This is a genomic window from Micromonospora sp. WMMD714, assembly GCF_029581315.1.
In the GTDB taxonomy this organism is placed as follows: domain Bacteria; phylum Actinomycetota; class Actinomycetes; order Mycobacteriales; family Micromonosporaceae; genus Micromonospora; species Micromonospora rifamycinica.
In genome coordinates this window covers 4424266-4481936 of the sequence record NZ_CP120744.1, presented here as the reverse complement: position 1 = coordinate 4481936, position 57671 = coordinate 4424266, and the positions used below count along the sequence as shown (strand labels likewise).

Sequence of the window (57671 nt, the reverse complement as noted above, 5' to 3'; positions counted from 1 at the left end):
AGCACGGGACCGAGGTCGGTCACCGTGCGGGCGGTGCCGGCCGCCGGCCGGGGACACCACCGGCGGAACGTGCCCGTGGTGGTCAGCAGCCCCGTCGCGGTGACCTCGACCCGGGCGTCACCGGCGACGACCGGCACGCCGAGGGCGTCGGCGAGAGTCCCGAACAGCATCCCGGCCGTGGCGGGGTACGGTGCGTCCCCGCAGAGCACCACGGGTCGTCCGGCGCGCGGCAGGGCCGCCAGGTGACCGGCGAGCACCCCGGGCGGCACCGGCCGGCCGTCCACCTGGAAGCCGCCCGCGCCGAGCGCCACCTCGACCAGGAAGACGTCCAGCGGCACCGGAGCCCGCCGTCCCGGCAGGTCGTCCCCGGGCAGGAACGACCAGCCACCGGGGACGGGTCGACCCGGTGGGCGACCCCGGTCGCCGGGCGGCGGCCCGCCGGGATCAGCCGGACCGTCACCACCCACCCGTTCCGCCCGTACCGCGTCCCCGGCGGGCGGCGGTGGCCAGGCGGCGGGCAGCCACGTGTAGCCGTCCCCGACCGGGGCGACCAGCCAGCCCTCGGGGCCGTCGACCGGCCGGGACGGTCCGGCAGGCGGCGGGCACCAGGCGGCGGCCGGCTGCTCCGGTCGGGCCGGCCCGCCGTCGGCGACGATCCACCGGCGGGCCGCCGGTACCGCCCGGGTGGACACGGCCGGGGCGTCCAACGGCACCGCCCCGTCGATCCCGAGATCCGAGGCCAGCCCGGCCGCCGCGTCCGGCACCGCCACCGGGTCGGCGTAGCCGCCGAGCGGGACCAGCCGGAACCCGGCGGCCGACCCGCCGAGCTGGCGGGGCAGCAGGTCGGCCAGGAGAGCGAACAGGTCCGGTCGGGCCGACACGGCCGCCGAGCAGAGCACCACGGTACGGTCCGGGTCGGCCGGCAGCCGGGCGGCCACCCCGGCCAGGGCGGCGTACGGCTCCGTGGCGGCGTGCACGAGGAGCACGGCACCGACGACGGCGGCGTGTACGGGGTCGGGCGGGTCGGTCATCGTCGGTCAGCCCGCCGTCCGTCGGACCGCGCCGGTGGCCTCGACCAGCGTCGCCCGGGACCGGTGCACCGCCACCGCGTCCACGTCGGGGGGCGCGTAGCCGGCCGCCCGGATCGCCGCCAGCAGACCCTCGTCCGGGGCGATCCGGTACCGGGTGAGGTAGTGCGCGGTGGCGGCGGACCAGATCCACCGGCCGTCGCCGAGCAGGTCCACCGGCACCGTACGGCCCGGGGTGACCACGTCGGGCACCTGGGCCGGGCCGGTGAGCAGGGGGAACCCGGCGGCGAGGTAGCCGGCGACCCGGTTCGCCTCCGTGGTCGACAGTCGGGGCCGGTCGGGGCCGAAGGTCGGGTTTCCGGTCGCGTCGAGGGTGTCGAAGGTCGCCGCGACGCGTACCCGCTCGGCCGGCCGGGCGGCCCAGAGCAGGACGGCCCCCGCGAGCGCCCGCCGGTGGTACGCCGGCAGCCCGGCGAGGTGCCCGAACACCTCGACCAGCGGGGCTGTCTCGCCCACCGCCACCAGGGCGGCCTGGAGCCGCGCGGTGAGCGCGACCGCCCCGGCGCGGGCCTGGACCAGGTAGACCCGGGCAGCCGGCGGGTACGGTGTGGCCGGGGCCGGACGTCGCCAGGCCCGCCACAGTCCGGCAGGCTGTTCCTCCCCGCCGCCGAGGGCGTCGACGACGGCCCGGTCGACCTCGTCCACGCCACCGGACGCGACGTCCCCGACCGGCGGGTGCACACCCGAGAGGGCCGACCCGGGTGGGCCGGGGTCGGCGGGTGGGTCCGGCGTCCAGAGGTAGGGCGGGGTGCGGTCGTCCCCGGCGCGGGGCAGGTCGGCGAGCAGGTCGGCGGCCGCGCCGGCGGCGACGAGCACCCGGCTGAGCAGCAGCACGTCGGGGTCGGTCAGCCGGATCTGCCGGGCGACGGCGGCGAAGGCCACCATCCGGGCCACCTCGGTCACCGCACCGTCGGCCAGCCGGGCGCGGGCGGTGCCGAGCAGCGTGGCGGGGGCCTGCCCGGCGATCCGCAGCAGGAGCCGGTGCATCGCCGACGGCACGCTCATGCCTCCACAACGGGGGATCCGCCGGGGTGGTTCACCCCGATCCGGGCGGGGTCGCACAACGCCGCGAAGAGGTACGACAGTGAACGGTGCACCGCCACCGCGTCCAGGGTCGGGGCGGTGTAGTCGGCGGCCCGGATCGCCGCGAGCAGGTCCGGTTCGGGGGCGAAACCGTACTGGTCGGCGTAGTAGGTGACCGCCTCCGGCCACAGCCACCGCCCGTCGCCCCGGACACCCGTGGGCACCGGGTCGACGGCCGACGCCGGATCGAAGCCGTCGGCCGACCGCTGCGGACTGGTCAGCAGCGGCACCCCCGCGCCGAGGTAGGCGACGACCCGTTCCGCCTCGTCGTCGTCGAGGGTGCCGGGCGGGGCGGCGGGGTCCGGTGGGGCGGCCGTCCGCAGCGGCCCGGCGGGGCGGTCCGCCCAGAGCAGCGCCGAGTACGCCAGCGCCCGCCGCTGGTACTCCGGCAGCTCCACCGGCTCACCGAACGCCTCCACCAGCGGATGCCGTTCCCCGGCCGCATCGAGGGTGGACCCGATCCGGGCGGCGAGGGCGACCGGTTCCGCGCCCTGCACGAGGTAGAGCCGCTTCGGCGCCGGATACGGCGTGTCCACGGCCGGGTACCGCCAGGTCCGCCAGAGCCCCACCGGCCCGGGTGCGGCAGCCACCGCGGCGACGGCGGCCCGGTCGAGGTCGTCGGGCCCGCCCGGGCCGTCCCCACCCACGGTCAGGTCCATGCTGTACGGCATCCGCCCGCCGGCTGCGGCCAGCACCTGCGGTCCCACCGGAGCCATCCCGTACGCCACCGGCGGGGCTTCGCCGGTGGACAGCCCGGCGAGCACGTCGCCGTCCGCACCGGCGTCGGCCAGGACCCCGGCGAGCAGCGCGTGCTCGGGCGCGGTGAGCCCGACGCCCCCGGTCAGGCAGGTGAACGCCACCGCCTGGGCCACCTCGGCCAGCTGATCCGCCGCGAGCCACTGCCGGGCCGCGCTGACCACCTCGTCCGGGACCTGCCCGGCCAGGCGCAGCAACAGCCGGTGCACGGCGGTACGCCGATCGGTGGTCGGCCCGGTCGTCGTGGTCATGCCCCCACAACGGTCCCCGGGGCGTGCCGGTTCACCCCCGATCGGTGACCGGTCGCGGGGTGCGCTGTCGACGGCGTGGCGGGCTGCCGGGGCGGTCCGCTACCGGGGCGGGTGTGGTGGACCGCGCGCCGGGCGGGTAGACCGGCAGTCCGGGGAGTCCGGTGACCAGGATGTCACCGAGTCCCGGCACGACGACGGTGTCCGGCAGGACCACCCCCGCCAGGACCATCCCCGCCAGAACCGCGCCCTGGGACACGGTGCCCGACAGGACCTGACCGGGCGGCACCGTGCCCGGCGAGACCGGACCGGCCGACGCCGTACCCGGCGGGACGGCGGCAGCCGGAGCGGCGTCCCGACGGACGACCGGGGGGACGGCGGTGCCGGCAGGTAGGTCGCCGGTGGCGACCGGGGCCGGCTCCGGGCGCGGTCGGTGTCGGGCGTTCGGCTCCCGCGTCGGCAGCATCCGGCTGGCCCCGTCGACGGTGACGACCGGGGTGTCGGCGGGGGCGAGCGCGTCCAGGGCACGGGTGGTGTCGTCGACCGTCTCCGGGTCGGTCGCGTAGCTGTCCAGCGAGCCGGGTTCGGCCCGGTCGACCAGCGCCGCGAAGTCACGGGCCGGGAAGACGTACACCGGCGCGTCGTCCGGGGCGGTGAACGCGTCGGCGTCGACCACGAACCGGCGTACCACCGGACCGTCGCCGGAGGACAGACCCACCTGCGCGAGGTGGTCGGCCATCCCCCGGGCCACCCCGTACGCGGTCTCCGGCCGGGTGAACACGGCGACGGGGGCGTACGGGTCACCTGTCGTGACCTGTACCCGTCCGGTGGCCGGGTCCTGGTACAGGTCGGTCGACACCGCTTCCGCAGACCCGCTCTGCTGCCCCCGGGGCACCTCGACGACCAGGTGCAGCAGGACCTGACCGGGTCCGGGCCGCACCGTCCCGGGTCCGGTCACGCCCGCGGCGGACCGGGCCGGGGTGGCCGGCCGGCGGGCCCCCGCAGCCGGCGCGTCGAGGACCCGGTTCGACACCGCACGCGGGTCGCCACCGGGAGACTCCCGGTTGGCCAGCCGGACGAAGTCGTCCCGACCGGCCGCGATGCCGGCGCGGACCTGTCCGGCGAGGCCGTGCATGGCCCGCAGCCGGGGCAGGTCCGGTTCCCCGCCGTTCCAGAGGGCGCTCATCTGCTGCAGGGTGCGCAGCAGCGTCATCCAGTCGGCGAGCGGACCCGGCGCGCCGGGGATCCCGGCGAGGGCGCGGCGGCCGGGGTCGCGGCTGATCCGGAACGTGTCCAGGGCGGCGGTCGCCGCGTCGAGGAGCCCGTCGAGCATCGCCTCCCGGGCGTCCAGGGCAAGCCGGTCGAGCTGCACGTCGGTGCGCAGACCCACCACCGCCAGCGCGTCGTCGAGCCGGGCCAGCTCCCGGTCTGTCGCCGCCAGGTCGGGGCGGGGACGCAGCCAGCCGGCCAGCGCCCCGACAGCCCCGGCCGCCCGGTCGAAGGCCTCGAGATCAGCGGTGCCGGCACCGAGCCCGCCGACCACCTCGTGGTACGCGTCGAGCGCCGCAGCGGCGGCCCCGAGGGCGCGTGAGTCCGCAACCGGTTCGGGGCCCCCGGTCACGCCGAACCACAGCGCCCCGAGTGCCTGGGTCAGCAGCTGCCAGCCGTAGACCTGCATGATCGGCCCGTCCAGCGCGATCCCGGTGGCGGCGCGCAGCCGGGTCAGCTCGGCACGGAACCGGGCCAGCGCCGCGACGTGGTCCGTGTCGTCCAACTGGTGGCCGTCGACCAGCGGTGTCAGGTCGAGGTCGCGATGGGCCGCCGGGGCCAGCTCGATCAGCGGTGTCAGGTCGACGATCGCGTCGAGCGTCCCGGTCGCGCGGGTGACCAGCCCGGCGACCTCGACGTCGCCGGTCCGCCACTGCTGCGCCCACCGGCCCACCAGCCAGCGGAAGTCGTCCAGCACGCCACGCACCTGGGCGGCGTGAGCCGCGAACGGGGCGGCCAGGGCCGGCGTGACGAGCACCGGCAGCAGCCGGACCAGGACGCCGCCGAGCTGGTGGACCACGACCGCCGCCGCGGTCTCCGGTTCCCCGGCGGGCAGCCCTTCGAGGGCCTGCCGCGCCTCGGTGACGCGCAGCAGCACGTCGTTGCGGAGGTCCCGACCGTCGTGGACGCCGCCGACCGCGCTGCCGGACGTCGGGGTGTCGGCGTACACCGGGCCGGGGAGCACCCGGCGCAGCGACAGCTCGACCTGCATCCGGACCTGCTCGCGGACCCCGTCGACGACCCCGTCGAAGGCGGTGACCTCGACCAGGACCCGGACCGGGAGCATCCCGGCGGGGAGCCGGGCGTCGAGCTGGCCCCGGAGGAAGTCGGCAGCGGCGTCGGCGAGGACGCCGGCCACGGCATTGTCCCGGGAGTCGGCCAGCAGCTCCGGGGGCACGCCCAGCACCAGACCGAACTCCACCGCCGTGCCGGCTGTCGCCGGCTGCGGCAGGCCGGCCAACCAGGAGGTGACCAGCGCGGCCCGCCGGGCGATCGCGTCACGGGTCGGTCCGGTCAACACCGCCCAGTCAGCTACCGGTTCGGCCGGCGCGAGCCGCTGGTGGTCCCCGACGGCCGCCGACGACGGGGTGTCGCCGAGCAGTTCCAGGTCCCACGGCCGGCGGAGCAGCTCCACCCGGTCGAGAACCGCCCGGACGGCGTGCTCCGCGGCGATCCGGACCGGGGCCTCGACGTCGAGGCGCTCGGGCCGGGTGCGCCAGCTGCGTTCCAGCTGGGCCGCCCTGACCGGCGGCACCGTCGGATCGGCTGCCGGAGGCTGCTGTCCCGGCTGGTCCGTCGTGGTCTGCGGGGCGAAGGGCGCGACACCGATCGGTCGGAACTCCGCGTCCACCGCACGGTACTCCCCGTCGGCGTCCGGTTCGCCGACCAGCACCGCCAGCAGGTGGAGGTGCCGCGATCGCAGCCCGGCCCACCGCATGCCGCGCAGCTGGTCCTTCTCCTCCTCGGACAGCGCCGCCCGTTCCTCGTCGGACAGGGCGTCGGCGGGACGACCCCCGAGGTCGCCGAGCAGGCTGCCCGGCACGTGCGGGCGGTGCGGTGCGGTGTCGTCGCGGTACTCCTCGCGCAGGCCGAGCTGGTGGGCGAACTCGTGTACCAGGTCCTCCTCCGAGGCGTCGCGACGCCAGTGGAACTGGTCGGTCGGCCCCTCGTCGATCACCTGCACCCGCAGGTGGGCGTCGTGCGGGGCGGCGGCCCGCTCCACGGTCACGTGCAGCAGGTCGCCGGCCCGGTTGGGCAGCCGGTACGCCGTCGTGTCGGCGCTGCTGTTGAACACCCGGTTCACCCCGCGTTCGAGGGCGGCGAACATCGCCCGACCGGTGTCCCCGTCGAGCCACACCCGTACGGTCAGGTCGGTCACCGGCTGGCCGCCGTAGTGGAACCGGCGGGCCGCGAACCACGACACGACCTCGTAGCGGTCGTCCCGGGCGGGTCCGGGCCGGCTGACCGGGTCGACCCAGTGGTGCTCGCGGACCGCGACCTGTGCCATCGCGCGCCGGATCGTCCACTCCAACGGCTCGTACTCCCCGCGCGGCACCGTGCCGGGTTCGGGGCGGGGCGGGGCCTCCTCCACCTCGTCGGGCTCCGGCAGCAGCGGGTCCGTGGTGCCCTGCGGCTGTTCCGGTACCGGGGGCGGGGCGGTGACCACCGCGCGCAGGTCGGCGGGGACGGCACTCGTGCGGCCCTTCTGGTCCGGCCGGAACACCCGCCATCCGCCGAGGCCGTCGGCGGTGGAGACCATCCGGGCCGCACCGGCGCGCGTCGTGATGTCGATGTCCGCCCCGTGGGTCAGGACCACCGGTGTGACGAGCAGTCCCGGCTGCTCGGCCACCGCCTGTCCGAGCACGTCGACCAAAGTCTGCGCCGCCGCGTGCGGCAGCGGGTGCCCGACGAGGACGAGACCCTCGACCGGTGTCGACTGGGCGATGACGGTCTCGACGACGGTCGTCGCCCAGCCGGGCAGGTACGTCGGCGCGTCGGGACCGGCGAAGACCAGCTGGCGGCTGTCGGCCGCCCGGATCAGTGGCACCAGGTCGAGCACGTCGAGGTCCTCGGTGCCGTAGAGAGGGGGCAGGACATGCGCCACGCCGGGCGGATACAGGTTCAGGTGGACCGTCATCGGTTCCAGCAGGTCGACCCGGTCGTCCAGCGGGACGAGCACCCCGTCGGGGTCGACACCCCGCCGGATTCCCCGGTCGCTGTCGGCGTCGTACACCGCCGGCAGGAACTCCAGCCAGGGCCGCGTGCCGTCGGGCCAGTCGACCCGCAGCTCCCCCGCATCCGGATCCCACCTCGGCGTCGCCTCCTCGGCCAACGCGTACACGGGACGGCCGGTGAGGTCCGCGAGGCGTTGCAGGAAGACGTAGTGCTCGGAAAGGCCCACGTGCTGGACGACCCGGATCGCCGTCACCTCGTCGGAGACCGGCAACAGGGGGCGCAGCGACCAGTCCGTCGCGTACAACGGCAACTCGACGGTGAGCAGGCCGGGCGGGCCGGCGTGCCGCCACATCGGCCAGAGGTCCCGGTCGGGCAGGGCCAGCTGGACGCCCGCTGGCCGCTCCACCGCCGTGCCGGTGACCAGCAGCGCCTCGTCGAAGGCCGCCCCCGCCTCCCGGCGCAGGACGGCTGCCTCCACCTGGGCGGTGGCACCGTCGACGTGCTGCGCGCCGAAGTACCGGACCTCCAGCACCATCAGCGGCAGCGCGCCGTTGGACGTGTCGAAACCGTCGATCACGGTCATCCCGCCGTACCCGAGACGCTGCCGCACGTCTCCGCGGAGGTAGTCGATGATCGACTGCTGCTTGTTCCCGTTCCTCTTGTCGATGAAGGAGACGTTCTGGAAGAAGTCACCGACCAGCTTGACCCCGGTCCTCAGCTCGAAGCGCTCTTCGAGATCCGGGAACCGGTCCATGAACGTGCCGCGGAACAACTCCGCGATCTCCGTGAAGTTGTCCTGGAAATAGGCCCGTGCCGCCGGGGACAACGCGTCGAGCAGCACCCGCATGTCCTGCCGGGACAACGCCGCGACGTTCTCCTTGACCAGACCCCTGTGGAGCCAGGCTCCGGCGACGCCTGCGGTGTTGGAGTACAGCACGGTGGCGAAGCCGCGTAGCTCCGCGACGTCCCGAGGACTGCCGCCCCCGTCGGCGAAGTGGTCGGCCACGGTGTCGGCGAAGGACAACGCGTCCTCCAGGTGGGGGCGGGCGTAGGAGGGAGACACGCTCGTCGGGCTGCGCCAGGTGTGCCGGGCGACGTAGGTCAGGAACGAGTGGGCGCCGGCGAGCGGAACCCCGATGCTGTGGTGCACCCGGGCACCGGGCTCGCTGTCCGACGGGCGCGGGCCGACGGTCGCCTTGCGCCCGAGCGGTGTCAGCACCACCTGGGTTAGGTGGCCGGCGGCCTGCACCGTGCCCAGGAGCTGGGCGAACGGGACGGGCCCGGTGAGCGCCGACAGGGCCTGGCCCAGCGCGGTCATCGCCGGGTACAACGACTCGCCGCCGTGGTGGGCGTCCACCTCGGCGTCGGTGTCGGGTACGACGCCGACGATGACCTCCAGGATGGCCACGACCTCCTTGGTCCGCTGCGGAGCCGGTCGCCGGTAGAGCTGGCCGTCGCCGCTGTCGCGGAAGTAGGTCTTGGTCTCCACCTCGATGGCTACCGTGCCCGCGGGATCCTCGGCGAGCGCGCTCGTCCGGGCCTGATGGGGCAGCGTCTCGGCGGTGGCTCCCGTGAACATGTCGGCGGCCGCGCTGAGGTCGAGCATCTCGAAGAACTCGAACTCCGTGCCATGGCCCAGGAAGGTCCGGTTCACCGGCGCGTCCACGATCGCCCGCGCCACCGAGGTCGAGGCGACGGGCGCGGGCGTCCCGGCGTCGACCAGCGCCGCCGGATCGACAGTGCCGTCGGGATCCACCAGGACCGCACGGGCGGCGACCTCCGGGCCGAGGGCGTTGAGCCGGGGCAGCCGGTTGTCCGCCGCGGCCCGGGGCAGCAGCACCGCGCCCCGGTCACCGCCGAACTGCACCCACCACACCGGATCGGTCTCCCGGTCCAACCGGTACCCCGCGAAGGCGTGCCCGGGGGCGCTGCCCGCACGTTCCAGCAGGACGAAGACGGCGGTGCCGGGCACGGCGGCGACGAGCGCCCGCTCGACCTGCGCCCAGGAATCCACCACCGCCCAGTCGGACCGGTCACCGGCGAAGTCGCCGGCCCACCGGGTGCCGATCGTGGCGTCGTCCCGGGTCCGACCGACCCGCAGGCCCGGCCGGACGAACCCGTCGATGCCCGGATGCAGGACGGCCGCGAACCGACGGGCCAGAGCCAGGCACGACAACGGATCCTCGGGCGGGCGCCAATCCGTCACCGAGCCGGTCGGACGGACGGCAGCCTGCACGTCCTGGGTCTCCTGCACGGCCGTCTCCAACCCCGCCAGCGTCAACGGATGCCGTCCCCGACCGGTCGGCCGGGGCACGCCGGCATGACCGCCCGGATGGCCGAGGACGGCACCGTCGGACCCGGCGTCACTCTCGGCGTCGCTGAGCAGGGAGTCACTGCCCGCGTCGCTCGGCACAGCGTCGCTGAGCACAGCATCGTTCAGCACGGCGTCGCTGAGCACGGCGTCGTACCCGGGGTCGCTCCCGGTCGTCGTGGGTCGGCGGGTCGCCGAATCGGTGCTCTCGCGCCAGTGGCCGGCCGTCGGGCGGGGCAGGTCGAGCGCCTCCTCCCGGGTCCGGGCCAGATCGAGCACGTCCGGTTCCGGGAGCCACGCCCGGTAGTGGCCGTTCGCCAGGTAGAGCAGCACCGGTCCCTCGCTGATCCGGGCCTCGGCACCGTCGAAGCGCGGGTTGTAGACCGTCCGGATCGACCAGCTGCCGACGTTCGCCTGCGCGTCGTCGGCGGCCTGATCACGGTCCGCCGCCTGCGCGTCGTCGGCGGACCGGGAGCCGTCGGTCGGGTCGCCGGCCGGACGCGCCGACGGGACGGGGGTGGCCAGCACCACCGGTCGGCGCAGCGCCGCTCCGACCAACAGGACGAGGTAGTCGCCGGTGTCGGCCACCCAGTCCGCCTGCCACCTGTTGACGGTCCGCGCGAGTTGGACGCGTACCCGCCGCTGTCCCCTGACACCCCGGCCCAGCAGTCCGCCGTCGGCGATCACCTGTTCCACCTCGGCGAGCCGGCCGTCGACGAGCAGGGTATGGATCTGGGCGCGCAGGCCGTCGGCGACCCGCAGGACCAAGGGGCGCAACCGGGAGGGCAGGGTCACGTCGAGGTGCCCTCGGGCGTCCCGCCAGGCCTGGATCTCGTCGAGCTGCCCGTGGTACCCGTCGGGGAGCAGGCCGCGCACCTCGGGCAACGCGCTGACGACCACGGATTCGAGCAGGCAGAGGCCGTTGCGGTTGACGTCGACCACCTCCCCGGCGGCGGGGGGAGGAAGGGCGGTGAACTGGTTGTCGGTGACCTCACGGCCCAGCGCCGGTGGCGGAGTAGGCCCGGCCAGGGCTGCCGCTGCCACCGACCGGCCCGGCGCACGGTCGTCGACGACCGGCACGACCGGCACGACCGAGTCAACCCGGTCAATCGGCTCGACCGGATCAATCGGCTCGACCGGGTCACGCCGCTCGGCCGCCGGCGGGGCGGGTCGTCCACCGGGCGGCGTCGGATCGGTGCCGTCGGTCGGGGGAAGCAGGACCGGGTCGGCTACGGAACCCCGGCCGAGGTGGCCGGCGGCCAGCGCCACCAGTCGTTCGACCTCGGCTCGGGCCTCCCACCAGCGGCGACGGGCCGACGCCTCCGCCTCGGCCCGTTCCGCCGCGTTCGCGGCGGCCGCCCTGGCGACCGCGTCGGCGGTGCTGCCGGCGTCCCCGGGGAACTCGGCGACCAGGGCGATCCGTTCCAGCTCCCGCCAGGACTTCAGCGCCTTCTGCGCCTGCTTCGCGGCGTGGACCGCCTGCTCCAGGAGCCCGGCCACGACCACCCGGTCGACGGGCGCGCTCCCGGGCGCGTCACCGGCCAGCAGGTGGTCCAGGGCTTCGGCCTGGTCGACCAGCACCGGTTGCGAGTCGGGCATGGTCACCTGCAGGGCGGTACGGCGGGTGCCGGTGAGGTCGGTGTGCTCGGCGACGACGATCGTCTCGGTGGTCCACCACACCTTGGCCCGCGCGCCCTCGTCGTCCAGCCCCAGCCGCAGCACGTCGGTCCGGTGCCCGGCGGCCTCCTGTTGGCTGGCGTTGCCCGGCACGGAGACCCCGAGCGCCGGCACGACCCCGACCGAGGTGCCGAGGGTGTCCGGCAGGGCGGCGTCGGCGCGGGCCACCAGGCGGGCGTCACCGTGCCGGCCGGCCCCACCGACACCGGAGCTTTCCTCGGCGGGCACGAGCACGGTGTCCAGCCGTACCGCGGTGACCCGGGTGTGCAGGACGAGCCGGTACCCGTCGGCGAGGGTGATCTCGTAGGGGCCGGCCATCCGGTGTGGGGTGGCGGCCCACAGGTGGGTCCGTCCCAGCAGGGTCATCAGCTGGTAGTTGAGGGTCGTTCCGGGCATCCCGATCGTCGCTGCGGTGCCGACGATCCGCAGCGCCCGCAGCGCGGTGGCCTGGAGGGCGGCGGCTCCGTTGAAGCCGAGCACCGCATACCCGTCGGGCACCGGCACGGCGCCGTCCCGCCAGGCCAGCCAGTTGTCGGCCGGGATCGGCACCAGCCGCAGCGGCCCGTCCGTTCCCCCCAGGGTCAACGGGGCGGCGGTGACCGCGGCCGGGTCGGGCAGCACGGTGGCCAGGCCGGCCGGCCGGTAGGTGAGGTTGAGGTGTTCGGCGGCGGTCTCGGTGCGCAGCGGCACGGTGATCTCGTGCCGGCCGATCTCCTGGCGGCGACGGTGGGCGGTGAAGACCAGCCGTTGTGGCCCGTAGTCGACAGGCAGCCAGGGGCCGGGGGTCTCGACGGCGGTGACCGCCCGGCCGAGGGTGACGTCGCTGGAGCGGCCGGCGGCGGTACGCCCCAGCGCCCCGAGCGCGTTGAGCGCCGCCCGTTCGCCGACGTGCGCCACCGGGACCACCTCGTCGGTGACGGCCTCGCCGGACTGGCGTCCGCCGCCGACCTCGCTGACGGTGCTCAACTCCAGGTTGCTGGCGCCAGCCCGCAGCTCACCCACCTGTGGCGGGTCGGTGGCCGGTACCGCCCGGACGATGATCTGCACCGCCGGACGGCTGAGCAGTCCCGGGTAGCGCAGCACGAAGCTCAGGCCACCGTCGAAGAGGTCGCCCAGGTGCGCGGCCATGGTGACCGGGTCGGTGTGGTGCAGGACGGTGCTGATGTTCATGCCGGTGTTCCGGTCGTGGCCGACCAGTTCCATTCCCTCGTCGCCGCCGAGGCGCAGCGAACGCAGCCAGCCCAGCATGGCCTGACCGAGGGCCGGGACGTCCACCAGCCGGCTGGTCTGGTGCATCACCTGCGCCGCCGGCGGGGTGACCTCGCGCGGCAGCCGCCAGCCACCGGGGGTCGGGCCGAGGGCCTGCCGGTACTCCTCGGCCGAAATCTCACCCAGCAGCGACACGTCGCCCACCTGCCGGTAGCGGGTGAAGGACCGGTCGGGCAGCACCCACTTCGGTTCGGTGAGCACCACGGCGAGGTGGACCCGCAGTCGACCGTGCACACCCAGCAGGACGGTCCGGGACTCGGAGTGCTTGATGGTCCGTTCGACCTCGGCGACGGCGACGACCGTCTCGCCGTTGGTCCACTCGATCTGCCGCCGGCCGAACAGCCGCAGCGCCAGGGTCGCGGGGGGCTGGGTGGGGGTGCGGGCGGCCGGCTGGGTGGGGTTCGGGGCGGGTGCCTGGCCGCCCGGCGTTCCCGCACCCGCGTCACCGGGCTGGGCGGGGCCGCTGGGCTCGGCCGCCCGCCACGCCGCGCCGCCTCCGCCGACATCCAGCCGGAACTGTCCACCCCGGTCCGTGGCCGAGCGGCGGACCGCGTACCCGGCGACCGCGCTCTCGTACCCGTCGCCGGTGGCCGCACCGGACGGCGTCTGGTCGTGCCCGGTCACCTCGGCGAAGACGAAGACCGTGACGGGCACGTCGTCGCCGACGACCACGCTGGGGGCGTGCACCGGCTGGGGTTGCTGGGTGGCCGGGGCCAGCAACGCCGCCAGGTGGCCCTGGTCGACGAAGGCGTTGAGCCACTGGTGCAGGGGGGTGCCGGGGATGTCACCGCTGAACGCCGTGCCCCGCCGACGACCGCCGGTGCCGGACGGCAGGTGCCCGGCGTCCATGTAGTCCGCGGTGGCGCCCCGCAACGCGTCCAGCAGCTGCTCGCGCAGCGCGGGCAGGCCGTGGACGTGGTGGATGACGGTGTGCTGGGCCAGTGCCGCGCCGAGGTTGCGCAGCTGCTGCCGCTGCCGGGTCACGGCCGCGGGCAGCAGTTCACCGAGCGCCTCGCGCAGCACGATGCCCGCACCCGGCGCGCCGACCGGTGTGGGCAGCACGACCGGCTGCGGCTGCCCGACCGCGATGGTCTGGGTGAACGGCACCGAGAAGCCGAGTTCGAGGTCGATGGTGGCGTCGCCGGCGAAGCGCAGCGGCTGCGCCTGCACGGGGTGGTCGGCCAGCCACCGCCAGGCGTCGACGAGGAACCCCCGGTACTCGACGATGACCGACGCCGACAGCTCCAACCGGACGTCGTCGGCGAACACGGCGACCGCGCCACCGCCGATGCCGACGACGCCGGCCTGGCTGCCCTGGGTCACCTCGATGACGTCCCGCCAGACGCCCTGCAGCCGCAGCCCGATCCCGGCGGCGCCACCGAGCGCGTCGCTGCCCACCGACGCGCCCGCCTGCACGCCCGACGCGATGCTGCGGACGGCCCGGTTCGTCGCCGCCTGTGCCCGGCCCTGGCTGGTGCGCAGCTTCACCGTCGGCTCGTCGTCCTCCGACTCGCTCGACCCGCTGTCGCTGGGCTCGGGGAGGTCGGCGGTGACCGGGTCCGGGTGGGTGCCCCGCCGGCCGAGGTACCGGGGTGCGGTGTCCGGGTGGCGACGCCGGACCCCGATCCGCACCTCCAGCGTGCGGCCGGAGAAGATGTCCCGTACCCGCAGTTCGATCAGCAGGTCCCCGTCGGCGGTGGCCAACAGGCGTGCCGAGTAGCGGCTCGGGCTGTTCTGCGCCGCGAGGCGTTCCTCGTTGCCGAGCCGGTCCAGGGCCCGCCGGATCCGGTCGGTCTGCACCCGCGGGTTGTCCCAGTCGGGCAGGTACTGCCGGTACACCGCGTTGCGGTCGTCGTCGAGCAGCCGCCGCAGCCGGTCGGCGACCAGGCCGGCGACCAGGTCCCCGCCGTGCAGGAAACCGCGTCCGATCCGCAGCCGGTCGCCCTGCCACAGGTAGTCGGGCAGGGTACGCGGGTCGTCCGGGTCGTCCTCGACGGTGCCGGCGAGCAGGGCGACCAGGTCGCGGTCGGGCCGCGCCGACGGGGTGACCCCGGCGAGCGCCGCCGCGTGCTGCTGCGGCACGACCAGCAGCGTCCGCACCGACACCGGCTGCGACCCGCGCCGCAGCCCCCGGTACGCCAGTGACCGGATGACCGACCGGTGCATGCTCCACTGCACCGTGCCGGTGTACTCGGCCAGGTAGAGCCCCAGGGTGTGGTCGCCGGTCTCCTGCCCGGCGGTGGTCTCGACCTGTGGTGCGAGGGCCTGCGCCCGGCGGTCGACGACCGAGACAGCCGGTCCGGCGGAGAGCCGGAGCAGGCCGAACGCCCGACCGATCAGCACCGCGAGGAAGCCGCCCCGGTCCGAGGCGGACTGCACCGACTGGCCGGTGGTGACCGCGGCCGCCGCGCGCAGCAGTGCCGACTCGGGCAGCTCACCGATCGGGGTCAGCCGGGTGAGCCGCAGGGCGGGCCGGACCCCCTGGGCGTAGGCGGGCCGGCGCAGCCACGACGAGCTGGTCGCGGTCAGGGCGGTCGCGCCGGGTTGCACCGCGTCGAGTGCCCGCTGGCCGCCCCAGAGCCGCCAGACCCTGAGGTTGCTCCCCCGGCGGACCACGTCGGGGATGCCGGACTGCACGGTGGTCGGCAGGGCGCCGTCGTCGACGACCTCCACCGGGTAGCTCGCGTCCCGCAGGAACGCCGCCCCGGCGCGAGTCACCGTCAGCGCGGTGCCGTCGCTGATCGGCCGCATCGTGGCCAGCACCTCGGGGGTACGGAACCAGAGGCGGTCACCGTCGCCGGGCACCCAGGTGGCCGGTACGGCGGCCCAGGCCGGCGGGGCGGGCCGCTCGGTGATCTCGACCTGGACGAACACCGCGCTGCGGGTGAGGAACGAGTCGGGCACCCCGATCACCATGCCGTTGTCACCGGTGGTGAGGGACTGCCCGATCGTGCGGACCGCCCGGCTGCTCAGCACGCCACCCAGGACGGTCACCCCGACTCCCCCGGCGGGGACCGGCACCACGACCCGGGCGGTGGTGGCCTGGGGCTGCGCCCATGTCGACGCCGACACACCTGCGGTCCGCCGGTCCTGGACGCCACCCAGGCCGGGGGCGAGCCGTACCTCGTCGGTGTCGCTCGGCCGTGGCAGCAGGCGTACCCAGGCGAACCGCTTTTCCCGGCCGACCCGGACCGGGTGACCGGAGCCGTGGTGCAGGAACCCGGTGGGGTCGGTGGCCAGCGCGTGCAGCAGGGGCCGGGCGCTGGCCATGGTCACGCCCAGTGTGCCCAGTCGCCGGGTCACCTGGGTGGTGAGCCTGTCGCTCCACGCCGGGTGGCCGGTGTGCGGCACCCCGATCAGCAGCGGCTGCGCGGTGATCGCGGTCCGTACCGCGGTGACCTGTTCCGCCGTGGGTTCCCGACCGGGCACCTGGCGGGCCTCGCCGGTCGCGTCGAGCAGCAGCACCTGTGCCCGGCCGGTGGACAGCGCCTCGGTGAGGTCGGCGTCGCTGATCCCGGCGGCGTCGACCCCGACGACCATGAGCTGGGCCGGCACCGTCGCCAACCCGGGCTCGACGACGAACATGAGCAGATGTCCCGGCTCCTGCGCCCGGGGCAGGTACGCCAGCGCCAACGAGCCCGGGGCGGCGCGCAGCGCGGTGACGGTGGCCTCGACGTCGTGCAGCGGTTCGAACTGCCCGCCCAGCGCGGCGGCCAGGGTGCCGGGGATGGTCTCCGGGGTCACCGTGAGTTGCCCGCCGAGGGTGCGGGGTGTCCGCCCGAAGTAGCCGTCGACCAGCCGCACCATGGCCTGGACCAGGTCGGTGGCGTCGGCCACGACCAGCGCCGGGTCGCCGGTGGCCCGGGTGAGGCCGGCCGGCGACGGGGTGAGGAAGTCGGCCAGGTCCATCGCGTCGCCGTTGGCGTCCACGGTCAGCACGGTGGTGCCGGCGCGGGTCAGCGCCGCGGCGGTGACCGGGGCGTCGGTGGCGGACCGGGCGAAGACCCCCGGCCGGGCGGGGTCGACCACCCGGGGCACCACGGCACCGTCCCGGTCGTCGGCGACCAGCCAGAACACCCGGGCAGGCGCGTCCGGCGGCTGCTCGTGGACCAGGATCATCGCCCCCGGCCGGCGGGTCAACGCCTGGACGAGCGAACCGGGACGGCCGACGTCGGGTGCCACCGGCCGCCCGCCCAGTGCCCGGTGGAACCCGGCCAGGCTGAGCGTGGTGACCGCCGCTTCGGTCACCGGGAGATCGCCGATCCGCCCGTGCAGGACGAGGTGGGCGCTGGCCGCCCGGACCCGGGAGCTGTCCTCGGTGGCACCAGCCTCGTCGGTCTGCACCGCGTCGACCCACCCGGCGAGCCGGGCCAGGGACGGCCTGCCCCGGCGGACCTGCCGACCGGCCGCGAGGCGGGCCGCCGGCAGCCGGCGCAGCGCCTCCCCCACGGCGTGCAGCGCCGCCGGGGACGGGCCGGCCGCGGCGGCTGTGGCCCCTTCCGTCGGGCCGGTCGACACCGACGCGGTGTCGCCCGGGCCGGGTTCCGTCCCCGCCGCGCCGGTCGACGTGGAATCCGAGTCCCGGTCCGACGAGGCGTCCTGATCCGGCTCCCGGTCCGACGACGGGTCCTGGTCGGAGTCCGACGACGGGTCCTGGTCGGAGTCCGACGACGGGTCCTGGTCGGAGTCCGAGGGCAGGTCCGGGTCGGAGTCCGCCGGCCGCTCCCGGGCGGGGTACGGGGGCGGGTCGGATACGACCTGGCCGCCGAGCACCCGATGGCCGCTCGCGACGCGCACCGCTACCAGCCGTCCCCGCGCCAGCAGCATCCACGGCGGTTCGGTCAGCCCGTCGGGGTCGAGCGCGGTCAGCCGGTCGGCCGACTCGGCCTGCGGCCGCACGAGCGTCAGCGTGCCGTCGGGGGCACGGTGGACGAGGACCACGGCGTCGCCCAGCCAGACCAGGGCGACCGCGTTGTCCGGCAGCAGCCCCAGGGCCGTGACCGGCACCGGGGCGAATTGCAGCGCGTGCAGCCGTCGGGCCAGCAACGCCGGGTGCTGCCCCGCCGCTCCGGGCAGACCGAGGTGGGTGAGCACGCGGCCCACCGACCGTTCGCCGGAGGGACCGTCGACAGCGGCCCGCAGCCGGTCCATCCCGAACAGGGCCGAGGCGAGCCGGGCGGCCCGGTCCGCCAGGGTGCCGGCGGGCAGCCCGGACAGCCGGCCCCACAGGGTGACGCCGTCGGGCGGGATGGTCCCACCCCACTCCTGGCCCAGGTCGTTGACCGCACCCGCCAGCTCGGCCAGGTCGGCGGTGACCGCCGCGACGGCCTGGTGGAACAACGGGTACGCCTGAGGTCCCGTCATGACATCGGGAACGCCGGTGCCCGGCCGGGGACGGTGGGCCTGCCACTGCCCGTCCCCGGTGCGGACCAGCACCACGGCCGACCGCGCGGCGAGCGCCCCGGCGAACTCCTCCGCCGCCGTACCGGTGTCGAGCAGCACGACGACGGGGAGGCCGGCGGCGGTGTCCGGCAGAATCGCCCGGTAGACGTCGGCGGGCAGCGCGCCGCGCCCGTCGGGACGCCCGGTGGTCACCCCGTCGCCGCTCACCACGCCGGGTTCGACGAGGACGCCCCGTTCGCCCAGCAGCGGGCCCAGCCCCCACGCCCAGACCTGGTCGGGCATGACTCCCAGCAGCGGTCCGTCCCGGTAGGGGACCGCCACCAGCTGCGGCGGTGGCACGTCGTCGGACGGTTGCCCGGTGTCGGTGGCGGGGGGTGTCACCTCCCACGCCAGCACCCGCCGGGCGGGGAGCCGGCCGGCGGGGGTCGACGTGATCTCGATGGCCGACACGTCCGCGCCGACCCACCAGGCCGGTCCGACCGGTGGGCCGACCGGCACCGTCCAGTCGGGCACGAAGGTCCGGTCGGCCGGGCGGATCCCGTGCTGGCGCAGCGGATTGTCGGTGACGGGCTGTCCGACTCCGACGAGACGGGCCAGTTCGAGCATCGCGAGCCGCCGGTCGTAGGACAGGTCCTCGGCGAGTTGGGTCGGCAGGGCCGTCGCCAGCGTTCCGTCCTCGTCGCCCAGGATGTCGTGCCCGGCCTCGGCTAGGCTGTCCCCGTCGATGAACCAGCCGTGCAGGACCTGCTCCCCGTCCGGACCGGGTGCCGTCACGCGCATCACCGAGCCCTCCGGCAGGGTGTACACGTGGTCGTCGGCGCTGATCTCCTCGACGGCGACGAAGGCGACGTCGGTGACGGCGGGGCCGTCGGGCTGCTCGACGGCCCGGGCGGCCACCGTGTCGGCCAGGAACCGCACGGCGGCCCGGGGCAGCGCCAGCATCGTCGGGGCCGGCACGATCTGTTCACCGAGGGTCGGGTCCGTGGCGGCCAACCCGGCGATGACGTACGCCAGGTCTGCGCCGGTCAGCACACCGATCCGTCGTTCCTCGTCGGACCACGCGTAGGCCGTCCACGTTCCGGGGTCGCCGATCGTGGAGCGGGTCACCACCGCGAACACCGCCTCGAAGATCCCGGGGATCTCCGCGATCGACTCGACCTCGCCGGGCACCACGATGATCCGGGTTCCCTCGGGCAGCCGCTCCTTCAGGACCGCGACCGCTTCGGCCACGGGGAAACCCGCCCGGACGCCGTCGACGACGTCGTCCATCTCGGACGGTGGCACCACGGCCACCCGGGCCGCGGCACGCAGGGAGGCCGGCAGGCCGGAGCGACCGGGCGACCAGAGCACCACGCCGTCGCCGTACCGGTCGGCGGCGGGCACGGCAGACACCGGCATGCCCACGGCGAGCAGGGATTCATCCTCGTCGACCGGGAACTCCACGGCGGCCATCTCGGCGCCCAGCCACACCAGGGCCTGGGCGTCGTCGACCGCATCCGGGTCCACCGCCCAGCCCAGGCCGCGCCACGACGGGTTGTCGCGGACCGTCCGGATCAGGTCGTCGACGTGGGCGGCCGGGATCGGCAACCCACCCAGCGTCACGTGGTCCGCATAGGGCCGGCCCACGTCCGCCGCCCGCGCCGCCCGACCCAGGTCGGGTGTCCAGCGGACGACGGGGCCGGTGGCGATCCGGTCGCGGAGGAAGTCGCTGACCGGGGCGATCGTGGCCGGGTCCACCATGACCAGGTGAAGCTCCTCGCCGGACCAGCGCTGGAACCCCCGGACCTGGTCGACGGGAACCCGCAGGGTCAGGTCGTGCCGGTGCTGGTCGGAGCCGCCGACGAGGACCAGCCCGTCGTGGCCGGCCTCGGCCGCGAACGCCTCGGCTGAGGCCCACCGGTCCAGGTGGAGGTGGAGCTGACCGTCGACGACCACCTGCCCGTACGGTCGACCGAGCAGGTCGAAGACCGCGCGCACCAGCGCGGTCTGTGTCGGGGTCCGGCGGCGGGCCTCGGCCGCGCTGAGCACCACGGCGTCGAACTCGTGCCGGAGCTCGCGCAGCAGGTCCGCGCTGTCCGGGCCGGTCAGCTCCAGCTGCCAGCCGGGAAGCTGGTAGACGGCGGTCCAGCCGGCCAGGTCGGCGTCGGGCGCGAGCACGCCGACGCCCCGCTCCAGCAGCCGCTCGACGAACGGGCTCCCCTCCGGCGGCGACCGGTCGAGCAGGACGACCCGGGGATGCGCCCGTAACGCCTCGCTCGCGATCACCTCGTCGGCGGTCACCTCCCAGCCGTCCCCGGTCAGCCGGTCGCCGTCGAGCTGCCCGGCGGCGACGACCAACCCCCGGCCGCGCAGGTCCTCGCTCTGCGGGATGGTGACCGTCGCCCGAACCTCGGGCGGCTGGGGGACGAAGTAGACCATCGGATAATCGACGATTCTCCGGGCGGCCGCGTCGACCAGCAACAACGTCTGGCTCGGCGACTCGGCGGACTCGGTCCAGATCACCCCCTCCCGGGTGGACCGGCCGGCGAACAGTTCCTGCACCTGCGCCAGCGCGGCGGGCGACACCGGGGCGAGGCGGTGACCGGCTCCCGGCCAGGCACCCGGGGTCTCACCGATGCGCCGCGCAACCTTGTCCCGATGTGCCATCGCCAGCAGGAACTGGTCCCAGGGATAGGTCCGGCCCGGGTCGATCACGGCCAGCCAGGAGTGGATGCTCACCCAGGGCTCGGTCATCACCCGCCAGGTGTCGGGATGGTCGGCGGCGTACCTGCCGTCGAAGAGGAACTGCGCCCGGCGCGTCCCACCACTGGTGGTCTGGAAGGACTGCACCAGCTCCGGACGGGGATCGGTGATCTCGATCAGCACGCGGTGCCTCGGTAGCACGGCTGGATCGATCAACAGGACCCCGGCCTGCCGCAACTCCGTTCGGATGCTCGCGACGTCCCCCCTTTCCGCCCGGGCGAGCAGCAGCCGCACGGGTTCGGTCGGCGTGGCCAGCAGCTCGCTGTCGAAGATCTCGGCGAGCCAGTCGTCGTCCTCGTAGATCCGCAGGTCGGGGTCGGCGAGCAGCGCCTGGGCCAGCTCACGGCCCTCGACCGGGTCCGCGGCGTGCAGGGTGGCCCGGGCGAGCGCGTCGTCGAGTCGGGTGACGAGCTGGCTCACCTCGGCGCCGGTGACGGCACTGGTGCCGAGCACGATCCAGTGCACGTCGGCGGGCAGCAGCGTCGGCAGGACGACGATGGCGGAGGCCCGTACCCCCTGGATGAAACCGGAATCCACCACGGCGGCGTGGTCGAGGTCCGGGAAGAACAGCACCCGGGTGCCCCCGGTGGTCGGCAGCCGGGCCAGGTAGTCGGCCGCGGTGTGGCGGGTGCCGTCCGGGGTGACCAGCGCGTCGGACGACTCCGCGTCCAGCCGGCCGGGCTGTACGACGATCCGGTGTGCGCCCCGCCAGCCGTACCGGTCCACGTAGGTCACCAGCACCCCGGAGAGCAGCTGCCATGGACGCCGGGTGATCAGCTCGCGGACCGGTTCGTGCTGCCAGTAGTCGGCCAGGGGTGTGTCCTCGGGCATCTCGAGGAACGCGGCCAGCCCGGCGGCGTACGCCGGGGTATCCCCGAACGTCTCCCAGAAGGTCTCCCGGACCGCGGCGAGGACGCGGGCCTGCAGCATCCGGCGCTCGGTCCCGTCGAGCGGGCTGTCGTCGTGCTGGTCGGGCCGCTCGGCCAGGATCCCGGCGGTCTCGGTCTGCTCGGTGTCCTCGATCACGTACTGCCAGGCCCGGCGGACCATCTCGGGCGGGTCCGTGACCGGCTGGGCCACCGGGCCGTCGACGAAGTCGTTGCGCCACAGCGGGACCACGGTGATCAGGCGTGGGTCGATGTCGAGCGACGCCCCGGCCGGCGGTGCCACCAGCGCGTCCACCTCCAGCGCCGGCTGGCCCTCGATCGCGGGCAGCGACAGCCGGACCAACCGGGTGGTGTCGGCCGGGGCCGCCACGGTCAGCTCCACCGGAGCCACCCCGGTGGTGCCGGTCACCGTCGACGGCCATCCGCCGCGCAGCAACCAGCCCCGGTGCCCGCCGAGACCGTCGGCCAGACCGGTGTCCGCGACGGTCACCCGCCGCACCGGGCCGGGCGGGGTGGACTCCGCGCGCAGCGCCGTCACCTGCTGTGCCGCCGCCCCCGAGTCCGCCGTACCCTCGTGCCGCCGGTCCGGCGACGACGGCTCGTACGCCGGGGACGGGTCGCCGGCCGTGTAGTCGGGTGGCGCGACGTACGCCTGCCGGACCCGCTCGGGCAGGCCGGCGAGGTGTGCCCGGGACAGCTGCCCGGCGGGTGGTACGGGGAGCCGGAAGCGGAGCCGGGGTATCCGTACCGGCTCGACAGGCACCTGGGACTCCCGCATGACCACCACGCTCAGGTGGGCCGGTGCCGCCTGGCCCGCGTCCAGGCGGCGGCGTAGTTCCCGCTCGACGGAGCGACCGAACAACACTGCGTTCACGTCGTCGTCGCTGACCACGGTGAGCACCAGCGGCGCCCGCGGGTCGACGGCGAGGGGCGTCGTCCACGGCCCGCCGGTGTGCCCGCCGGCGAAGAAGGCGTCCAGCATCGCCTCGGGCAACACCCGCCCACCGAGCAGCAGCGCACGTTCGGCGTCGGCGAGCAGGACGAGCAGGTGCTGGCCGGGCAGGTCCACCGCGTCGACCTGCCGGATGAGCGTGGTCATCGTCGTGGCCAGGTCCTCGCCGTCCCAGGGCCACAGCACCCCCCGCCCCTTCGGGCTGCCGGCCACCCCTCGCCAGTCGGGCTCCTTGCCGCCGTCGCCGGTGTCGACCGTCCGGCCGCTGTCGAGGGTGTCGACGGTCCGGCCGCTGTCGAGGGTGTCGACCGTCCGGCCGCTGTCGAGGGTGTCGACGGTCCGGCCGCTGTCGTCGGGGACGCCGACCGGGGTGGCCGGGGTGACGAGGGCGTCGGGGACCCAGGCGTCGTAGTGGTCGCGCCCGTTGTAGAGCAGCCGCACCGGCGTCCCGTCGCCGTCCGGCCAGAGCACCGTCGCCGACGGCGGGTCGAGCCGCCCCTGCCACACCGGCCGGCCGAGCGCCGCACCGATCACCAGGGGCAGCACGTCACCGACCCGGCCACCGTGGTCCGGATCGTCCTGGCCGGGCAGCAGCCGCTGCCAGTCCCAGGTGTCGACCGCGTCGAGCAGGGTGGTCCGCACGTCGTATCCGACCGGGAACAGCCAGGTCGTGGCCACCTGGTCGAACAGCTCGGCCATCGCCGGGGAGGGGTCGGCCAGCCGCCGCATGATCTCGTCCCGCAGCGCCGTGTCGATGTCGGTCAGGTCGGTGTCGTGGACGCCCGCGCGGCGTACCCGCAGCAGCCGGTCCACCGCGTCCGACGGCATGCCCGCGATGTCGGCCATCGCCTCGGGCGTCGCGACGGCGACGGCACTGAGCAGGCAGAGCCCGTCGCCGATGATGCGGATCCGGTCCCACCCGGTCGGCGGCAGCGGGGCGTTGGTCAGCCGTACGCCGTCCGGGTCGGCGTCACCGGCCCGGCTGGCGTACCCGGCGAACGGCACGGCGAACGGCGCGTCCGACCGGTCGGGGTCGACGATCTCGTCGTTGACCACGTCCCACGCCCCGGTGCCCTCGGGCACGAACAGTGCCCACGGCCGACCGTCGACCGACACCGGCAGGTGCCCCGTCGTCCCGGCCACCACCAGGTCGCCCTCGGGCGCGAACACGTCGGTGTCGCGCAGGTCGGCCAGGCGCTGCACGGACCGCGCGCCGAGCCGACCCGCCGCGCAGGACAGCAGCGCCAGTCGCCGGCCGTCCCGCTCGGGCGACTCCAGCATCGTGTGCAGCTCGTCGACGCTCAGGGTCACCTCGCCGGTACGGCCGTCGGTGTGCCGCAGGGGCACCCGGAACCGGTCACCGGCCCCGTGCACCAGCACCGTCACCCCGTCGGTCGCGGCGGCTAGCCGGGGGTTGCGGGCCATCCGACGCCACTCCCGCTCCGACAGCAGGGCGATGCTCCCCGGTCGGCCGGGGACGTCGTGCGTCACCACCCGGCTGCCGCTGTACCACCAGGTCCCGTCCGGGTCCTGCCGCAGGCGGCCCGGGGCGGGCCGGTCGGCCCGTGCGGCCGGGGTGGACCCGGACGACCGTCGCCGGTCCCGGTCGGTACGGTCCTGGCCGGTACGCCCGGTCGGCGCGGTTTCCCGGCGACGGATCCGGTTGGCGTAGGCGGGCCCCGGCTCGGTCCAGAGCACCGCCCGGCGGCGCTGCCCCGGTGTCGCCGGGCGCTGCGTACCGCCGGGTGCCCTCGACCGGCCGGCACCCCGGCTGCTCTGGTCGACCCGCACCATCCGTGGCGGAATCCCCTCGGCCCGCAGTCGCGCCGCCACCGTCGTACCGACCAGTTCCGCCAGCGAGGCCGCCCGCCGCCGACCGGTGCGGTCGGCCCCCCGCCGCAGCAGCCGGCGGCCGTTGCCACCGCCCTCGATCCGGACCCGTACCACCCGGGGCCGGTCGGATTCCCACGCCCGGCGGGCCTGGGCGACGACCTGGTCGACGAACAGGTCGAGCTCGGGCCACTGCCCGTCCTCGGCGGTCCGCTGGCCGGGGGCGAAGTCGACGGTGACGGTGGCCACCGGGTCGGCGTCGTCGGGGGTGTGTCGGACCGCGGTGACGTCCCGGTCGAACCGGTCGCCGACCGTCGCCGCGACGGTGCCCAACCAGCCCTGCACCTCGTCGGGGTCCACCGTCGGGCGGGTCGCCCCCATGTACTGGGCCGAGCGGTCGTCGACCTGCCAGCGCCGGGCCGACTCGTTCCAGGTCAGTTCGCCACCCACCCGGGCGTGCCGCTCGATGGCCCGGCCCCGCGCGTCGAAGCCGACCGCGAGGCCCGCGTGGCCCTGCCCGCCGAGCTGTTCCCGCAACCGCTCGGCGGTCAGCTCCGGATCCTGCTGCCGCATCCCCGCCAGCAGGGCGCGGAAGTCCCGTGGCCGCAGCGCCGCGGCGGCGTCGGCCGCACCGAGGTAGATCTCGCCGTCCTCGGCCACCACGTAACGCCAGGACCGCGCCCGCGCCGGGTCGAGCAGGTGGGCGGGGAAGTCCACCAGCCGGTACCAGAGCGGATTGAGGCGTACGTCCCCGGCGTCGTCGCGTTCCCCCGGCGTGATCCGGGCCGCCCGCACCGCCGGCCCGTAGACCTCGTCGAGATCCACGCCGACCGGCGGCTCGTCCGCGACGTCGGCGACGGCCGGGGGGTCGTCAGTGGCCGGCGCCTCCCGAGCAGCCTGTTGGTCGGGAGTGGCGGGGGCGGGGGTGTCCGACCCGGCGGACGAGGCGTCGAAGTGGTCACGGTCGTTGTGGTAGACCGACACCGCTGCGGCGTCCGCCGGCCCGTACACCGCGCGCACCTGACCGTCGGCGCGGCTGCGGACACTCAACGACACGTCGAGCGCGAAGGCCAGCAGCGGAAGCAGGGCCACGCCCACCGGTTCCGACCAGGATCGGGACCAGTCGCGCACGGCGGCCAGGAGCACGTCGAACTCCTGGTCGGTCAGCGGCCCGGCCTGGAAGGCGTACCAGTCGAGGTAGGTGGTGCGCAGGTCGTCGTCGGTCGACTCCGCCAGGTCGGTGAACCCGTTGCGCTCCAGCAGGGCGATCCGGTCGGCGCGGGAGACCAGGTCGGGTTCCACCCGTTCCCGGTCGGCCAGCGCCTGGCGGAGTTCGGGGATCACCGTCGGCAGGGCGTCGCGGTGCATGGTCAGATATCCGGCGACGAGATCGATCAGGGCGTCGGCGGTACGGTCCATCGGCGTGCCGTCGGGCACGGACGCCATGCCCATGGAGAGCTGCTCGGCATGCCAGCTCACCGCCGTGCGGACGTCGTCGGGCTCCGCCAGCCAGCGCTCGACCTCCGGCGTCAGCGGACCGGCGTCCGCCAACCGGCGCGACACCAGCCCCGGCGCGGACGTCAGGACCGCGTAGGGAAGACACCGTCCGTTCGCCGGCACCCGCACCAGATCCGCCGGGAGCCCCTCCGGAGTCAGGGTGGACCGTCCGGCCGTCGGCACGGTCACCGGCTCGACGGGCTGGCTGGTCGTGGTGGGGTCCGGGGGTGTCGGGTCCGGCCGGGACATGCCGTACCGGCTGGTGCTGGCGGGGTCCACCAGGGCACTCACGGTCGCCGTGCCGCCCGGCACCGGCACCAGGTTGCCCTGCCCGTCCCGCACGATGACCCGGGCGCCCACCGGCAGTTCCGGCGGTTCGCCGACCGGCCGGACCCGTCGACCCTCGGTCGCCTGGGTCTCCACCCAGAACAGCTCGCCACCCTCGTTGACCAGGGCGAAGGCGTGCCGCGGGGCGTTCGGTGGCGCCACCAGCACCGCCGCCACCGCGTTCGGGCCGGCGGCACGGACCGGGCCGAGCACCTGCGCCCAGTCGGAGACCGGCTGCCACTCGGTGCCGAGCTGCGCGGCGAGGTCCCGCTCCGGACGCGCGGGGTCGACCGCCGTGTCGTCCCGGGTCACCCGGGGCAGGGCCGAGAACTCACCTACCACCGCCGCCAGCCGGATCACGCAGTCCAGCGCCGTACCGTCGTACGGGGGAAGTACCCCGGTCAGCCGCTGCTCCAGGACGGCCCCACGGCCCTGGACCAGCGTCCCGGTGGCGTCGGGCACCGCACCCACCGGCACCGGCTGTGGACCCGCCGCCGCTACGCCCGACAACGTACCGGGCACGGAGGGGTTCACCGGCTGCGCCCGGGATCCCGACCCGGCCCCCGACGGCGATCCGCCCGCCGCCTGCGCACCCGGCCCCGACCCGGTCCCCGACGGCGATCCGCCCGCCGTCTGTGTCCCCGACCCGGTCCCCGGCGGTGGGGTGGCGGATCCCGACCCGCCCGGCGCCTGTGCGCCGACCGGCTGCGGTCCGCCCGCCCGGGGGCCGGCCGACGAGGACAGGTCCACCGGCACGGACGCACCGGGCGCTGCCGACAGCTCCGGGGCGGCGGACACGCCGGGCATGCCCGACAGATCGGATGCGGTCGACAGGTCTGATGCGGTCGACAGATCGGTCAGGCCTTGGCTGCCACCGACGGCGAGCGGGTCCACCGGCACGGGCCCGGTCGGCTCCTCCGGCGGTGTCGGCACATAGTCGGCCGGCCGGTGCCCGGCCGGGTCGGCGTCGCCGGAGCCACCGCCGGCACCCGGACGGGCCGTCGGCCCGGTCCCGCCGGCCCCGGAGCCCGCGCCCCCCGCCGCACCGCCCCGGCCCGCACCGCCCGAGGCCGCACCACCGGGGGGCGTCCCGCCGGGGATCGCACCACCGGGCGTCATTCCACCAGGGATCGCACCGCCGGGGGTAGCACCGCCGACGCCGGTGCCGCCGGCACCCGCCTCGGGCACGGCGGCCACCGCCTCGGCGTACGACGGTGGTTCGTCGTACGCCGGCAGGCGGACCGGGTCGTACGCGGGCAACTGCTCGTCCGGCACCGGGTCCGCCAGCGCCGACGGGTCCGCCTTCCGGTCCCGGTCACCGCCGGTGGCCCGGTTCAGCTGCTGGCCGATGGCGGTGCCGGCGACACCCGCCACCCCGGAGAGCGCACCGGCAATGACGGCCGCCCCGTCGGCGTCCCACTCGCCGGTCGTCATGCCGTTGTAGACGAACTCGGTGAGCCACTCGCTGACGCCCTCGTTGGCGATCTCCTGGGCCGCCTCGCCGGGCCGGAACCCGTGCGGCTCCGGGGTGTTCGACGATGCCGTCAGCCCGACCCGCCGGCCGACGTTCGTCGACCGGACCAGCCGCTCCAGACCCTGCATGAGCCCGCCCAGGCCGAGGCCGACCGCGCCGCCGAGCGAGCCGACCTCGGCGGCGGCACGGGTCAGCTCGTTGTTCCAGCCGTCGCGGGTGTGGTTGCGGATCTGGTAGAGCTGCACCAGCCGGTCCATCACCGTCTGGAGGCCGATCCCGACGACCTGCGCCATCGCCACCTGGAACAGCACCCGGGTGGTGACGTTCTGGAAGATGATCCGCATGATCACCCGGCCGACCGCGAGCCGGGCCAGCGCGGCGGCCGGGTTGATCCAGGCGATCGCCAGGGCGGCCAGCAGTTCCAGCATCAACGCGAGCAGCGACGCGATGATCATCAGCTTGGCGTACTGCACCTCGGTGGCGGTGCCCCGGTAGCTGTCCCCCATCCGGTTGGTGTACTTCGACACCAGACCGAGGTAACCCGGGCTGTGCAGGACGTAGCGCTCCATCTCGTCGACGAAGGAGTCCTCGGCCTGCCCGTTCACCCCGGCCCGGTACGCCCGTACCCCGTCGCCGAACGTCTCGCTCGACGTGGCCACCTGCTCGGCGGCCCGCCGCAGCGCCTCGGCGGTGGCGAAGAGGTTGGTCTCGTCGGCCTTCGGGAACTTCTCGCCGACCAGGAACCGCAGGAAGTTGGCCAGTTCGGCCGAAACCTCGATCGCCACCGGAGACCACCCCTCGTCGTCACGCCGTTGTCAGGTGTTGCGCCAGGACACTGCCCGCCCACGCGCCGCAGCGCTGCCCGCCGGGCCGCCGCAGCACTGCCGCCCACGCGCCGCAGCACTGCCCGCCCGCGGCGGGCACCGCTGTCGGCCGCTAGGTGTGCCGCCCGCTGTTGACCCCGCCGGAGATGTCGGCGTTGGTCGCCTCCATGCTCGCCAGGAGCCGACCCAATTCGTGCAGGTCCTCCTGATAGCCCTGCGGCACCGCACCCAGCAGCCGGATGAGGTCCGCGCCGACCGACGCCTTCGGCAGGTTCGCCACGATCTCGTCGATGTCCGCGTACGGTTCCCCGACGAGTCCGGGATGGTCGGTGTCGCTGCGCCGAAGCGCCTGCTGCACCCGGTCCAGTTCCTCGGTAAACGGGTCGAAGTTCGGGTTGGTCAGCCGGCCGGTGTCCGCACCGATCAGCCCTTCGGCCGGGGGCATCAGTGGGATCCGGCCGGGGGTGCCGGCGTCGGCTCGTCGTCCGGCCCCGCCGTACGGAACATCTCGTCGAGCAGCTGGTCCATCGGCAGCGGGCCGTGTTCCGGGTCGACCCCGCCGGTCAGCAGGTCCATCATGGGCAGGCCGGCGGGGAGCAGCGACTCGAACGCGGCGACGGTACGGGCCATCGCCTCGCCCCGGGCCGCCTCGATCGTGTCGACCAGCAACTCCCCCAACTCCGGGCCAGCCATCGACCGGTACGCCGAGGTCGGAAACTTGATCGCCGTGACCGCTCCCCGGCTGTCGACGGTCACCGCCACCGCCCGGTTCTTCGCGGTGACCGTGCTGTAGACGGTGTGCAGGCCGCCCTGGATCTCGTCGATCGCGGCCTTCTGCCGTTCGAGTTCGGCGAGCGCCTGCTCGACCTGGTTGGACAACGGACTCGACATCTGTCCCCACCTCCGGTTGTCTCTGCGGTTCGTCTGCTGAGGGGCACCACGACGGTCGACCCGTCGTGCGGTGCCGACGGCGGTCAACCCCGGCCGCGTTCCTGCTCCCGGCCGTGCACCACCGGGCCGGCGGCGGGGGTCTGCTCCACCTGCACCGGTGTCGCCACCGGCCGCCGCCTCGGCGGGTCGGTCCGGCCCACCACGGCCGCCGTGCACGTCGGGTCGGCTCCCCATGCCTGCTCGTCCTCGGTCCGTCGGGTGGTGCGGCGGGCACCCGCGTCGCTGTCCCGACCACCAGGTGCGCCGATCGACGGCACGACGGGCGGCCCGAACGGCCGGCTGCCGAGCTGTCCTGGTACCGGGGATCCGCTGCCCGCCGTGCCCGACAACCCCGGGCCACCGGCCGCACCGGACGATCCGGCACCGCCGGGCAGCCCCGTGCCCGCGGGCGACCCGGCACCGCCGGGCAGCCCCGCGCCGCCGGCACCGCCGAGCGGGCCGGCGAGCAGGGCGGCGAGTTCCCGGCCGACGGCGGAGCCGCCGACGGCCGCCCGCGACGGCGGGGCGACCGGCCCGTCCGCCAGGTCACCGATGTCGACGCCGCCGGCCCAGTCACCCAGCGCGCCGCCGGAGCGGCGGTCGCCGTCCGGAGCGCCACCGCCGGCCCGTCCGCCGATCACCGGACCGACGCCGCCGGCCAGACCACCAACCCCGGCCAGCGCACCGCCGCCCCAGCCGCCCACGCCGGTACGCCCCAGGGCACCGACCGCGCCGACGACGTCGCCGGCCACACCGGAGGTGCCGAGGACGCTGAAGTCCGCGGAGCCGCCGGCCAGGCTCGTCGCACCGAGCGCCGACAGACCCGCCCCGCCGAACCCGCCCCCGCCCGACGCGCCGATCGCACCGATGGCTGCCGGGCCGCCGCCCAGAGCGGCGCCCGTCCCGCCGGCTCCCGAGAAGGAGAACGAGGACGACAGGTCCGGTACGCCGCCACCGGCCCCGTCGAATCCGACACCGCCGCCGGTCCCGTCGAATCCGGTGCCGCCGAACTGGGTGGTGGAGTGCACCTCGTTGGGAGGTGGACCGCCGGTGGGTCCGTCCGAGGTGCCCGGTGGTGGGGGCGGTTGGTCACCGCCGCCGGACGGCCCCGCGAACCGGTTGACGATCCCGCTGGTCTCCCGCAACGCGGTGACGAGCTGCGCCAACGCGTCGCGCATCGCCAGGTCGAGCCGGACGAGCTGGCGCAGCCAGGCGGTGCGCAGCAGCACGTCCAGAGCGGTCCAGCCGGCTGCGGTGGTCAGGTCGAACGTGCCGCTGACCAGCCCGGTGCCGTAGGTGTCCGGGATGGTGACCTGGACCGCGTTCAGGCTGCCCTGGTCGACCTGCGCGAGGATGCTGCGGACCGCGCTGAACAGCGCGGTCGGATGGTACGTGTTGAACCACTGGTGGGTGTGGTCGCTGAACTCCCGCCAGGCGTCGTTGATCCGCTCGCGGAACATCAGCAGGTCGTTCGACTGCCGGAAGACCCGGTCCGACCAGGCGTCGGCCTCGTTCGTGGCGTTCATGTCCCGGGTGAGCCGGTCGATGTCGGCGTGCAGCGTGGTCAGCGCCGCCACGAAGACCGCCGAGGCCGACCCCTCGAAGCCGGAACCGGCCCCGCTGATCCCGTCGCGCAGCACCCGCAGCTCCGCGGCGGTGGTGAGCAGCGTCTGCTCGACCCGCCAGAGCAGGTTGCCGGCGTCGGTGAAGCTGCGTTCGCTGAACCAGCCGTTGGTGCCGGCGTACAACCGGGTGAGGGCGTTGACGCTCGCCCGGTAGAAGCTGTCGAACGCGGTGGCCGGTGGCGGGCCGCCGGTCCCCTCCCAGAAGGTGACGTGGCCCCGCACGATCTCCCAGAGGTCCCGCTGCGGGTCGTCCACTCCGGGTCCGACCCGGCGGTAGCCCATCAGTTCACGGTCCCCGGGGTCGACCGTGGGGCGGGTGCCCCGGTCGAGCTCCTGGGTCCGTCGTTCGACGAACCGGACCCAGGAGACGCCGTGGCCGGCGACCAGGTTGCGGTCGATCAGGGTGCCGCTGCCCTGGTCGGTGCCGTCGCGGCCCTCGTTGAGGACGTCCTGGAGCATCCGTTCCCAGGTCCAGCCGGTGTACTCCGGGTTCGGGGCGGTCACCGCGCGGCCCGCCCGGGTCGCCGGTCAGCCACGGCGACGTCCCGTCGTACGGGTGGGGCCGGGCGTCTGGCCGGGTCGGCGCGGCGCGGCCGGCATCGTGGTGGCCGGTTCGCCGGCGTGCTCGGCCCGGCCGATGACGGCCATCCCGCACTCCGGGTCGGTGCCCCAGACGTCCTCTTCCTCTTCCAGCCAGGTCTTGCGCTCACGGTCCTTCTCCCCCTGTTGGCCGCCCCCGCCCATGCCACCCATGCCACCCATCGGGGGCATCATCGGGAAACCGCCGGCCGGCGAGGAGGTGGAGTCCGTGCCGCGCGCCCCGGTGCCGCCGGGTCCGCCGCCGGCCGGTTCGCCCAGCAATGCGGCCAGTTCGCTGCCGAGCGCCACCCCGCTGGTCGACGATTCGCCCGGTGAGCCGCCGCCCAGGTTGCCGATGTCGACGCCGTCCACGTCGGTCGGGAACAGCGCCGACGGGTTGGTCGTGTCGTCACCGGGGCCACCCGCCCCGCCGCCCCTGACCCCGCCCACGCCACCCGAACCGCCGGAGGAACCCAGGCTGCCCGCCCCACCCAGCACGGGGGGCAGGCCGGGAACGACGACACCGCCGCCCGGACCGGGACCACCGAGCCCACCACCGAGCCCACCACCGCTGCCGCCACCGGCCGAGCCGGAGCCCGTGCCCCCGCCGAGCAGGTCGTCCCAGTCGGCGCCGCCGAGCCCGCCGGCCGACCCACCGGCACCGAGGTCGCCGCCACCGAGTCCCAGGCCGCCCGCCCCGCCCCCGAGGCCCGACCCACCACCCAGGCCCAGATCGCCACCGAGACCGAGTCCGGACCCCCCGCCGAGGTCACCCCCACCCTTACCGAGGTCACCACCGCCACCGACGCCCAGGTCACCGCCGCCACCCATGCCCAGGTCACCACCACCGCCACCCATGCCGAGATCACCACCGCCACCCATGCCCAGGTCACCACCGCCACCCATGCCCAGGTCACCACCACCGCCCACGCCCAGGTCACCACCACCGCCCATGCCGGAGCCACCACCGCCGTTCAGGTCCGGACCGTTGAGGTCGGGGGTGCCGCCCGGCGGCGGGGTGGCGCCGGCGGTCGTCGGTGGGGGCGAGATGACGCTCACCAGATGGGTGACGGAGCGCAGCCGGGTGGTCAGCCGCGCCAGTTCGGTACGCATCGTGGCGTCCAGCTCCCGCAGCTGACCCAGCCAGGCCCCCTTGATCATGTTGTCGACGCTCTGCCAGCCGGCCTCGGTCATCAGGTTGAAGGTGCCGCTGTTCACCGTGCCGTTGCCGTACGCGTCCGGCAGGGTGATCGTGACCTGGCTGAAGTTGCCCGTCCTGACCTCGGTGACGATCTTCTTCAACGAGTCGATCAGCGTGGTCGGGTTGTAGCCGTTGAACCACTGGAACGTGTGGTCGCTGAACTCCCGGAACGAGCTGGCCATCTTGTTGCGGAAGGTGGTCATGTCGTCGACCACGTCGTCGACCTGGTCGGACCAGGCCCGGTCGGTGCTGTTGGCGTTCATGTCGACGGCGAGCCGGTGGACGTCGCGCCGCAGGTTCGCCACCGTGCCGATGAACACGCCGGAGGCGTTGCCCTGGAACCCGGAGGCGTCGTCGCCGACCCGGTCCAGGATGGTCTTCAGCTCCCGTTCCGTGCTGATCAGGCTGGTCTCCACGTCGTGCAGCATCTTGGCGGCGTCGGTGAAACTCTTCCAGCTGAACACCGGGTTGGTGCCGCTGGTCAGCCGCTGCAACGCCCCCTCGCTGGACTTGTAGAAGGTCTCGAAGGCGCCGCGCGGCGAGGGCGCCCCCTCGGTCTGCGAGTCGCTGAAGACGATCTTCACCTGGATGAACTGGGTCCGGGTGGTGTAGTGGGGTTGCCCGTCCCTCAGCGAGCCGACCGAGCTGATCCGGTAGAGGAAGAACTCGTTGCCGTCGAGCGAGTCGATCCGGTTGGTCACGTCACCGTCGCTGGGCGGCTGCGAGGACTCGGTCACGTCGTCCAGGTGGTCGACGAGACGCAGCCACCGCACGTCCGGGCCGGCCACCAGCTTGCGGTCCAGCATGGTGCCGCTGGTGCCGTCGGGGCCGTCCCGGCCCTCCCCCAGCACGTTCTGGAGCATCGACTCCCAGGTCCACTGGGCCATGTCCTGGTACGGAGCGGTCACCGGGTCACACCGTCGGGGTGGGGTTGGGCGGGGTGCCGGTGCCGCCGGTGCCGGGCAGGAACTCCAGGAACCGTTCGGCGGTGACCGCGTTGAGCGACTCGATGTACTCCGAGTTGGCCAGCAGCTCGGTCAGCCCGACGGCGAGGCCGTTCATCGTCGTCCGGTGGCTGGTCATCCGGGCCAGCAGCGTGTCACCGGTCTTGTTGAGCTGGTCACGGATGGTCTTGCCCGGCTCGAAGTTGTTCGTGCCGGCCGAGACGACCAGGTCGCGCAGCGTCTGCGAGACGTACTGGCCCTGCCCGGAGGTGGCGGTGTCGACCGCGTCCCGCAGGCTGTTGAGCTTCGCGATGAGCTGGTTGATGTACGGCTCGTCGATGACGATCGGCATCGGTTCCTCCGTTGGGTGAGGGTGGGCGGGCGGCCCGGACCGCCCGCCGCACCGGGGGTCAGACGTTGCCCTGGAACAGCGCGGCACCCCGCGCGTCGCCCAGCCGGTAGTTGTCGTGGATCTGGTCCAGCCGGGACGAGGCGTCGGCGAGCGCCTGACGCATCTCGTTGATCCCGGTGTTCCACTTCGCCTGCGCCGCCGTGAACGCCTCCCGGGTGTCACCGGAGTTGGCGTTGACGTACGTCTGGACGACGGTGTTGAGTTCGTCGATCGCGTTCTGGATGCTGGTGGTCACGCCCTGCAGCTCGGCCGAGCTGTCCAGCAGCCCGTTGGGGTTGAGTCCGTACGACGGCATGGATCGTCCTTTGTGAGGGTTCGGTCGGTGGTCAGGTCCAGCTCGCGGAGAGGGCGTTGTCCTGCTCCACCTGCGCGCTGGTCTGGTAGTGCGAGGTCATCGCGGTGTTCAGGTCGAGCAGCCCCTGCTTGACCTTGCTCAGCCCCTCCAGCCACTGCTGGATGGAGGTGGTGAAGGTCGTCTTCGCCTCCCCGCGCCACTGGGTGTCCAGGAAGCTGGACGTGTTGTCGACGGCGCGCTGCGCCGCGTCGCACTGCGCGTCGGTCTGGTTCATCGCCGAGATGGTGCTGCGGATCGTCTGCTCGTCTACCTCGTTGCCGAGTGGCATCGGCGCTCCTTCCGGTTCGGGCGGTCGCGGCGGTTCCGCGCCGCCGGCTGCGCTGGCCGGGCCGGTCTCATCCGACGACCCGGGCCGGGTCGAGGGCGGGACCGGTCGGCAGCAGGTCGATCAGTTCCGGGGCGACGACGGTCGCGGCGGCGGGGGGGTAACCCAGCCGCTCCGCCACCGCCGCACCGGCGAGCGGGTACTTCACCCCGGCGTCGGTCACCAGGTGGTAGCCGGTGCCGGGCTGCCCGGCGCGGCCGGCGACCACCAGTCCGCCGCGTCCGGGCGCGACCGCCACCGCGTCGGCGGTGTGCGCCGTCCGGGTCACCCCGACGCCGCCGCGCACGATGCCGGCCGCCGGCACCGGCCGGGCCGCCACGACCTGCGGTCGCCCGTCGGCACCGAACCGCAGGCACCAGGTGAGGCCGGCGGGACGGACGGCCGCCGTCGGGGCCACCGCCGGCAGCTCCCCGGCCAGCGGCGGTCGGGCCGCGAGCGGCAGCCGGGCCAGCGCCGCCGGGCTCAGCACGGTCGGGACCACCGCCCGACCGCCGTACCCGGCCACGGTCGCCGGGTCGGCGGCCAGCAGCGCGTACGCCAGCGGGGTCAACCGGGCCAGGCCGTCGCGACGCAGCAGGTAGTGCCGTTCCACCCCGTCCGCCGGCCGGGCGGTGAACAGCTGACCGATCCGGGTCGGCTGGCCGTCGACCATCGGCCCGGCCGTGCCGCGCCCCGGCACCGCCACCGGCCCCAGGTCCGCCCCGGCCGGGATCAGGTCCAACCAGGCCGCCGGTACGCTCACCGGCGGCCCGTCGTGACCGAGCACCGCCGGCAGCCACGGTGCGGTGAGCCGGAAGCGGTGACCGTTCCAGATCAGGTAACCGGCGGTCGGGTCAGCCGTCGGCCGGACCAGCACCGCCCGGTCGGCGGCCAACGGCGTCCCGTCGGTGGCCGGGGCGACGGCGAGGGTGAGCGCGGTCGTCTCGGTGCCGGCCAGGTCCGTGGCGCTGGGCGCGCACGCCGTCCACCGGGCACCGGCCAGGCCACCGGTCGGCAGCACGTCGGGGGCGCCGACGATGCCCAACGGCTGCCCGTGCGCCACCCCGCGCAGCGACTTCGCCGACACGGTGACCACGGCGAGTTCCTCGCCGAGCAGCAGCCGGGCCGAGGCGTAGTTGAGCACCGGGCGCAGCCGCCCGTCCAGATAGAGGTAGCGCGAGCCGGTCTCCTTCTCCACCACCAGCGACCCGGCCCTGCGCCAGGCGGTGGCCCCGCCGGGGGCGAAGAAGCCGTACAGGGTGAAGCCGCCCACCACCAGCGCGGCGACCAGGACCCCGGCGAGCAGGCCGACGGTGGTACGCCGGTGCGGCGTCTCCAGGCCGTCCGGCTCGCCGGCCACCAGCGCGGCGGTGAGCCGGCCGAGCAGATGGGACTGCGCCTGCACCTGGTCACGTCGGGACTGCACGACCTCAGCCCCCGATCGCCCGGAAGTAGTCGTACACGTGCAGGACGGCGAGCCCGATCGGCAGCAGCGCCACCGCCGCCGCGGTCAGCGTCAGGTCACCGACCCGCCCCCAGTACGGCGTCACCCGCCGCCCGGTGAGGCTGCGCCCGGCCAGCAGCAACGCCGGTACGGCGACCGGCAGCACCGCCAACGCCAGCACCCGCGCCAGCGGCCCCGCACCGGCCAGGGCGTCCACGGCGACCGCGACGAGCCCCACCAGCGCCGGCACCGCCTGGGTCAGCCGGTGCCAGGCGCTGGTCATCGGCCGGGCGTTGAGCGACCAGACCAGCGCGACCAGCACCACCAGGGTCACCTCCGCCCAGCCCGCCCGGTGCGCCACCGGCAGCAGCGCCACGGCGGTGGCCGTCGCCAGGCCGGCGTACAGGGCGGTCATCAGCCGGTCGACGACCCGCGCCCGGTCCATCAGCGGGCCGGCGGGTTCCGGGTCGATGTCCTCCTGGAGGTGCTCGGGTCGGGTCGGCAGCGGGGCGAGGCGCATCCCGGCCAGCCGGAACGCGAACAGGGGCACGGTCAGCACCAGTGCGGTCGCGGCCAGCGCCACCACCGCCCCGGACTGCGGCCCGGTCAGCCCGCCGACCGTGGCGGCGGCCCCGCCGAGCACCCCCAGCAGCAGCGCGACGGAGCCGGCGACGAAGAGCGGGGTGGCCGCGCCGAGCAGGCCGGCGGCGAGCACCGCCACCGCCGCCCCGGTGGCGGTCCCGCCGAGCACCTGCGGCCCGGTCGTCCCCGCGCCGACCGCCCCGCCGTCGCCGGGCAGCACCAGCCCGGCCAGGCCGGCGTAGCCGGTCGCGGCGACGGCCAGCAGCACGCCGAACCCCCGCTCGGCGGCGGCCCGGACCACGGCGGCCCCGCCGCCCAGCGCCACCGCCGCCACCGCCAGCGCCGCCACCGCCCGCAGCGGCACCGGGCCGGGCAGCGCCAGGGCTACCAGCCCGACGGCGAACAGCAGCCCGGCCAGCCCCAGCACCACCGGGCGGGCCAGCTCGGGACGCCACCGGCCGGGGCGGTCCCGCACCCCGGTCGCCATCCCGTCGACGAGGTCGTCGAAGTCGACCTCGGGCAGTTGGTCGGCGCGCGGACGCAGGTACACCAGGTCGCCGTCGTGCAGGTCGAGCGCGGCGACGCTGCTCTCCTCGTCCAGCGGGGCCGAGCCGGCACGTTGCAGGACCCAACCGCCGTGGCTCAACCCCGTGTCGGCCAGCCCGTCGCCGAGGTGGTGCAGCAGCGCCGGCAACAGGTCGGCGACGACCACCCCGACCGGCACGGCGACCTCGATCTGCCGGCTCGGTCCGCGTACGACCAGCCGGCACATCTGCTCGGTCTCGGTGCCTGTCACGGCCCCTTCAACGGCAACCGCCCGAGAACGTTCAACGGCCCGGCGGAATTTTCTTCGCCCGCCGACGGACCCCGGCCGGAAAGCGGGATCGACCCGGATCGGCCCGTGCTCCGTTGTGGAGGGGGGCCGACGGCCCGGGTGGAGGGAGACGAGCATGGGGACGGTGCTGTTCCGGCGGCCGGCACGACGCAGCGGGCCGGAGATGCCGACCGGGGAGTTGACCCTCCAGGAGCCGCCGGAGCTGAGCGAGCCGCAGCACAACGGTGCCCGGCAGGCGATGATGGTGCTGCCGATGGCGCTGATGACCGGCGTGATGATGCTGATGTTCATGGGTCCGTCGCGGGGGCCGTTGACCTGGGTGATGGCCGGCATGATGGCGGTCGCCATGGGCGGGGTGATGATCGGTTCGGTCATCGCCAGCGGTGGGGAACGCAAGCAGCGGCACGGCGGCGACCGCCGCGACTACCTGCGCTACCTCGCCCAGCACCGCCGTCGGGCCCGCCGGTTCGCCCAGGACCAGCGGGACTCCAGCCTGTGGCGGCACCCTGACCCGGCGTCGCTGTGGTCGCTGGCGATGACCACCCGCCGCTGGGAACGCCGCCCCACCCACCCGGACTTCCTGGAGATCCGGGTCGGCACCGGTGAGCAGCGGCTGGCGGTCCGGATCGCGCCGATGCAGACCAAACCGGTCGAGGACCTCGAACCGGTCGCCGCGAAGGCGCTGCGTCGGTTCATCCGGGCGTACAGCACCCTGCCGGACCAGCCGGTGGCGCTGTTCCTGCCGGGCTTCGCCGAGATCCGGGTGACCGGCGACCGGACGGCCGCGCGGGCGCTGCTGCGGGCCCTGCTCACCCAGCTCGGCGCGTTGCACGCGCCGGAGGAGGTCCGGGTGGCGCTCTGTGTCGACCCGGACGGGCTGGCGGCCTGGGAGTGGGTCAAGTGGCTGCCGCACGCCCAGCACCCCACCGAACAGGACGCCGCCGGGGCGGCGCGGCTGGCCGCCGACGGGATCGAACGCCTCGAACGGCTGCTCGGCGCGGAGTTCACCGGCCGTCCCCGGTACGAGCCCGGCACCATCCCCGACCGGGACGAGCCGTACGTGGTGGTGGTCCGCGACGGCGGCCGGGTGCCGGCCGGTCACCGGCTCACCACCGGCGGCTACCGCAACGCGGTCTTCGTCGACCTGGACGACCCGCCGGTCGCCACCGGGAAGGGCATCCTCAACCTGGAGGTCACCGACGGCACGCTGACCATGCTCGGGCGGGACCGGGTGGGCCAGGAGACCCGGCAGGTGCTCGCCGCACCGGACCTGCTCGGGCCGGCGGCGGCCCGTACGGTCGCCCGGCTGCTGTCGCCCTACCGGCTGGCGGTCAGCACCGAGCTGGCCCCCGAACCGATGAAGGCCGACTTCGACCTCGGCACCCTGCTGCGGGTGCCCGACCTGGAACGGTTGGAGCTGGCCGCGTTGCGCGACCGGCGCGGGCCGGACGAGCGGCTGCGGGTGCCGATCGGGGTGGACGCCACCGGTGCCCCGGTCGAGCTGGACATCAAGGAGTCCGCGCTGGGCGGGATGGGACCGCACGGCATGCTGATCGGCGCGACCGGCTCCGGCAAGAGCGAGCTGCTGCGGACGCTGGTGCTGGCGTTGGCCGTCACGCACTCCTCGGAGACGCTCAACCTGGTCCTGGTCGACTTCAAGGGCGGGGCGACCTTCCTCGGCCTGGACCGGCTGCCGCACACCTCTGCGGTGATCACCAACCTGGCCGACGAGGCGTCGCTGGTCGGCCGGATGCGCGACGCCCTGCACGGCGAGCTGGTCCGCCGGCAGGAGCTGCTGCGGGCCGCCGGTGGCTACAGCTCGGTGCTGGAGTACGAGAAGGCCCGGGCCGGCGGCGCCCCGCTGGACCCGCTGCCCACCCTCTTCGTGGTCGTCGACGAGTTCTCCGAGCTGCTCGCCGCGCACCGGGACTTCATCGACCTGTTCGTCATGATCGGGCGGCTCGGCCGGTCGCTGGCCGTGCACCTGCTGCTGGCCAGCCAGCGCGTCGACGACGGCCGGATCGGGCAGTTGGAGTCGCACCTGTCGTACCGGATCGGGTTGCGGACCTTCTCGGCGATGGAGTCCCGCTCGGTGATCGGGGTGCCCGACGCCTACGAGCTGCCGGCCGCCCCGGGCAACGGCTACCTGCGGATGGACGTCTCGACCCTGCTCCGGTTCAAGGCCGCGTACGTCTCCGGGGAGTACCGTCCCCGCCGGAGCCGGGTCCGCCAGGACGTGGTCCAGCGGCAGGTGGTGCCCTACCGGCTGGACCTCGTGCCGGTCGGCGCACCGGCCCTGCCGCCGGTGGACCCCGCGCCACCCGCCGACCCGGCCGAGCCGGAGCCGCCCGCCGCGCGCAGTGTCTTCTCGATCGTCACCGACCAGCTGGTCGACTCCGGGCCGCCGGCCCACCAGGTCTGGCTGCCGCCGCTGGCCGACTCCCCCACCCTGGACAGCCTGCTCACGGCGCTGACCCCGGATCCCGACCTCGGGCTGGTCGCCGCCGACTGGCCCGGCAACGGCCGGCTGGTCGTCCCGCTCGGCTTCATCGACAAGCCCTACGAGCAGCTGCGCGACCTGCTCACCGTGGACCTGTCCGGGGTGGGTGGACACATCGGCGTGGCGGGCGGCACCCGCAGCGGCAAGAGCACCCTGATCCGGACCCTGATCTGCGCGTTGGCGCTGACCCACCGGCCCACCGAGGTGCAGTTCTACTGCCTGGACTTCGGTGGCGGCACGCTGGGCACCGTCGCCGGGCTACCGCACGTGGGCAGTGTCGCCGGCCGGCTGGACACCGACCGGGTCGGCCGGACCGTCGCCGAGGTCACCGGCCTGATCAACCAGCGGGAGCGGCGCTTCACCGAGCAGGGCATCGACAGCATCCAGACCTACCGGCAGTGGCGGGCCGACGGCCGGATCGCCGACGACCCGTACGGCGACGTGTTCCTGGTGGTCGACGGCTGGTTCACGTTGCGGCAGGAGTTCGAGCCGCTGGAGGTGGCGCTGCGGCAGATCGCCGCCCGGGGGCTCAACTTCGGCGTCCACCTGATCGTCAGCGCGGCCCGCTGGTCGGAGGTGCACCACAGCATGCGTGACCAGCTCGGCATCAAGCTGGAGCTGCGCCTCGGCGACGCCGTGGACTCCGCCATCGACCTGCGGCTGGCGGCCACCGTGCCGCGTGCACCGGGGCACGGCCTCACCCCGGAGAAGCTGCACTTCCTGGGGGCGCTGCCGCGCATCGACGGCGTGCCGGATCCGGCGAGCACGGCCGAGGGTGCCCGGGAGCTGGCCGCCACGGTCGCCGAGTTCTGGCACGGACCGGTGGCCGCGCCGGTACGCACCCTGCCGGCGGTGCTGCCCGCCGCCGACCTGCCGCCCGCCGAGGGCGACCTGTGGGTGCCGCTCGGCCTGGACGAGTCCGACCTCAAGCCGTACTGGCACGACTTCGCGGAGCTGCCGCACCTGACCGCGCTCGGCGACAGCCAGAGCGGCAAGACCAACCTGCTGCGGCACCTGGCCCGCCTGATCGTCGGCCGGTTCACCCCGGCCGAGGCGCGCATCCTGATCGTCGACTACCGACGGCAGCTGTTCGACTCGGTGCCGGCCGAGTACCGCCTCGGCTACTCGGTCTCCACCGACTCCACCCGGGAGACCGTCGCCGACGCCGTGGTCGGCCTCAAGGGGCGGCTGCCGGGTAAGGAGATCAGCCCCGAGCAGTTACGCCGCCGCGACTGGTGGACCGGGCCCCGGCTGTTCGTGCTGGTCGACGACTTCGAGATGCTCGCCGGGCAGGACAACCCCCTGCAACCCCTCATCCCGTACGTGCCGCACGGGGTGGACATCGGGCTGCACGTGGTGGTGGTCCGGGGTACCGCGAACCTGATGCGGATGTCGATGGACCCGCTGCTGCGTCGCCTCCAGGAGGCCAGCAGCCCGGACCTCGCCCTGTCCTGCCCGCCGACCGAGGGGCCGTTGCTCGGCGGGGTGAAGGGCCGGCACCTGCCGCCCGGCCGGGCGATGGTGCTGACCCGGCGCGGGCACCGGATGATCCAGACCGGGTACGTCGAACCCGACCCGGGTGTCAGTTCCGTCGACGGCGACGCAGGCCGACGGTGAGGGCGGCGAGCGCGAGGATCGCCGCCAACGCGGCGACCGCGCCGGCCGGGCTCCGCCGCTGCACGGTGCTGGCGACGCCGGCCGACCGGGCGTTCACCGCCGCCGCCGGATTGATCATGCCCCAGCCGTACCACGGGTCGGGGCGGCCCGGGGAGACCGCCGCGGCCCCGTCCGCCGTGGCCCTGACCCGGGCCGCCGCCTCGACGGCGTCCAACCGGGGCTCGCTGGACCGGACCAGGGCGACCAGCCCGGCGACGAACGCCGCGGCGTAGTCCGCGCCCGTGCCCTGCACCTCCCCCGACCCGATCCCGACGCTCACCACGTCCACGCCCGGGGCCACCACGTCGACCTCTCCCGGGCGGTGCACCTCGGCCAGCCGGTCGTCCGGCCCGACGGCGCCGACCCGCAGCACCCCCGCCGGCAGGTCGGCACCCTTCACCGCGGTCGCCGCCCGCGCCGCCACCACCACGGTGGTGCCTCCGGCGACCGCCGTACGCAACGCCGTCACCACCCGGCTGTCGGTGGTGTCCACCGCAGCGCCGATCAGCGCGACCCCGGCCCGCGCCGCCGTCGCCGCCCGCAGCGCGGTCACCAGGTCGGTCGAGTCCGCCACCCCGGCGGACGTCCCGATCCGCACCGGCACGATGGTCGCCTCGGGGGCGAGGCCGACGAAGTCGGTGCCCCGCTGCGCGGTGGCGGCGACGATGCCGGCCATCGCCGTGCCGTGTCCGGTGCAGTCCCGGTCCCCCCGGGAACCGCCGCCGGCGTCGGCCGAGGCGTCCGCTCCGGGCCGTACCCGGCCGTCGAGGGCCGGCGGTGTGCCGTCCACCCCGGAGTCGATGACGGCGACCGCGACCCCCGCACCCCGGCCACGGGTCCAGGCCACCTCCGGGGTCAACCGCAGTTGCGCCCAGGGCACCCCGCCGATCCGCCGCTTCGGGGCGACCGTGCAGACCACGGCGCTGGCCGGCGGGCCGGTCGGCCGGGGACTGCTCGACGCCCTCGGCCGGGCCGGGGTGAACACCGGCAGCGGCCCGTAGCTGACCTCGGCGCCGACGGCGTCCCACGGCAGCACCAGGAGCCATCCCCGCCGCAGCACGGCCGGATCGGTGACCGGGACGCCGTCCGGCTGGACCCGTCCCTTGTTGAGGGTGAAGATCTCCAGGTACCGCTGCGCGTCACCGAGCACCCGCAGGGCGATCTCCCAGAGGTGCTCGACCCGGCCCTGCTCCGCGCCGACCACCACGTACTTCACGAACCCGGTCGGTGTGCCGCCCGCACCGGGCGCGGTCGCCGGGGCGACGGTGGGGGGCGTGGGCACGCCGGTGGCCACCGCCGGGGTCACCGCGACCACCGTCGACGCCAGGATGCCGAGCCAGCACAGCAGCAGAGCGGGCGAGAGTCGGGTCCGGCGGCGTCCGGTCGCCGGCAGCGGGCGGGACAGCGGTACCTCCCAGCGTCGTCGGGGTGCGCCCAGGCTACGGCGTCCCCGCTGCCGGCCCGGTGTCCGGTCGATTGCGATTCGGCCAACCGGACACCGGGGCGGCGAACCCGGGCTGAACAGATCGCCGGTCGCCGCCGTTGTAGGCACCGGCCGGGGCGGGCTCCGCCCGGCCCGGACGAAGGAGGAACCCGTGCACCTGCCGACCGGCACCACCGGTGCCAGGCGACGACCGGCCACCGGGCGCGACGCCGGCACCCACCGGGCGCGGCGCGGCCCGCTGGTGCTCACGGCGGCGCTGCTGGCCGCCCTCGCGCCGGCCGCCTCTCCCGCCGCCGGGGCGGCACCCCCCGGCGGGACACCGGACGCGCCGACGCCGTCCGCCGCCACCGCGTCCGGGAGGTACTACGTGGTGGGACCGCCGGTCGGCGGGCAGCGGGAGTACCTCTACCAGATCGCGGCCGGCACCCTCGGCGACGGGAACCGGTACCGGGAGATCTTCGTGCTGAACCAGGGCCGCCGCCAGCCCGACGGCGGACGGCTGACCGACCCGGTCGAGCTACGCCCCGGCTGGGTGCTGGCGCTGCCCCTCGACGCGCGCGGGCCGGGTGTCCGCACCGGACCGCTCCCGACCGGCGGGGCCGTCGGCGCACCGCCGGCCGCCGACGAACCGGGGCACCCGGAGCGCCTGGTCGGCGTCGCCGGGCTCGCCGCCGTCGCGCTGCTCGTCGCCACCCTGCTGCGCCGGCCGGCCCGGCGTCGCCGCGCGCTCCCGGCGGGCGCCACCCGGCTCGCCCTCGACGTGGGCCGCCCCGCGCCGCTGCTCCCGCCGACCCCGGTCCCGCCGCCGGTCCCGGCGCCACTGGTCCCGGCGCCACTGGTCCCGGCGCCACTGGTCCCGGCACCACTGGTCCCGGCACCACTGGTCCCGCCGACCCCGGTCCCGCCGCCCCCGGCTGCCGGGATCGACGGCGACCTCGACACCGAGGTGACCTCCGCCGCCGGCACGGTGGCGGTCCGGCTGCCGTCCACGGTGGCGTCCGGGGGCGGGCCGGCGTACCACGTCTGGCAGCTCCCGGCACAGCCCCCACCGCCGATGCGGCTCCCGGTCCGGCTGGGCCGGCGGCAGGGCTGGGCGCTCTGGGTCGACCTGGCCGGCACCCCGGACGTACTCACCGTGACCGGCCCGGCGGGGGCCGCCGGCCAGCAGGCCCGGACGATCGCCGAGCAGGTCCACGCCGCCGGGCACACGGTCATCGTCGTCGGTGACCTGTTCGGGGCGGACCTGCCCGCCGGATGGGTGCACCGGTCGGTCTTCCCCGCCGACGTGGCGGACCTGCCGGCCGGCCCCGGGGTGCTGTGCAGCGCCGCCCTGTCCGGTCCCGAGCTGGCCTTCGCCCGGCAGATCACCACCCTGACCGGTCACCGGCTGGTACCGGTCGTCGTCGGCCGGGCGATGCGGGCCTGGTGGTCGGTGACGGTCCGACCGGCCACCGGCGGCCCCGACGCCGAACTCGTCGACGCCGCCGCGCCGGGCGGCGGGTTCCCCGGCGACGGCGGTGAACCGTGACCGGCGTCGTCCCGTTGTGGGACGGGGGCGTCGCGCCGACGACGCCCGGCGGATCGGGGCGTCGCGCCGACCGGCGCCCGCCCGCGACGAGGAGACGGTGGATGACCCGGTTGCTGGTTTCGTGGACGCGGTCGCTGGGTTGCCTGGTGGCGACCGGCGCGCTGATGCTCGCCCCGCTCACCCCGGTCCGCGCCGCGCCCCCGCCACCGCCGGCCTACGTCAAGTACTACCCGGTGGCGGCGGCGTCGGCGGGCACCGTGACGGACCTGTCCGGGGTGGCCGCCCGGTTCCTGGCCGACCCCGGTCGGGCGGACGAGATCTACCTGCTCAACGAGGGCCGCCGGCAACCCGACGGCGGCGCCCTCACCGCCGTCGGGCAGCGGCTGGTCCCCGGCTGGCTGCTGGTGCTGCCCTGGGACGCCTTCGGCGAGGAGGTCCGCTACGGCCTGCTCCCGGTGGACCCCCCGAAGTCGCCGCCGGCCCGGCCCGGCCCCCGCGCGGGCGGGGCGGCCTGCGTCGCCGCCTCCTCCGGCGACGGCAACCCGAACTGGGCCGACGCGCTGCTCTCCCCGGCGCGGGCCTGGCCCCACAGCACCGGGGCCGGGACACTGGTGGCGGTGCTCGACTCCGGCGTCGACGGCGACCTGCCGGCCCTGGCCGGGCGGATCTCCCACGGTTCCGACATCCTCACCGGCAAGGCCCGCGCCGACACCGACTGCCTGGGTACGGGCACCGCGATGGCCAGCGTGATCGCGGCCGACCCCGGGGACGACCCGGCGACGGCAGGGGTGGTCGGGGTGGCCCCCGAGGCGGCCATCCTGCCGGTCCGGATCGTCTCCGGGGCGACCGACGCCGAGCCGGCCCGGGTCGCCCTCGGTATCGAGGTCGCCGTCTCGGCCGGCGCGACCGTCATCGCCCTGGGCGGATACGCGAAGCTCACCGATCCCGCCGTCACCGAGGCGGTCCGCTCGGCCGTGGCGCACGACGTGGTGGTCGTCGCCCCCGCCACCACCGCCGACGGCAGCGCGGCACCGGCCCAGGAGGGCCTGCTGCGGGTGGCCGGGGTCGGTCCCGACCTACGGCCGGTGCTGGCGTACCCGGCCGGCGGGGTCGACGTCGTCGCGCCCGGCCTCGACGTGGCGACGCTGGGCGTCGGTGGCACCGGGCCACACGTCCGCAGCGGCACCGAGTACGCCGTCGCCTACGTCGCCGGCACGGCCGCGCTGGTCCGCGCGGCGTTGCCGGGGAGGCACGCCATCCAGGTGGCCCGCCGGATCACCGCCACCGCCGACCCGGGAACCCGGTCGAGTCCGGGCCCCGAGAACGGCTGGGGCATGATCGACCCGCTGGCGGCGGTCAGCCCCGCCCCGGCTGCGGCGGCGACCCCGGCCGGCGGCCGCCCGTCCACCCCGCTGGCGTTGGTCGCCGCCGGGCTCGGGCTCCTCCTGCTGACCGTGGTGGGGGTGTTCGCCCGGCGGTCCCGGCGGCTCACCGCCCGGCACCCGGCCGACGCCGTACCGGCGGGCCTTCCGGCCGATGCCCTACCGGCGGGCTTCCCGCCCGACGCCGTACCGGCGGGCCTTCCGGCCGGGGCGGCACCGCACCGGTCGACCATCCGGGAGGAACCGCCGGCACCGCGCGAACCGGCACCGCGCGAGCCGGGGTCGCTGCCGTGACCGGTGCGGCCGGGGTCGCCGGGCTGCTGGTCGCCGTCGGGGTGCTCGTCGCCCCGCCGGTCGCCGCCGCCGGGGCCGAGGAGCCGCCGCCGCTGCCCACGACGGCGGGCCGCTGCGTCGGGCCGTCCCCGGTGACCGCCCGCGCGACCCCGTGGGCGGTGCGCCTGCTCGCCCCGCAGGCCATCTGGCCGTTGACCCGGGGTGCCGGGGTGGTGGTCGCCGTCGTGGACACCGGGGTGAGCGCCGCCGCGCCCGCCCTGGCCGGGGCGGTACGCGCGGGTGCCGACGTCACCGGAGGCCGGGCGGACAGCGACTGCGCCGGGCGGGGCACCGCCCTGGCGGGCATCGTCGCGGCCCGCCCGGCCAGCGGGGTGGGCACCACCGGGATCGCGCCGGACGCCGAGATCCTGCCGGTCCGGATCACCGACCCGAACCGCCGGACCAGCCCGGCCCGGCTCGCCGCCGGCATCCGGCTCGCCACCACCGCCGGGGCGGACGTGATCCTGGTCGGCACCGGGGTCGCCACCGCCACCCCCGAGTTGACCGACGCCGTTCGGGCCGCGGTGGATCACGACGTCCTGGTGGTCGCCGCCGTCGACGACCGGGCGCAGCAGTCCGGCGGGGAGCCGCCGGTCGGCTACCCGGCCGCGTTCCCGACGACCCTGGCGGTGAACGCGATCGACGTCGACGGGGAGGCCGGTCCGGTGGCGGCCGGCGCCGGCACCGATCTCGCCGCCCCGGGTGCCGGCCTCGGGACCGCTCCGCAGGGGTCCGGTCACTACCGGGTGGGCGGCCCGGCGGTGGCCGCCGCGCACGTCGCCGGGGTCGCCGCGCTGATCCGGTCGTACCACCCCGAGCTGACCCAGGCGGAGGTGCGTGCCCGTCTCGAACGGACCGCGATCCCCGCGCCGGGCGACGGGCCGGACCGGAGGTTCGGGGCCGGGACGCTCGACGCGTACGCGGCGGTCGCCGCGCTCGCCCCCCGCCAGGCGGCCCCGCCGGTGCCGGCCCCGGTCGGTCCGGTCGTCCTTCCCACCGCACCCGGGCCGTCCCGGGCGGCCCGGGTGGCGGGCCTGACCGCCCTCGGCGCGTTCGTGGCGACCCTGCTCGTCGCGGCTGCCGCGCTCACCCGCCGGGGTTCCGGTCGGCCCCGGCCCGCGGGGCGGATCCGGGCCGGCTCCGGGTGAAGACCGGGCGGCGGGTGAGGACCGGGGCCGGCGGCGGTCGGCTCAGTCGGTGGCTGCCCCGGAGGCGCCCCGGGCGCCGGTGACCGCGCGGTGCCAGGTCCGCAGGGCGTCGGCGAACTCGGCCGGCGCGTCGGACTGGAGGTAGTGCCCGGCACCGGCGAGTTCGACCACGGTGGCGTCGGGCAGTTCCCGCCGCCAGCGGTCCAGCTCCGTCCGCCGGAACGCGATGTCCCGGTCGGCCCAGAGCAGCAGGGCGGGCTTGTCCCGCAGCAGGGGCAGGTCGGACTCGACGTCAGCGAGGAACGGCGCGCTGTGGACGATCTCGCGGGGCAGCACCGCGGAGGCCTGCCGCCGCTCGGGGGTGGCCAGGGCCGCCCGGTAGTGCCGCATCTCGTCGCGGGTGAGGGAGCGTCGCCGGTGACCGGCCGGGATCATCAGATTGACGCAGAGGTTCGCGTGCCGGATCCACCAGCGGCCGACCGGGCCGCCCATCAGCGCGGAGAACCGGGCGAAGTGGCGGTCCCCGGTGACCGGCCACGCCCAGGTGTTGCCGAGCACCAGGCCGGTGAAGCGGTCGGGCCGGCGTTCGGCGACGCGCAGGCCGATCGGGCCACCCCAGTCCTGCGCGACGAGCACGACGTCGGTCAGGTCGAGGTCGACCACGAACTGCTCGATCACCGCCGCGAGCGAGACCGGCCGGCCGTCGAAGCCGGCGGGTGCCTCGGAGAGCCCGAATCCCGGCAGGTCGGGTGCGACGAAGCGGAACTCGCCGGCCAGCCGGGCGATCACGTTGCGCCACACGAACGACCAGGTGGGGTTGCCGTGGAGCAGCAGCAGGGTCGGTCCGTCGCCTTCGTCGACGTAGTGGAGCCGGTGGCCGGCGACGTCCCGTGTCCCGTGCCGGAACGGGTACAGCTTTCGATCGATCCAGTCCGGCGTCACCGATGCCATCCGGCCTCCCACCCGCGAATAATGGTTTATAATTTAAACCGTAAGCGGCGGCGGGGAGGAGCGCAAGGATGTCGGAGTACCACCAGTTCTGCGGCCTGGCGCGGGCACTCGACGTGATCGGCGACCGCTGGAACCTGCTGATCGTGCGCGAGCTGCTCATCGCCGACCGGCGTCACCACGAACTCCGGTCGGCCCTGCCGGGCATCGCCACGAACCTGCTCAGCGCCCGGCTCCAGCACCTCGCCGACGCCGGCATCGTGCAACGCTGCGACGAGGCGGGACGCAAGGCCGTCCGCTACCGCCTCACCGACCTCGGGCAGGGACTCCGCGGACCGGTACGCGAGCTGGTCCGCTGGGGGGCCGCCTTCATGGCCACCGGCCCCGCGCCCGACGACACGGTCCGACCGCAGTGGCTGGGCCTGGCCATCGAGGCGCTGCTCCCGGCGACCGGGCTGCCCACCGGGGCCACCATCGGCGTGCACGCGGACGGGCTCGACTTCACCGTCCGGCTGACGGCAGGCGGTCCCCGGGTCACCGCCGGCCGGGACGACGGGGCCGACGCCACCGTCGACGGACCCACCGCCGCCGTCCTCGGTCTCTTCTCCGGTGCGCTCGCCCCGGGGTCACCGGCCGCCCGCGCCATCGAGATCCGGGATCCGCACGGGCTGCTCGCCCGGGTTCCCGCCACCCCGGCCGACGCCGTGCAGCCGTAGTGCGGGCAGTCCGCCCGAGCCACCACGCCCGTGGCCCCGGGACGGCCACCCCGCCCACGGTCCCAGGCCGGCCACCCGCCCGTCGCCCCAGGCCGCCCACCGGCCGGCGGCCCCGGGCCGGCGGAAATCCGACGGTGGCCGCTCGGCCGCCGGCCGGTAGGATCGGCCGGTGGACCTGGACGACATCGCCGCCCGGCTCGGGGTGCCCGTCGAGGAGGTCGAGCGGGTGCACCGGCTCGCCGGTGACCGACCGTCCGCCCCGCTGCCCGCCAGGGCCGACGCGCCGGCCCTCCTCGACCGGCTCGCGGTACGCCCGGACGACGCCGCCGAGATCATGGCCGGCTGGCCCGATCCCGACTCTCCGTCGTGGACCCCGGAACTCCGGTGGCTGCTCGACCGTTCGACCGCCCTGGTCCGGGCCGACCTCGGCGGTTACGACTGGCTGTCGCCCGGCCCGGAGCTGCCCCGCGACCGGGGCCCCGCCTGGCGGCACCTCTACGTCTACGGCTTCCTCGCCCTGGTCGACGTGGTCACCGGATTCCACCGCGAGCACGGCATCGCCGACTCCGTCTCCTGGACGACCCTCGCCGACCTGGGCCGCAACCTGGCGATCGACCGCCGGATGGACCGCGAGGGCTGGGCGGTCATGCAGAGCTGGCTGACCCTGCACGCCCGTGGCGGCCTCTACGAGCTGGGCCGGCTCCAGCACCAGCGCGGCGGCGAGGCCATCGACCTGCACATCCCGGACGCCGGGCCGTTGACCCCGGAGGCGGTCGACGCGTCGCTGGACGAGGCCCGCGAGTTCTTCCCCCGGCACTTCCCCGACGAGCACCACACCGCCTTCTCCTGCGGTTCCTGGCTGCTCGATCCGCAGCTCCGCGACTACCTCCCCGAGGACTCCAACATCATCCGTTTCCAGCGCCGGTTCGTGTTGCAGCCCTACGTGGCGCAGGACGGGCCGGACGCCGACGTCGAGGTACGACGGTTCGCCTTCCGTACGCTCAGCACGCCCCTCGACCAGCTGCCCCGGCGTACCGTGCTGCAACGCGCGATCGTCGACCACCTGGCGGCCGGCGGCCACTGGCACTGGCGGCACGGCCGCTTCCCGATCTAGCGCCGGGACGGCTGGGCCGGCCGGCTCGGGTGCCGGACCACCGCCCACCGGGGTCCACGGTGGACGGTCCCGTACGGAGGATGATCACACCGGGGACGGGCGCGACCGGTCGGGACCGTCGTCGGCGCGGGGCTGCTCCAGCCGCCCGGCGATCCGTTCGAGGGCGGCGAGGTCCCGAGGGGCCAGCCGGTCGATGAGGTGCCGCCGTACCGACTCGACGTGGACCGGCGCGGCGTCCCGGAGGGCGGCCAGACCCGGCGCGGTCAGCACGAGCAGGCAGCCCCGGCCGTCGGCCGGATCCGGGGCGCGGCGCAGCAGTCCGCGTGCCTCCATCCGGCTGGCGTGCCGGGACAGCCGGCTGCGCGACCAGCCCATCTTGTCGGCCTGGTCGCCCAGCGTGCCGGTCTGCGCGTGCTGCTCCGAGAGGGTGCTCAGCACCTCGTAGTCGGCTTCGGAGAGGCCGATTCCCGCCAGGTCCCGCGCGGTGCCGGTCTGGACGGCGACCATCGCCCGCCGCCAGGCCCGCCAGGCTCGTTCCTCGGCCGGCTCCAGCCAGCGGGCCGACCCCGACTTGGTTGACATGTAATCAACCTAGCATCTAGCCTTCGTTTCCATGTCAACGAGACCGCTTCGCATTCTGGCGCTGACCTGCAGCACCCGCCCCGGCGCGCTCGGCCCCCTGGTGGGGAGATGGCTGGTCGACGCGGTCTCCTCCCGGGCCGCCGAGCTCGACGTCGAGGTCGTGCCGGTGGCCCTCGGCGACCTGGGCCTGCCCTTCCTCGACGAGGAGGAGTCACCGTCCTCGGGGGTCTACCGGAACGAGCACACCCGCCGCTGGAGCGCGACCGTCGCCGCGGCGGACGGCTTCGTCGCGGTCACCCCGGAGTACAACCACGCGATGCCGGCGACCCTGAAGAACGCGCTGGACTACCTCGGCAGCGAGTGGGCGTGGAAGCCGATCGGCTTCGTCAGTTACGGCTACACCGCGGCCGGCACCCGGGCGGTGGCACACGCCAAGCAGGTGGTGACGACGCTGCGCCTGGTCCCGACGGGCGCCACGGTCGCCATCGGCATCGGCGACGCCGTGGTGGACGGCCGGCTGCGGCCGGACGCCGGCCGGGACGCGGCGGCCACCAACCTGCTGGACGAGCTGGTCCGGCTCGCCCACGCCCTGCGGCCGATGCGCGAGCGCGGGCAGGCCGACAGCGTGCCCGGCCCACTGCCGGGCTCCTACGCGCGACGGCTGACCCCGTACGACGCACCGGAGGTCACCGTGCTGCAACGGTGCTGCTGGACCGAGGAGGCGGTGGCCAACGACACGCTGGCCATCGCGCCGCTGCACGAGTCGCCGGAGGAGGTGCGGGAGTGGCTGGCCAGCTGGCACACCACCGGCGTCTGGCGGGACGGCCGACTGCTGGGCATGGTGCGGACCCGCACCGACGGCACCGACTGCCACGTGGGCCGGCTCGCCGTCGTGCCCGACCTGCGCGGCCGGGGCCTGGGCCGGTGGTTGTTGCAGGCCGCCGAGGCCGCCGCCGGGCCGCAGTGCCGCCGGATCCTGCTCTTCACCGGCACCCGGAGCCTGCGCAACATCGACCTCTACCGGAGCGCGGGCTACCGGACGGTGGAACCGGACAGCCCGGACTGCACGGTCTGCCTGGCCAGGGAGCTGGCCGGGGCGACCGACTGACCACCCCGGGCCACCCCGCCGCCCCGGGCCGTCACACCACCCCGGGCCGTCACACCACCCCGGGCCGTCACACCGGCCCGGGGTGGCACACCGGCCCGGGGTGGCACACCGGCCCGGGGTGGCACACCGGCCCGGGGTGGCACACCGGCCCGGGGTGGCACACCGGCCCGGGGTGGCACCGGGGCTCCCGGCGGCCCGGGGACCGGCAGGCGTCCGTTCAGCGGCCCTGCCAGTCCCCGGCCGGGGTGAGCGGCACCGGGTCGGGCCGCCGCACCGTCGTGGTCAGGGTGATCCGCCGGCCCTCGTCCGCCGCCCGCAGCAGGGCGGTCATCGTGTCGAGTACGTGCAACGCCAGGTCACCGCCCGCCCGCGGGGTCCGCCCACTCTCGGCCCGTACCGCGTCGATCAACCCGAGGCCCCGGGCGCCCTCCCGGTAACCCGCCGTCGCCGGGAGCACCCGCCATCCGTCGCCGCCGAGCGGCCAGAGCCGGACCTCGCCGTCGAAGTAGTTCGGGTCGGGCACGGCGAGGGTGCCGGTCTCCCCGTGCACCTCGATCGGCGCGGCCGTGGTGGTGACCCCGTCGAAGCTCGTGGTGATGGTGGACAGCACGCCGCTGACGTGTTCGAGCACGCCGCTGATGTGGGTGTCCACCCGCACCGGGATGCGTTGCCCGAGGCGCGGGCCGCTGCCGATGACCCGCTCGGGGCGCAGCCGGCTGGCCGCCGCGGTCACCGCCCGCACCGGCCCGAGCAGGTGGACCAGCGCCGAGACGTAGTACGGCCCCATGTCGAGCAGCGGCCCGCCGCCCGGGGCGTAGTAGAAGTCGGGGTGGGGGTGCCAGGCCTCGTGCCCGGGGGTGACCATGACCGCCGACGCGGCCAGCGGACGCCCGATCAGCCCACCGTCGACCGCCGCGCGGGCCGTCTGCGTCCCGGTGCCCAGGACGGTGTCCGGCGCGCAGCCGACCCGGACCCTGGCCGAGCCGGCCCGCTCCATGATCATCTGAGCGTCCGGGAACGCCACGGCGAGCGGCTTCTCGCCGTACACGTGCTTGCCCGCGTCGATCGCGCCGAGGGCGATCTCGGTGTGCGCGGCGGGGATGGTCAGGTTGAGCACCGTCTGCACGTCCGGGTGGGCGAGCAGGTCAGCGACGCCCACCGCCTCGGCGTCGGCGAGGGTGGCGGCGGTCGCGGCCGACCGGGCGGCGTCCAGGTCGGCCACCGCGACGACACGCAGCCCGGGGTGGTGCGCGATGGTGTCCAGGTAGGCGCGGGAGATGACGCCGAGACCTACGACGCCGACGCGGTGCGGCTCGCCCACAGCATCCCCCTCTCGATGACGGTACGCACGGACGGGTGCTCCAGGACGTCGAGGCTGTGCCCGGGGGTCGTCACGACGACCCGACCGGCGCCCCACCGCCGGGTCCAGATCGCCGGCGAGGTGACCGGCCGGTGCCAGGGGTGCCAGTCCCGGGTGGGGTGCACGGTGGTGGCCAGCACGTCGATCAGGTCGTCGTGCAGCACCCAGTACTGCTCGGTGACCAGCTCGATGTCGGCGATCCCGGCGGTGACCGGGTGCTCCCGGCCGAGCTCGGTGAGGGTCACCGTGTGCGGCAGGAAGTTGTCCTCCTCGCCGCCCTGCCGCTCGCAGGGCTCCCGCCCCGGGTGGGTGGCGAACTGGCCGCCGACCAGGTGCAGGTAGTCCGAGGACCCGCGGAACGCGTCCACGATGCCGCCGTGCCAGCCAGTCAGGCCCGTTCCGGCGACGACCGCCGCGCTCAGGCCCGCCACCTGCTCGGCGGTGATCTCCGCCATCGTCATGCACTGGACGACGAGGTCGGTGTCGGCCATCGTGGCGGCGTCGGCGTAGACCGCTGTGGACTCCTCGACCCGCACCGCGTAGCCGTTGTCCCTCAGGAACGGCAGGAACAGCTCCGTCGCCCTGACCGGCTGGTGTCCCTCCCATCCGCCCCGCACCACCAGTGCCCTGCGCTGTGCCACGCTCACTCCCCTCCACGGTCGGTCACCCGGCCGGTCCGCTCCCGCGACGGCGACGGCGACGGCGACGGGCCGCTGACACCTGCGCCGGCCGGGCACCGAAACCGTACTCGTTTCCGGCGGCCCCATCGGCCCCCGCCGATCACGTGCGCCATCGACCGGTGTCGTGGTCGGGCCGGGTCGGCGCGGTTCAGGCCCGGGTCGCCCACGGACGCAGGGCGACCTCCGTGGCGCGGTGCAGTGCCGCGCGGACCGCTGCGGGATCGGCCCGGCGCCCCGGATCCTCCAGCACGGTGGTGAGGGCTGCGGTCGCCGCGCCGACGAAGGCGCCGACCAGGGCGGCGGCGCTCACCTCGTCCAGGTCGTCGGGGTAGGCGGCGGCCAGGTGCCGGGCGATCTCCCGCTGCCCCTCCCACTGCAGGTGCAGGGCGCGGGCACGGACGGCCGGTACCTGCATGGTCAGCCGGATCCGCAGCGCGGCGAGCGGGCCGGTCATGTCGTCGCTCTCCTCGTTGGCCCGGCGGAGCGCCCGCAGCAGGATCTCGGCGGGTTCGTCGTCCGGCGCGCGGTGGGTGATCGCGTCGACCGCGACGCGCACCCGGCGGTCGGTCTCGGGGAAGAGCAGGTCCTCTTTGCTCGGGAAGTAGCTGAAGAACGTACGGGTGCCGATGTCGGCGGCGGCGGCGATCTCGGCGATCGTGGTCGCCTCGTAGCCCTGCCGTCCGAACAGCTCGACGGCGGCGTCGACCAGTGCCTGCCGGGTGCGGGCGCGTTTGCGGTCGCGGAGTGACATCACCGCAGCTTACCGCAGCCAGCGCAAATCGGCAGTCGTTGCAGATCTGCACTGAGTGCAGATACGCTCGGCCGATGCGGACAGCGCTCATCTCGGGGGCCGGCGTGGCCGGTCCGACCCTCGCCTACTGGCTGGCTCGGGCCGGCTGGCGGCCCACGGTCGTCGAACGGGCGGGCGGGCTGCGCTCCAGCGGCAACCCGGTCGACGTACGCGGAGCGGCCCTTACGGTGGTCGAGCGGATGGGGGTGGTGGACGCCCTCCGGGCGGCGGCCACCCACGCCACCGGCCTGCGGATCGTCGACTCGGCGGGCCGGCCGGGACGGCCGGTGTCGATGACCACCCGCCGCAGCCCCGCCGGCACGGCGGAGATCGAGGTGCCCCGGGCCGACCTCGCCCGGATTCTGTGCGGGGCGGCCCGCGACGACGCCGAGTTCGTCTACGACGACACCGTCACCCGGCTCGACCAGGACCCGGGCGGGGTGGACGTCACCTTCGCGGCCGGCCCGGCCCGCCGGTTCGACCTGGTCGTCGGGGCCGACGGGCTGCACTCGACGGTACGCCGGCTCGCCTTCGGCCCGGAGCGCGACGTCGCCCGCCACCTCGGCTTCTACGTGGCCACCACCCCGCTCGGCGAACCACCGGAGCATCCGCACCACGTGCTGCTGCACAACACGCCGGGTCGACTCGTCGCGATCCATCCCGTACGCGGCGAGGCGGGGGTCGCGTTCATCTTCCGGCACCCCGCCGTCCCCGGCTTCGACCACACCGACACCGACCAGCACCGGCGGATCCTCACCGGGGCGTACGCCGGGGAGCGCGGCTGGCGGGTGCCCGAGTTGCTGGACCGGGCCCGGCAGTCGACGGACCTCTACTTCGACGCGGTCACCCGGGTGCAGCTGCCGTCCTGGTCGGTCGGGCGGGTGGTGCTGCTCGGCGACGCGGCGGCGTCGGTGTCGTTGTTCGGCGACGGGTCGAGCCTGGCCATCGCCGGTGCCCGCACCCTGGCCGCCGCCCTCGCCGAGGGCGAGCCCGGCCCCGCCCTGCGGCGCTACGAGGCCGCGCACCGACGCCACACCGACGCCCGGGGGCGCAGCGCCGGTCTCGTCGCGACGGTGCTGGTCCCGAAGAGCCGCCCGGGCATCGCCGTCCGCAACACCCTCGCCCGGTTGTTGCCGACCGGCTGACGTCCCGCGCCGCACCCGAACAGCTTCCTGACAGTCGAGGGTGATGCTGGCCCCCGGCGGGATCGCCGCAGAGCTGACCGGAGGCGTGACGATGAGGAAGCAACTGATGGCTGCGCTGTGCAGCGCCGTACTGCTGATCGGCGGGTGCTCGACCGCCGACGAGGACCCGCCCGCCGCCGGCAGCGGACGGACCAGTGAGGCGGAGGTGGCCACCCTCCAGACCGCCACGCCCAGCCCCACCGCGTCGGCGACGCCGGCAGAGGCCGGGCGGCCCCGGGAACGCCTCGACGACACCCCGGAGGACCAGAAGGAACGCCTCAAACCGTACGTGAAGTGCATGGCCGAGCACGGGGTCGACATCGCCAAGCTGCGCAGCGACGGCACCGGCTCGGACAAGACCAGCGAGGCGTCCAGGGCCTGCGACCGCCTGATGCCGCTGCCGCCGTGGGAGTTCGACCCGGCCAACCCGGAGGCGGGGGACTTCGCCCGCGACGTGGTGAAGTGCCTGAAGGGGAAGGGTGTCCGCTACGTCGAGGTGGGTTCCGACGGCACCGGCTGGGCCTTCGGCGGCAAGAACAACGACGCGGACTCGATCTCCAAGGGGCTGAAGTACTCCCCGGCGTGTCAGCGCGAGGTCGCCGCGAAGCGGAAGTAGCCGCACCGCCCCGGCGGCGTCCCCTCACCGGGGGACGCCGCCGACGACCGTCCCGCAGGGCGATCGTGCCACCCGTTTGTCAGGAACCGGTCAGGGCGCGGCATGACCTTTTTCTCCTGATCGCCGGGTCTCCCCGCCACCCGCCCGGCCACCTGCGCAAGGACCACGAGGTGCCCCTTGTCACCGCCTTCCGCCGGATCCGCGACCCCCCTGAGCTGCTCTATATTCCCCACCATGTGCGCACACGTGATGCTCGCGGAGGACGATCCGCGGCAGGCCGAGGCGCTGCGCCGCTATCTCGTGGCGGCGGGTCACCGGGCGACGATCGTGGCCGACGGCGAGACGGCGCTGCGGCAGGCCCGGGAGCAGCCGTTCGACCTCCTCCTGCTCGACGTGATGCTGCCGAAGCTCGACGGCATGCAGGTCTGCCGGATGATCCGCCAGGAGTCGGACGTGCCGGTGCTGATGTTGACCGCCCGGTCGGCCGAGGACGACCTGCTGCGCGGGCTGGACCTGGGCGCCGACGACTACATGACCAAGCCGTACAGCCCGCGCGAGTTGGTGGCCCGGGTGCGGACGCTGCTGCGCCGGGTGCGGACCGTGCCGCAGGAGTCACCGGTACACCGGCTCGGCCAGCTCACCGTCGACGAGCCGCGCCGCCTGGTCACCGCGGGCGGCGTCCCGGTGGAGTGCACGACCGGCGAGTTCGCCATCCTCGCCGCGATGATCCGTCAGCCCGGCCGGGTGTTCAGCCGCGGTCAGCTCCTCGAACACACCCG

The 57671-nt window shown here is 75.3% G+C and carries 29 protein-coding genes (2 of these 29 only partly in view); 10 read left to right on the top strand and 19 right to left on the bottom strand.

All coding sequences use genetic code 11. The annotated features are described in order from the left end of the window. The 13 genes from O7625_RS19220 to eccD form a co-directional block, all read right to left on the bottom strand. Window positions 1-1031, bottom strand: the beginning of a protein-coding gene (locus O7625_RS19220) for a hypothetical protein (RefSeq protein WP_282340346.1). Its footprint begins 1387 nt before the window's first position; only the first 1031 of its 2418 coding nucleotides appear in the window; it begins with the start codon at window positions 1029-1031; its stop codon lies off the left edge, out of view. A gap of 6 nt (window positions 1032-1037) precedes the next feature. Then, a complete protein-coding gene (locus tag O7625_RS19215) occupies window positions 1038-2093 on the bottom strand; it encodes a hypothetical protein (protein WP_282340344.1) in 1056 nt (351 codons plus the stop codon). Continuing rightward, complete coding sequence (locus O7625_RS19210; RefSeq protein ID WP_282340343.1) at window positions 2090-3178, bottom strand: hypothetical protein; 1089 nt, start codon at window positions 3176-3178, stop codon at window positions 2090-2092. Before O7625_RS19210 ends, O7625_RS19215 begins: the two co-directional genes overlap by 4 nt. 31 nt (window positions 3179-3209) lie before the next feature. Next, a complete protein-coding gene (locus tag O7625_RS19205; RefSeq protein WP_282340341.1) occupies window positions 3210-28553 on the bottom strand; it encodes a toxin glutamine deamidase domain-containing protein in 25344 nt (8447 codons plus the stop codon). Window positions 28554-28704: 151 nt separating this feature from the next. Further along, window positions 28705-29037: a hypothetical protein gene (locus tag O7625_RS19200; RefSeq protein ID WP_282340340.1), complete on the bottom strand. Its 333-nt coding sequence runs from the start codon at window positions 29035-29037 to the stop codon at window positions 28705-28707. After that, a complete protein-coding gene (locus O7625_RS19195; RefSeq protein WP_282340339.1) occupies window positions 29037-29483 on the bottom strand; it encodes a YbaB/EbfC family nucleoid-associated protein in 447 nt (148 codons plus the stop codon). Before O7625_RS19195 ends, O7625_RS19200 begins: the two co-directional genes overlap by 1 nt. Window positions 29484-29566: 83 nt before the next feature. Beyond that, window positions 29567-31651: a hypothetical protein gene (locus O7625_RS19190; RefSeq protein ID WP_282340338.1), complete on the bottom strand. Its 2085-nt coding sequence runs from the start codon at window positions 31649-31651 to the stop codon at window positions 29567-29569. Window positions 31652-31675: 24 nt separating this feature from the next. After that, window positions 31676-33835, bottom strand: a complete 2160-nt coding sequence (locus O7625_RS19185) for a hypothetical protein (RefSeq protein ID WP_282340337.1) — start codon at window positions 33833-33835, stop codon at window positions 31676-31678. A 4-nt stretch (window positions 33836-33839) separates the two neighbouring features. Beyond that, window positions 33840-34223: a hypothetical protein gene (locus tag O7625_RS19180; RefSeq protein ID WP_282340336.1), complete on the bottom strand. Its 384-nt coding sequence runs from the start codon at window positions 34221-34223 to the stop codon at window positions 33840-33842. Window positions 34224-34281: 58 nt separating this feature from the next. After that, window positions 34282-34578: a WXG100 family type VII secretion target gene (locus O7625_RS19175; protein WP_282340335.1), complete on the bottom strand. Its 297-nt coding sequence runs from the start codon at window positions 34576-34578 to the stop codon at window positions 34282-34284. 31 nt (window positions 34579-34609) lie between these two features. Next, window positions 34610-34906 carry a WXG100 family type VII secretion target gene (locus tag O7625_RS19170; protein WP_282340334.1) on the bottom strand — a complete coding sequence of 99 codons (297 nt, stop codon included), beginning with the start codon at window positions 34904-34906 and terminating at the stop codon, window positions 34610-34612. Window positions 34907-34973: 67 nt separating this feature from the next. After that, window positions 34974-36368: a type VII secretion protein EccB gene (gene eccB / locus O7625_RS19165; RefSeq protein ID WP_282340333.1), complete on the bottom strand. Its 1395-nt coding sequence runs from the start codon at window positions 36366-36368 to the stop codon at window positions 34974-34976. Between the two features lie 4 nt (window positions 36369-36372). Continuing rightward, window positions 36373-37764: a type VII secretion integral membrane protein EccD gene (eccD, locus tag O7625_RS19160; RefSeq protein WP_282340332.1), complete on the bottom strand. Its 1392-nt coding sequence runs from the start codon at window positions 37762-37764 to the stop codon at window positions 36373-36375. A 154-nt stretch (window positions 37765-37918) separates the two neighbouring features. Here eccD and eccCa point away from each other — a divergent pair, with 154 nt between their 5' ends. Next, window positions 37919-41920 (top strand): type VII secretion protein EccCa, encoded by a 4002-nt coding sequence (eccCa, locus tag O7625_RS19155; RefSeq protein ID WP_282340331.1) that lies wholly within the window; start codon window positions 37919-37921, stop codon window positions 41918-41920. On the opposite strand, the gene O7625_RS19150 is transcribed toward eccCa, so the two are convergent. After that, on the bottom strand, window positions 41886-43265 hold the full coding sequence (locus tag O7625_RS19150) for a S8 family serine peptidase (RefSeq protein WP_282340330.1): 1380 nt from the start codon (window positions 43263-43265) through the stop codon (window positions 41886-41888). The genes eccCa and O7625_RS19150 overlap by 35 nt on opposite strands. Window positions 43266-43554: 289 nt before the next feature. Here O7625_RS19150 and O7625_RS19145 point away from each other — a divergent pair, with 289 nt between their 5' ends. The 3 genes from O7625_RS19145 to O7625_RS19135 all read left to right on the top strand — a co-directional run bounded on the left by O7625_RS19145 (window position 43555) and on the right by O7625_RS19135 (window position 47794). Further along, a complete protein-coding gene (locus tag O7625_RS19145; protein WP_282340329.1) occupies window positions 43555-44931 on the top strand; it encodes a hypothetical protein in 1377 nt (458 codons plus the stop codon). 101 nt (window positions 44932-45032) lie between these two features. Next, window positions 45033-46607, top strand: coding sequence for a S8 family serine peptidase (locus O7625_RS19140; protein WP_282340328.1), 1575 nt, complete (start codon window positions 45033-45035; stop codon window positions 46605-46607). Beyond that, complete coding sequence (locus tag O7625_RS19135) at window positions 46604-47794, top strand: S8 family serine peptidase (RefSeq protein ID WP_282340327.1); 1191 nt, start codon at window positions 46604-46606, stop codon at window positions 47792-47794. Before O7625_RS19140 ends, O7625_RS19135 begins: the two co-directional genes overlap by 4 nt. 42 nt (window positions 47795-47836) lie before the next feature. On the opposite strand, the gene O7625_RS19130 is transcribed toward O7625_RS19135, so the two are convergent. Beyond that, a complete protein-coding gene (locus O7625_RS19130) occupies window positions 47837-48745 on the bottom strand; it encodes an alpha/beta fold hydrolase (protein WP_282340326.1) in 909 nt (302 codons plus the stop codon). 68 nt (window positions 48746-48813) lie between these two features. Here O7625_RS19130 and O7625_RS19125 point away from each other — a divergent pair, with 68 nt between their 5' ends. Then, window positions 48814-49458, top strand: coding sequence for a helix-turn-helix domain-containing protein (locus O7625_RS19125; RefSeq protein WP_282340325.1), 645 nt, complete (start codon window positions 48814-48816; stop codon window positions 49456-49458). Window positions 49459-49627: 169 nt separating this feature from the next. Then, window positions 49628-50572 (top strand): acyltransferase domain-containing protein, encoded by a 945-nt coding sequence (locus tag O7625_RS19120; RefSeq protein WP_282340324.1) that lies wholly within the window; start codon window positions 49628-49630, stop codon window positions 50570-50572. 84 nt (window positions 50573-50656) lie between these two features. Here the strand turns inward: O7625_RS19120 and O7625_RS19115 are convergent, their stop codons facing one another. Further along, a complete protein-coding gene (locus tag O7625_RS19115; RefSeq protein WP_282340323.1) occupies window positions 50657-51154 on the bottom strand; it encodes a MarR family winged helix-turn-helix transcriptional regulator in 498 nt (165 codons plus the stop codon). Between the two features lie 31 nt (window positions 51155-51185). Between O7625_RS19115 and O7625_RS19110 the strand changes: the two genes are divergently transcribed. After that, window positions 51186-52262 carry a bifunctional NAD(P)H-dependent oxidoreductase/GNAT family N-acetyltransferase gene (locus O7625_RS19110; RefSeq protein ID WP_282340322.1) on the top strand — a complete coding sequence of 359 codons (1077 nt, stop codon included), beginning with the start codon at window positions 51186-51188 and terminating at the stop codon, window positions 52260-52262. Between the two features lie 217 nt (window positions 52263-52479). On the opposite strand, the gene O7625_RS19105 is transcribed toward O7625_RS19110, so the two are convergent. The 3 genes from O7625_RS19105 to O7625_RS19095 form a co-directional block, all read right to left on the bottom strand. Continuing rightward, window positions 52480-53583 carry a Gfo/Idh/MocA family oxidoreductase gene (locus tag O7625_RS19105; protein WP_282340321.1) on the bottom strand — a complete coding sequence of 368 codons (1104 nt, stop codon included), beginning with the start codon at window positions 53581-53583 and terminating at the stop codon, window positions 52480-52482. After that, window positions 53553-54263 (bottom strand): ThuA domain-containing protein, encoded by a 711-nt coding sequence (locus O7625_RS19100; RefSeq protein WP_282340320.1) that lies wholly within the window; start codon window positions 54261-54263, stop codon window positions 53553-53555. Before O7625_RS19100 ends, O7625_RS19105 begins: the two co-directional genes overlap by 31 nt. A 187-nt stretch (window positions 54264-54450) precedes the next feature. Further along, on the bottom strand, window positions 54451-55053 hold the full coding sequence (locus O7625_RS19095; RefSeq protein WP_282340319.1) for a TetR family transcriptional regulator: 603 nt from the start codon (window positions 55051-55053) through the stop codon (window positions 54451-54453). Between the two features lie 74 nt (window positions 55054-55127). Between O7625_RS19095 and O7625_RS19090 the strand changes: the two genes are divergently transcribed. The 3 genes from O7625_RS19090 to O7625_RS19080 all read left to right on the top strand — a co-directional run. Beyond that, the gene (locus O7625_RS19090) at window positions 55128-56237 is read left to right on the top strand and encodes an FAD-dependent monooxygenase (RefSeq protein ID WP_282340318.1); all 1110 of its coding nucleotides are present in this window, start codon (window positions 55128-55130) and stop codon (window positions 56235-56237) included. 91 nt (window positions 56238-56328) lie between these two features. Beyond that, the gene (locus O7625_RS19085) at window positions 56329-56892 is read left to right on the top strand and encodes a hypothetical protein (protein WP_282340317.1); all 564 of its coding nucleotides are present in this window, start codon (window positions 56329-56331) and stop codon (window positions 56890-56892) included. A gap of 234 nt (window positions 56893-57126) precedes the next feature. Continuing rightward, window positions 57127-57671: the 5' portion of a response regulator transcription factor gene (locus O7625_RS19080; RefSeq protein ID WP_282340316.1), read on the top strand. The gene runs 145 nt beyond the window's last position; the window shows 545 of its 690 coding nt (coding positions 1-545); its start codon is at window positions 57127-57129; its stop codon lies off the right edge, out of view.

Excerpts from the sequence above, each read along its gene's own strand:
- O7625_RS19215 (WP_282340344.1), bottom strand. The coding sequence starts at position 2,093 with ATGAGCGTGCCGTCGGCGATGCACCGGCTCCTGCTGCGGATCGCCGGG.
- O7625_RS19210 (WP_282340343.1), bottom strand. The coding sequence starts at position 3,178 with ATGACCACGACGACCGGGCCGACCACCGATCGGCGTACCGCCGTGCAC.
- O7625_RS19200 (WP_282340340.1), bottom strand. The coding sequence starts at position 29,037 with ATGCCCCCGGCCGAAGGGCTGATCGGTGCGGACACCGGCCGGCTGACC.
- O7625_RS19195 (WP_282340339.1), bottom strand. The coding sequence starts at position 29,483 with ATGTCGAGTCCGTTGTCCAACCAGGTCGAGCAGGCGCTCGCCGAACTC.
- O7625_RS19180 (WP_282340336.1), bottom strand. The coding sequence starts at position 34,223 with ATGCCGATCGTCATCGACGAGCCGTACATCAACCAGCTCATCGCGAAG.
- O7625_RS19175 (WP_282340335.1), bottom strand. The coding sequence starts at position 34,578 with ATGCCGTCGTACGGACTCAACCCCAACGGGCTGCTGGACAGCTCGGCC.
- O7625_RS19170 (WP_282340334.1), bottom strand. The coding sequence starts at position 34,906 with ATGCCACTCGGCAACGAGGTAGACGAGCAGACGATCCGCAGCACCATC.
- eccCa (WP_282340331.1), top strand. The coding sequence starts at position 37,919 with ATGGGGACGGTGCTGTTCCGGCGGCCGGCACGACGCAGCGGGCCGGAG.
- O7625_RS19140 (WP_282340328.1), top strand. The coding sequence starts at position 45,033 with ATGACCCGGTTGCTGGTTTCGTGGACGCGGTCGCTGGGTTGCCTGGTG.
- O7625_RS19130 (WP_282340326.1), bottom strand. The coding sequence starts at position 48,745 with ATGGCATCGGTGACGCCGGACTGGATCGATCGAAAGCTGTACCCGTTC.
- O7625_RS19125 (WP_282340325.1), top strand. The coding sequence starts at position 48,814 with ATGTCGGAGTACCACCAGTTCTGCGGCCTGGCGCGGGCACTCGACGTG.
- O7625_RS19115 (WP_282340323.1), bottom strand. The coding sequence starts at position 51,154 with ATGTCAACCAAGTCGGGGTCGGCCCGCTGGCTGGAGCCGGCCGAGGAA.
- O7625_RS19110 (WP_282340322.1), top strand. The coding sequence starts at position 51,186 with ATGTCAACGAGACCGCTTCGCATTCTGGCGCTGACCTGCAGCACCCGC.
- O7625_RS19095 (WP_282340319.1), bottom strand. The coding sequence starts at position 55,053 with ATGTCACTCCGCGACCGCAAACGCGCCCGCACCCGGCAGGCACTGGTC.
- O7625_RS19090 (WP_282340318.1), top strand. The coding sequence starts at position 55,128 with ATGCGGACAGCGCTCATCTCGGGGGCCGGCGTGGCCGGTCCGACCCTC.
- O7625_RS19085 (WP_282340317.1), top strand. The coding sequence starts at position 56,329 with ATGAGGAAGCAACTGATGGCTGCGCTGTGCAGCGCCGTACTGCTGATC.